The sequence below is a fragment of the Microbacterium gallinarum genome (assembly GCF_014837165.1).
In the GTDB taxonomy this organism is placed as follows: Bacteria; Actinomycetota; Actinomycetes; order Actinomycetales; family Microbacteriaceae; genus Microbacterium; species Microbacterium gallinarum.
Genome location: NZ_JACSPM010000007.1, coordinates 1 through 55,728, shown reverse-complemented (window position 1 = coordinate 55,728; position 55,728 = coordinate 1). Strand labels below are relative to the sequence as shown.

Genomic DNA, 55,728 nt, shown 5'->3' with positions numbered 1-55,728 from the left:
CGCCGGTCGACGCCTCCCGGCCCACCTAGACCCGGGGCCGGCCGCACTCCTCACCGGCACCCCCGTGCACCGCGGGTCACGCGCGGACGGCGCCCACCACGTGCCAGGGCCCGCTGCGCCCGCGGTAGCGGGGTGTCAGCCCGTGGACGGCCAGCACCGACTCCATCGCCTCGGGGTCGTGTGCGAAGGAGCGATACGGGTTCCGGGTGAGGGTGTGCAGCGCGTTGATGGCGCGCGAGCCGATCCGGGTCTAGAGACCGTGTCCCGGGTGGCTGAAGACGACGGCGCGCCGGCCATGGTCCGCGGCCGCACCGAGCAGTCCGCGGTAGTCGGGGTAGCAGCAGACGACGCGGTGGAGCACCACGATGTCGGCCGGCTCGACCGCCTCCGGCTCGCCGGCGACGTCGACGCCGAGCACCCGCGTGGCTCGGCCGCGCAGTCCGGCCTCGTCCAGCAGACGTGCGGCCTCGGGTTCGTACGCCGACGACAGCTCGACGTTCGTCGTGTGCGCGGCCCCGCGCTTGAGCGCTTCCAGTTGAATGTCGCCGATGCCCCCGCCGATCTCGAGCACGGACGCCCCCTCGAGTCCGACCGAGGCGGCGAAGTCGAGGATCAGCTGCGCGCTGGCCGTGAGACCGTCCCGGCGGTACTCCCGCGCGAGCCGCCGCGCGAAGCGGTCGTCGAACTCGCGGTCGTAGCCGCTCGGAGGGCCGGGGATGCAGCACTCGTCCACGCGCTCAGTATCGTCCCGGGCGGATGGCCGGGCAATGCCCCGGGGGCAGGGACCGCCGGTCGAGGCATCCCGCCCCACGTAGACTGAACTCCCGTGGCTCTCACCATCGGAATCGTCGGACTGCCCAACGTCGGCAAGTCCACCCTCTTCAACGCCCTGACCAAGAATCAGGTTCTCGCGGCGAACTACCCGTTCGCGACGATCGAGCCGAACATCGGGGTCGTGAATCTGCCCGACCCGCGCCTGGAGAAGCTCGCCGAGGTCTTCGGCTCGGAGCGGATCCTGCCCGCCGCCGTCTCGTTCGTCGACATCGCGGGCATCGTGCGCGGCGCATCGGAGGGCGAGGGCCTCGGCAACAAGTTCCTCGCCAACATCCGCGAGGCCGACGCCATCGCGCAGGTCGTGCGCGGCTTCTCCGACGACGACGTCGTGCACGTCGAGGGCACCGTCGACCCGAAGAACGACATGGAGACCATCAACGCCGAACTGCAGCTCGCCGACCTCGAGACGCTCGAGAAGGCGATCACGCGGTACGAGAAGGAGGTCAAGGGCAAGAAGCTCGATCCCTCGGTGCTCGCGGCGGCCGTCGAGGCCCGCGAGGCGCTCCAGCGCGGTGAGCTGCTGTCGGCCTCGGACGTCGACCTGTCGCCGATCCGCGAGCTCGGCCTCCTGACCGCGAAGCCGTTCATCTTCGTCTTCAACGTCGACGAGGCCGTGCTGACCGACGAGGCGCGCCGCGCGGCGCTCGCAGCGCTCGTCGCGCCGGCCAAGGCCGTCTTCCTCGACGCGAAGATCGAGTCGGAGCTCATCGACCTCGACCCCGAGGACGCCGCAGAGCTGCTCGCGTCGACGGGTCAGGATGAGTCGGGTCTCGACCAGCTCGCGCGCATCGGCTTCGACACGCTCGGCCTCCAGACCTATCTCACGGCAGGGCCGAAGGAAGCCCGCGCCTGGACGATCGGCAAGGGCTGGAAGGCGCCGCAGGCCGCAGGCGTCATCCACACCGACTTCGAGAAGGGCTTCATCAAGGCCGAGGTCATCTCGTTCGACGACCTGGTCGCGACCGGCTCGGTCGTCGAGGCGCGGGCCAAGGGCAAGGCGCGTCTCGAGGGCAAGGACTACGTCATGCAGGACGGCGACGTCGTGGAGTTCCGCTTCAACGTCTGAGTCTCCGCCTGCGGCGCGCACCCGCCGCGCGGGCTTCGCCCACTCGCGGGCGCGCCGGCTCATCGAAATCCCCGAATCCGAGAGGACCTCCCTCATGACCGAGATCCAGACCTTCGAGCCCGACGGGCGCGCCATCCCGTTCGTGGAGGAGGGCGACGGCCCGGTCAAGCTGGTGCTGGTCCCGGAGCGCGGCCAGGACGCCCTGGGCGTGGTCGGCCATTACCTCGCCGAGGAGGCGGGCTTCCACGTCGTGCGGGTCGGCTACCGCGCCGGATCGGGTGGCCGCCTGGCCGCCGCCGAGCACGCCGACGACGTCATCGCGGTCATGGACCACCTGGGCCTCGACCACTCGTGGATCGGCGGCCACGGCTTCGGCGGCACGGTCGCTCGGGCGGCCGTCGCGGCACACCACGAGCGCGCGAACGGGCTGCTCCTGCTCGGCGTCGAGGACGAGGACATCCCGCTCGCGCCGGTGATCCCGGTGCTCATCGTGCAGGGCTCGGCCGACGACGTCACCGTCCCGGCCATCGGCGAGCAGCTGCAGACCACGGCGCCCGAGCGCGCCAGCGTGAAGACGCTCGACGGCGAGGGCCACTTCTTCCCGTCAACGAAGCCGATCGAGACGGCCGTCATCATCGAGGAGTACCTCGACTGGGACTGACGCTCCGTCGTCAGCGGCCCTGCCGCTTCTTGTAGGGCTTGGGCTGCCCCTTCACCGCGGGCGCGCGCCCCTTGCCCTTCGACGCCTTGGCCTTGCCGCCTGCCCGCACCGCCGGCTTCGCGGCGGGCGCGGGCTCGGCGGCGATCCGGGCGCGCGCCTCGTCGAGCAGCAGCGTGCCGGCGGGCGTCAGCGTCCAGCCGGACTTGCTGCGCGTGAAGAGCGGATGCCCCACCTCGGCCTCGAGCTTGTCGATGGACGAGTGCAGCGAGGCGAGCGGCACGCCCAGCTTCTCGGCGGCGCGCGGCACGTGGGCTCCGGCGTCGACGACGGCGACGAATCGCTGGAGCAGGGTGATGTTCACGTGAGCCTTCCGGAGCGCGGATCTGCGCACGTTCAGGCTATCGGCACCCTCGGGAGAGAGGGGACGGATGCCGCGGCCGGCGCGGGCCGCGGCATCCGTCGTCCTACGCCCCGGCGATCCAGACGGTCGTCTCACCCGCCAGGATGCGCTCGTCGCGGTGCCTGCTCGACAGCGAGATCGGCGGCCCGTCCGGCAGCTCGAACGGCTCCGTGCCGAAGTTGGTGAACACGGTCCACCCGTTGCTCCGGCGGAATGCGAGCACGTCGTCGCGGCCCGTCTCGACCCAGGTCAGCGACTCGTCGGTCTGCAGCAGGCGGCGCATCGCCAGCGCCGCGCGGTAGAGCGCGAGCGAGGACGTCGAGTCGTCGTGCTGGACCGAGACCGCGTAGTCGGCGAACCAGGCCGGCTGCGGCAGGTGGGCGCCGCCGGTGCCGAAGCCGAAGGACGGCCCGTCCGCCGACCAGGGCAGGGGCACGCGGCATCCGTCACGTCCGATGTCCTCGCCCGGGCTGCGGAAGAACGTCGGGTCCTGTCGATCCGCCTCGGGGATCGCCGCCACCTCGTGCAGGCCGAGCTCCTCGCCCTGATAGATGTAGGCCGAGCCCGGCAGGGCGAGCACGAACAGGGCGGCGGCGCGGGCACGACGGCTTCCCCGCTCCCTGTCGAGAGCGGGCTGCGTCCCCCCTGACAGCAGCCACTCGTTGCCGTGCTTTCGCGTGGGTCGGCCGGCGGAGTCGCGCTCGGCATCGGGGAGCCCGTAGCGCGTGGCGTGGCGCACGACGTCGTGGTTCGACAGCACCCACGTCGTCGACGAGCCCGACGTCGCGGCGAGCTCGAGGTTGTCGCCCACGATGCGGCGGAACTGGCCCGCGTCGAAGTCGGCTTCGAGCAGGTCGAAGTTGAACGCCTGCCCGAGGCTCTCGGCGCGGGCGTACAGCGGGATGCGCGAGGGCTCGACCCACGCCTCGGCCACCGCGGTGCGCGGCGGGTCGTACGAGTCGAACACGGCGCGCCACTCGGCGTACACCTCGTGCACGTCGTCGCGGTCGATCATCGGGTGGTTCCCGTCGCGGGGCATCGCGTCGAGCTCGGCCTGCGAGGGCAGCGGGTCGACGAAGTCCTTCGTGAGCATATGGGCCACGTCGATGCGGAAGCCGTCGACGCCGCGATCGGACCAGAACCGCAGGGTCTTCACGAAGTCGGCGCGCACCTCGGGATTCGACCAGTCGAGGTCGGGCTGCTCGACGGCGAAGTTGTGGAAGTACCACTGCCCGTCGTCGACGCGCTGCCACGCCGATCCGCCGAACACGGACACCCAGTCGGCGGGAGGCTCCGAGCCGTCGGGGCCGGTACCGTCGCGGAAGATGTACCTCGCGCGCGCGGCTGAGCCGCGGCCCGCCGTCAGCGCTTCCTGGAACCAGGCGTGCTGGTCGGAGGTGTGGTTCGGCACGATGTCGACGATCACCTTGATCCCCGCCGCGTGGAGCGCGGCGAGCAGGTCGTCGAAGTCGTCGAGAGTGCCCAGCCGCGGGTCGACGTTGCGGTAGTCGGCCACGTCGTAGCCGCCGTCGGCGAGCGCCGACGGGTAGAACGGGCTCAGCCAGATGGCGTCGATGCCCAGCTCCTTCAGATACGGCACGCGTGAGGTCACGCCCCGGATGTCGCCGATGCCGTCGCCGTCGGCATCCGCGAAGCTGCGCGGATACACCTGGTAGACCACGGCCTGTCGCCACCAGGCGGGCATCTCGAGGTCGTTGAGCTGGGCGGTGAGGGGTGCGGAGTGCGCGGTCGTCACGGGGACGCGGTTCCTTTCGGTGGGTTCGTTGGAGTGAGGGGATGCCGCGGCCTCAGCCTTTGACGGCTCCCTGGGTGACGCCTTCCACGACCCATCGCTGGGTGAAGAGGTAGACGACGATCGCGGGTGCCATCGCCATGAGATACGAGGCGAAGGACACGTTGTAGTTGTTGCTGAACTGGGTCTGGAAGATGTTCTGCACCACCGGCAGGGTCTGCGACGCGGGGTCGGAGATGATGAGCGACGGCATCATGAAGTCGTTCCACGAGGCCAGGAACGCGAAGATGCCGACCGTCGCGCTCATCGGTGCGAGGAGCGGGAAGATGAGCTGCCAGAACGTCTGCCACGTCGACGCGCCGTCGATCCGCGCGCTCTCCTCCAGTTCGGCGGGGATGGAGCGGAGGAAAGCGGTGAAGAGCAGGATGCTGAAGCTCAGCTGGAACATGATCTTGAGGATCACGACTCCGATCGGGTTGTCGAGCCCGGCGAGCCCCGTCAGCTGGATCTGGGGGAGCGCCACCACCGGGAACGGCAGGAACATCGCCGCGAGCAGGTAGTAGAACGAGTACCGGAACAGCTTGTGATCCCAATTGCGCGAGATCGCGAACGACGCGAGCGACGCCAGCAGGATCGTGCCGGCGACGGTGAAGACCGTGATGAACAGCGAGATCATGAACGCGCGGGGGAAGTTGGTCAGCTCCCACGCCGTGACGAAGCCCTCGACGCTCCACGGTGCGGGCAGCGAGAACGCGTTGCCGTCGACCGCCTGCCCCTGCGTCTTGAACGCCATCGTCACCGTGACGTAGAGCGGGATGAGAACCGTGATGGCGCACAGGGCCAGCACGATCGTGCCGGACCAGTTCACGCGCTCCATCGCGAAACGCGAACGGGAGCGGGCGGGCTTGCGGGGGGCGTCGCCGTCGAGCACGCGCTCGGCGGTCATGTCCTCGGCAGCGAGGGCGGGCTGCGTGGTCATCAGAACACGTTCCTTCCGCGAGTCAGGCGAAGTTGGAGGAGCGACAGCGTGATGGCGATCAGGAAGAAGATCGTCGCGTTGGCCATCTGGTAGGCGTAGTCGCCGCCGGAGAAGCCGGTGAAGATCGTCATCGCGATGCTGCGGGTCGCCGTCCCCGGGCCGCCGTTGGTGAGGCCGACGATGATGTCGTAGGCGTTGAGGAAGTCCTTGAAGCCGATGATGACGTTGATCACGACGTATCCGGCGACCAGCGGAAGGGTGATGCGCCACAGCTGCTGCAGCTTCCCCGCGCCGTCGATCGAGGCTGCTTCGTACACGTCGCCGGGGATCGCGAGGAGGCCGGCGATGTAGATGAGCAGGGTGCCCGGGATCGCCTGCCACGCGGTGACGATGACGATCGCGACCCACGCGAGGTCGGGGTTGGCCAGGATGCTCTCGCTCATCCAGCCGATTCCCCAGGCCTGCCCGAGCGCGGGCACCGAGTTCGAGAACAGGAAGTTGAAGACGTAGGCGATGATGATGCCCGAGATCACCATCGGGATGACGAAGATCGTCCGCAGGCCCGTCTTCAGGCGCACCCGGGAGACGAGTCCGACGGCGAGCAGGAACGCCAGCACGTTGACGACGATCACCGTGACGAAGGCGAACCAGAACGTGAACAGGTAGCTCTGCAGGATCGCCGGATCGGTGAACACCGCGAGGTAGTTGACGAGGCCGATGAACTCCCAGTCCCCGAAGCCGATGGAGTTGGTGAAGCTGAAGAAGATGCCGATGACCGCGGGGATCGTGATCGCCAGGGTGAACAGGATGAGCGAGGGAAGGAGGAAGGCGTAGTAGATGCCCTCCACCTTGCGGCGTCGCTGCGGGGCGGGCTCTTCCGCCCGGCGACTGTCGGTCTGCGACTCCGTGACGGCCGCGGTGGTCGTTGCCATGAATGCGTTCCCTTCGTCTCGCGCTATTGGCGCAGCGCCAGTCGGGCCCAGTCGGCGTCGAGCGTGCGCAGGGTGCTCTCGACGTCGGCTCCGGTCACGATGCCCTGCATGTAGTTGTCGGTGGGGATGGTCAGCGGGATCGCCTTCGAGGCGCCCTGGTAGAACTTCGCGGCGTCGTAGTACTCCTTCATGCCGACGATGCGCTCGTCGCTGACGGGCGCGGAGTCGGTCGTGGTGCCGTAGCCGAGGAAGGCTGCGTTGTACTCGTCCATCACGTCCTTCTGGAACAGGTAGCTGAGGAAGTCGCGCGCACCCTCCTTCTGGTCGGATGCCTCGGGGATCCATGCCGCGAGGTCGATGTTCACCCGCACCCTCAAGTCGTCGGGGTCGTCCGTCATCGGCAGCGGGAATGTGCCGAGGTCGAGGTCGGGGTTCGTCTTGTCGATCTCGCCGAACGCCCATGGACCCTGGAGGTACATCGCCGCCTCCTCTTTGGCGAAGGCGAGGTTGCCGTCGCCGTACGCGCGGCTCGCGGCATCCGCGTTCGTATAGTTCTTCACCAGCTCGGTCATCTGCTCGACCGGCGCGGCGAGCGTCTTCTCGAACGACACCGGGGAGTCCGGCCCGACCTCCGTGCCCAGCTCGTTCAGCTGCGCGTAGAAGTCGGCCACATCGATCTGGCCGCCGACGGCGTAGTCGAACCAGCCCTGTCCGACGGTCCACGGGTCTTTGAAGGTGCCGTAGATCGGCGTGATCCCGGCGGTCTTCAGGGCCTCGCACACCTCGATGAGCTCGTCCCACGTGGTGGGCACCTCGAGATCCTGCTCCTCGAAGATGCGCTTGTTGTAGATGACGGATGCCGCCATCACCGAATACGGCAGGACGCTCGTGCGTCCCGGGTAGGTCGCGTACTGATCGACGAGATCCTGCACCTCGGGGAGGATGCGCTCGGCTTCGGCCATGTCGCTCAGGTCGCTGAGCGCCCCGCGCTCCATGAAGCGGGCCATCTCCATGTTGTAGTTCAGCAGGCCGAGGTCGGGCGGATCACCGCGCAGGAACCCCGCCTGGAGGTTCGAGGAGGTGTCGAAGACCACGACCACCTCGTCCTGACTGGCGTTGTACTCCTTGATGAGATCGCGGAAGTAGGGGATCGCCTCGGGCTTGCTCAGGTGGAATCTCACCTCGGCGGGTCCGGACGATGCGCCGGCGCACGCGGCCAGGGCGGAGCCCGTCAGGGCGAGGACGGCAGCCGCGGCTGCGGCGCGACGGAGAACGGATGACACAGGCACGTCGTTGTCCCTTTCCGATGATCGCTGGGGCGATCTTTGTTTCGGAGAGTAGATTTAGCTAGCAAATCAACTCCGGTTAATCCAAGATTGCAGGAGAACCAGCGAAAGGTCAATGGTCTTGTCTCAGCCGCCGCTCAGTGCCTCCCGCCTCCGCCGGGCCAGCCTCGACGCTGTGCTCGGCTTCGCGTGGGACACCGACGTCTTCACCGTCTCCGACGTGCTCGAGGCGGTCGGGCTCACGCGTTCGACGGCGATCGACGTGCTCGAAGAGCTCGTGGGGCGGGGTCTGCTCGTCGAGCTGCCGAACGCCCGCGCGGTGGGGGAGTACAGCAAGGGACGGCCGGCGCGACGTTTCGCCTTCCGGCCGGACGCCGCGCTCGTCGTCGGCGTGGACGCCGGACGCGCGAGCCTCACGGTGACGCTGGCAGACCTGCGGGGTGACTCCGTCGCGGTGCGGCGTCTGGGAGTCGACCGAGAGCATGATTCCGGCGAGGAGCGACGGCAGGCCACGGCCGCACTCGTCGACGCGGCTCTGACAGAGTCGGGCTTCTCGCGTCCCGACGTCGCGGCGCTGTGCATCGGCGTGCCCGCGCCCGTGAGCGCCCGCGGTGAGTCGCCCGCGCATCGCGACGGGTTCTGGCGGCGGATGAACCCGGAGTTCGCCGAGCTCTTCGGCGCGTGGGCTCCGCTCGTCCGCGTCGAGAACGACGCGTCGCTGGCGGCGGTGGCCGAGCGCGCCGTCGGCGCGGCGGTCGGGTGCGACGACTTCGTCGCACTGATGGCGGGGGAGCGGCTCGGAGCCGGCGTCTGGGTCGACGGACGTCTGCTGCGGGGCGCGCACGGCGGTGCGGCCGAGATGGTGGCCTTCGATCACGTGAACGGCGTCGAGGGCGCGTGGGGTCTCGGGCACCGGGCGGCGTCGCTGGCTCGCACGGCGCAGGCAGAGGGGACGTTGCCCGCGGCGAGCGCGCTCCGCGCGATGGACCCGGCTCAGATCGACGGCAAGGCCGTGCTCGGACTGGCGGAGCGGGGCGATCCCGGTGCCCTCGACATCGCGCGTCAGGTCGGCGAGACGCTGGCCGTGATCGCCGGCGTGCTCGGAAGCCTCTTCGACTCGACTCGGATCATCGTGTCGGGGGCGGTGGCCGACGGAGCGGGGCCGGTGATCGACGCGGCCGTGCGGGCGCTGCCTCAGGAACTCGACCTGCCGGTGCCCGAGATCGTCGCATCGACCCTGGGCGGCGACATCGTCTCGGTGGGGGCGGTGCGCGCGGCGGTCGAAGCCGCGCGCGCCGGCGCCCTGGACCTGCCGGCGTTCGCGGCGGCCGGCTGACGCGGCCTGTCTACGCCGGGCGAGCGAGCTCGAGCAGACGCGCCCGGCCGGGCGCGATGTTCTGCTTGAGGCGCTCCCTGGCTTCGACCACCGCCGGATCGGCGGCGCGATCGGCGGGGATGCGCACCGGATTGAGGGGGGTCTCGTTCGCCCACGCCCGCAGGTCGGGTTCGCTCGTCATCGCCAGCGACGCCTCGCCGCCGATGACCTGCATGGCCGCCCAGTCGGCGGGCGTGTTCGAGAAGGGCGATGGACGGCAGACTCGGTTCTTCTCGGTGTCGTCGTCGCGCGTCGCCTCGACGTGGCCGACGATGGCCGCGCCGAAGCACGGGAACCCGACGCGCACGGGCTGCGGGGTGATGGCGTCCGGCGACCAGATGGGGCGCAGTCCGGGGTACTTCAACCCCTCGGCGGCGCAGTGCACGACGAGCGTGTCGGACGGCACGCGCACATCGCCGTCGGCGAAGCGCAGGCGGCCGGGTGCGACTGAGCGCACGTGCCCCCGGCGCACGGCGTCGTCTATGGTGCGGACGAGGGCGAGCTCCCATGCGGCCAGGGTCGGGGTCTTCGCCATGGTCGGCAGCACCGTCGGGTCGATGCGCAGCATGATGCCGGCGTCCTCGAGCCGAAGGAACACGTCGTCGGGGCTGGTCGCCGCCGCTGCAGCGGCCATCGTGTCGGCCGCCATCGCGAGGAAGATGGCCGGGTCGGGCTGGACGAACGCGCGGTTGAGCATCCACGGATCGCGTGGTCGCACCCAGGTGATCGCGTTCGGATCGACGCCCTGCTGCAGCAGCCACACGCACGTGTCCGTCCCGGTCTTGCCGGCGCCGACGACGACGTAGTGCCGGGGCGCCCGGTCGAGGCGCACCAGCTCGTTCACCGTGACGACCTGCGCCGCCTCCTCGACCGCGAACGGCGGAGGAGTGAGGAACGGGATGTCGGGCGCCAGGTACCGGGCATCCACGAGGCGCGCGCGAGGGGCGTGGAACCGTGTGCCGCTCAGCAGCGAGGCGAAGCGGCGCTCGCCCAGGTACTCGCTGCGGCCGTGGAACTCGACCCGGCCGGTGGCGGTCAGTCGCGAGAGCACGCGGTCGTAGTACGCGCACACCTCGTTCGCAGTCGCGCGCTCGTGCAGCCCGCGCTCGGGGCCGTTCGCCTGCAGTCGTCCTTCGCCCAGCAGGGTCGAGGCGACGCCGTAGAACGCGGACGCCTGGTGCAGGCGCACGAAGCCATACGCATCGAGCCAATGGCCGCCCGCACCGTGTCGACGGTCGACGATCGCGACGGAGGCATCCTCGTCGGCGGCGACGAGGGCGTCGACGAACGCCATCCCCATCGCCCCGGCGCCGACGACGAGGTAGTCGACGCCGACGATCGACTCCATGCGCCCATGAGAGCAGGCGGCGCCGGGCGCGTCAATGGAGTGAGTGGTCGCGGTCCCGGCCGCGCGCCGCTGATGCGGTCAGAGCGAGACGTCCGCCTCGATGAGCTCGGCGAGGTCCTCGACCGCGTTCGGCGGCAGCGAGACGCCTGCCGCCTCCAGCCGGCGCCCGAGGAGCCGGCTGACGTCGTCGGCCACCCGGCCGTGACGGATGTCGTCCTCCAGCTCGGCGACGACGTGATCGATCGCCTCGGCGAGCTGGTCGTCGGGCGCGACGTGGAGGTGCGCGCGGTGGAGAGTCATGCGCACACTCTTGTACGGTCGGCGCTCGAGCGCACCCCCTTGACGTGAGCGAGGATCTTCCTCGCGGGTGCCACGTCGGGTCGTCCGCGTCTCACTCGCCGAATCGCGCGACGATGCGGATCACGGTGGGCAGGCCGCGCGATGTGGCGCGCCGTCCGGTCAGTCGCTCGAGCACCGGGGTCGCGTGGCCTTCGCCATCGACGTCGTTGCGCACGACGGCCCACCCCGGCCCGGTGTCGACGACGGAGCAGTGGTGCTCGCTCGTGAGGGCGACGATCTCGGGCGACCGGACGTCGATCGGACCGCCGCCGTGCAGGGTGAACTCCATTCGGCGCGCGTCGGGCGTCGAGCCGTGCGCGTCGACGACCGTGATCAGCTCCGCAAGGCCGATCCACCGGATGTCGCGCTCGACGCCGGAGCGGACGCCGATCGCCTCTTCCGCGAGTTCGACCACCCGGGCGGGCTCGTCGGACTCGAACACGATGGTGCCGTTGCTCTGGAAGGTCCGTGCGCCGGGGCATCCCGCGTCGGCGAATCCGGCCAGGATGTCGGCGGTCGACGGGTGACCGCGCTGACCCTGGTTGACGTTCCGCATGAAGGCCACGCACCGCATGCTCCGAGGGTACGAGGGGGCGCGGACACGTCGCGGCGGCCGCGATCGGTTCAGGGCGTGCCGGCGCCGTCGCCCGGCGGCTCGGCCACGTCGAGGACCGCCTCGGCGAACGCGTGCGGGGACTCCGCCGGCAGATGGTGGCCGGCACCCGGAATCTGCCGATGCTCACGCAGACCGGTGAAGAAGCGGTCGTGCTGGGAGCCGTCGGTCGCCGGGAAGTTCCCGTCGGCCGTACCGTCGAGGGTGATCGTGGGCACCGAGATCGGCGGGAGCGCCGTGAGCCGTCGTTCGAGCTCCTCGTGCTCGGGGACGCCTGCCGCGAGTCCCAGGCGGTGCCGGTACGAGTGGATGACGACGTCGACGTAGTCGGGGTTCTCGAAGGCCGCAGCCGTGCGATCGAGCGTCGCGGCGTCGAACGTCCAGGCGGGAGAGTTGCGCCGCCAGATGACGTCCGCGATGCCGCGTGCGTCGCGCGAGAGGCCGGTGCGACCACGCTCGGTCGCAAAGTACCAGAAGTACCAGAACCCGGCTTCTCGATCGGGAGCCAGAGGGATGCCGGCGGCCGCGATGTCCTGGATCAGGTAGCCGTTCACCGATACCAGGCCGCCCACTCGCTCGGGCCACAGTGCGGCGACCACGCACGCCGCGCGTGCGCCCCAGTCATAGCCCGCGAGGATCGGCTCGTGCAGCGCGAGCGCGTCGAGGAAGGCGAGGAGATCCGCGCCGAGCGCTGCCTGCTGACCTGAGCGCGCCGCACTGCCGTCGCGGAACCTCGTCGGTCCGTGGCCGCGCAGGTGGGGGACGAGAACGCGGAAGCCGGCCTCCGTCAGCAGCGGGACGACGTCGACAAAGCTGTGGATGTCGTACGGGAATCCGTGCAGCAGCACGACCGGTTCGCCGTTCGGGTCGCCCGCGTCGATGAAGGCGACGGTGAGGTCACCCGCGTCGACGGTGCGGAGCGGAGTGGTGAATGTCGTGGGCATGGGTGCTCCTCGGCTGGGGCGGCGCCCCGGCGATCGAATCGTCTGCCGGGGCGCCGCCGTTCCATCACGCGGCGGCCGAGAGGCTCGCCACGTAGGCCCTGCCGGCGTCCGCGATCGTGGCGGCCACCGCCGCGGGGTGTGACACGGAGATCGCGTGCGAGGCGCCGGCGATCTCGGTGGTGCCCCGCGATCCGGCGCGCTCTGCGCCGGCGCGCAGCACCGCCGCCGGAATGTTGAGGTCCTGGTCGCCGAAGACGTGCCAGGACGGGATGTCGCGCCAGGCCGGACGACTCGTCGGGAGACCCTCCGACAGCGCGGCCTCGGTCACAGGGCGCTGCGTCGCACCCATGAGCTCCGCGATCTCCGGGGAGACGTCAGCGGCGAACTGGTGCGGGAACACGTCGGGGCGGATCGTGAACTCGACGCCGCCGGTCGAGACCGGGTGCGCGTCGAGGGCATCGCCGAGGGTGCTGCCCGGGGCGCTCGTCGACAGGCTGAAGGCGCTGTCGCCGGTGTCGGGCACGAAGGCGGAGGCGTAGACGAGGCCGACCACGGCATCGTTTCCGGAGGCGGCCTCGGTGATGACGAGGCCGCCGTACGAGTGGCCGACCAGGACGATCGGCCCGTCGATCGAGGCGAGGACGTCGCGGACGTAGGCGGCGTCACCGGCCAGGCTGCGCAGTGGATTGGCGACGGCGACTGCTCGCACGTCGTGCTGCTGCAGCTGGGCGATGACGCCGTTCCATGAGGACGACTCGGCGAACGCACCGTGGACGAGGACGATGGTGGGCTTCTGAGCGGACATGTCGGTTTCCTTTCGACGATGGGATGTCACCGTGCTGCGAGCTATGACCGAACGCGGCCGGAGGATGTGACCGCACCGACGGATGTCGCCTCGGCTGTCACATCTCGGCGGGGCATCCGGTCGTAGCTGGAAACGCGCGGGCGTACGCTGAGCGCGGCGACGGGAGCGGAAGCGCCATGAGCGACAGCACACGACACGCAGAAGGCCCCGACGACATCGCGCACGCGGTCGTCGTCTTCGACGAGCACCGTCGACGCGTCTTCGGCATCGCCTATCGGATGCTCGGAACGGTCGCCGACGCCGAAGACATCGTGCAGGAGACCTGGATCCGCTGGCAGAACGCCGATCGCTCCGACATCCGCGAACCCGGTGCGTTCCTCGCGACAGTCGCGACGCGACTCTCGATCAACGCGACGCAGTCCGCGCACGCGCGTCGCGAGACGTACATCGGGCCGTGGCTGCCCGAGCCCGTGAACACGGACGCCGACCCGGCCCTCGGAGCCGAGCGCGGCGAGGCCCTGCAGTTCGCGATCCTCCTGATGCTGGAGAGGCTGACCCCGACAGAGCGCGCCGCGTACATCCTGCGCGAGGCCCTTGACTACCCGTACGACCGCATCGGCCAGATCATCGGCGCCACGGTCGCGAGCGCGCGCCAGCTCGTGAGCCGCGCCCGCAAGCACCTCGAGTCAGCGCGCCGCGCCGAGGTCGCCGCCGCCGAGCAGCGACGCCTGCTCCAGGCCTTCCTCGCCGCCGCCCAGAAGGGGGACGTGAGCGATCTCGAGAAGCTGTTCGCCGAGGACGTCGTGAGCACGACCGACGGCAACGGCGTCAAGCTCGCCGCCCGGATCCCGGTCGCCGGCCGCAGCCGCGTCGCGAAGTTCATCGCCGCCTTCTCGAGCCACTTCTGGGTCGGGAAGCGGATCGACTGGGTCGAGCTCAATGGTCAGCCGGCGGCGACGATCTCCGAGGGCGGGATCGTCACGACCGTCGCCATGATCACGGCGGCGGATGACGGCATCCGTCAGATCCACTGGATCATGAGCCCGGACAAGCTCCGGCACGTCTCCCGGGCCGGGGCGTGAGCGGGTGGCCCTGCGCGTCGTGGTCGCATCGCTCCCCGCGGAGCTCGCCTCCTCGCGCCGCGCAGCACGAACGCGTGGTCCGTGCGCTGGTCGCCGCTGCCGAAGCCCGCGATGAACGCGGACTGTGCCGGATGCTGCACCCCGGCATCCGGCTCACCGTCGACGGCGGCGGCATCGTGGGGGCGCCGAGCTCGCCGCTCGAAGGCCGATCGGCGGCCTCGGCGTATCTCGCGGAGGCGCTGTCCGCTCCGGCGGCACTCCGTGTGCAGGCGGTGAACGGCGCGGCCGGAGTCGTTCGTTGCGCCGACGGTCGTGTCACGGGGGTCCTCGGCCTCCGCTCTCGTGGCCGCCTCGTCGTCGAAGCATGGCTCGTGGTCAACCCCGACAAGCTGACGCGCTGGCGCTGCTGATCGGCCGTCACAGATCCGGTGCGGACGCGGTCAGAGATGGTGAGCGCGGCTCGTCGCGCTTCTGAACGAAAGGCTCATCATGGCAAAGATCGTCGTCATCGGAGGCTCCGGGCTCATCGGCGCGAAGGTCGTCTCGAAGCTGACCGAGCACGGGCACGAAGCCCTCTCCGCCTCGCCGCAGTCGGGCGTGGACACGCTCACCGGCGAAGGGCTGGCCGACGCACTGCAGGGGGCCGACGTCGTCGTCGACGTGTCGAACTCGCCATCCTTCGCGCCGGACGACGTGATGTCGTTCTTCACGACCTCGACACGCAACATCGTCGCCGGCGCGCGGGAGGCGGGTGTCGGGCACTACGTCGCGCTGACCGTCGTCGGCACCGATCGCCCCAACACGATCGCATACTTCGCGGCGAAGGCGGCTCAGGAAGAGCTCATCCGCGCGTCCGGCATTCCCTACACGCTGGTGCACGCGACGCAGTTCTTCGAGTTCATCGGCGGGATCGCCGCGGTGTCGGCGAACGGCGACGCGCTGCGGCTGCCCGGCAACCTCGTGCAGCCGATAGCAGCGGAGGACGTCGCGACCGCTGTCGCCCGCACGGCCGTCGGCGCACCTCTGAACGCGGACGTCGAGATCGCCGGCCCCGAGATCATGGGCCTGGACGAGATGGTGCGACGCGGGCTCGCCTTCCGGAAGGATCTCCGCGAGGTCGTGACCGATCCGGAGGCCGAGTACTTCGGTGCGAGGATGCAGGAGCGCACGCTCATGCCCGTGGACGGCGTGCAGGTGTTCGCGACGACTCTCGACGAGTGGCTGCCGGCCAACCCGCCGCGCAGCTGATCAGGACCCACGAGGCAGCGGGGCTGCGCAGGGGTGCTGTGCGTGCCGTCCTCTCGGGTGTATCGTTCGGCTGTCCGCGACGCAGACTCTGCGGCGCGGGTGACCGGCGGACGACACTGGGGAGTGCGACATGGTCACCAAGCTGCCGTCATCCGGGGCGATGCCGGAGGGCCAGGAGGCCGGGTGCGACACATCCGGTCTGATCCTCGTGCACAGGATCTTCCGCTGGCTCTACAGCGAGCTGCCGAAGCTCATCCGCGAGGTGCGGCCCGGTGACACCGCCCGTGCGGTGATCGTCGGGCGCTACGCGCACCTCGACTTCTTCGCGCTGCACATGCACCACGAGACCGAGGACCTCGCGCTGTGGGATCGGCTGACGTCGCGCGACCCGGCGTGCGCGGTGCACGTCGAGCAGATGAAGGCGCAGCACGCCGAGGTGGCCCGGCAGCTGGCGATCGTCGAGCCGCAGCTGCAGCCCTGGGTCGCGTCGGCCGACCCGCAGCTCGGCGAGGCTTTCGCCCGCGACATCGACGCGCTGCGTGAGACGCTCACCGCGCACCTCCGGCAGGAAGAGGCGACCATCATGCCCGTCGCGGGCGCCGTGCTCTCACAGCAGGAGTGGGACTGGATGGAGGAGCACACGCGGTCGGAGCTCGCCGCGCACCGCAAGGAGTTGGGCAAGGACATCATGGCCCTCCAGGCGGGCCTTCTGATCGCGAGCGTGCCCGAGGACGAGCGCGAGGAGTGGATGCGCGCGAACATCCCGGTGCCGCTGCGCGTGCTGTACCAGCTGCTGCTGAAGCGGCAGTACGACCGCGCGATGCGCGACCTCTACCCTGACCGTCCTGTTCCCGCGATGGTGTGACGACCATGTGGCGGCGCGTGGTGCTCGACGTGCTCCTGCCCCACCCTCCGGCGCGCGTCCACCCGCTCCTGGCCGATCCGGCCCGCTGGCCCGACTTCGCGCCGGCGGTCGCCTTCCGCCAGCGCATCGGCGACGGCCCGCCCGACGTCGGGAGCCGCTGGTGGGCGGTCGACCGCATCGGCCCGTTCCGCGTGCGGTTCGCCGACGTGCTCGAGAGCATCGAGCCGGGGGAGCGCGTCGTATGGCACTCGACCTCGCCGTGGAACTCGCGCGTCGAGTACCTGTGCGTGCCCGAGGGCGGCGGCACACGCGTGCACGCGCGCTACGAAGGCGACATCGCGGGCTGGCTGCAGCTGACCGCGCTCCTGCCGGACTTCGCCTGGAAGTGGGTCCTGATGCGCGACTTCCACGGCATCACCCGCCTGCTCGATGCGGAGGACCGGGGGATGGGGACGGTGGTGACGGACGAGAGCAGCGCGGGGCGCGGCATCCGCTCACCCTCTTCTGAACTCACCGCAGACAGGGTGTCGCGCCCGCGGTAGCGACCGCCTTCCGATGGCGCAACCCCCATGCGACTCTGTTCCACCTTCGTTAGACATGGCACATGAAGGCGCTGATCTATGCGGGGAGCGAGTTTCTCACGAGCGATGCGATCGCGGACGCCCTCCTCGAGTACGGAGCCGCGCTCGCCGAAGGGCGCACGGGGGCCACGGTCGAGATCCCGGTCGTCGACGCGGCGGGTACGGTGACGACCGCGGTGTTCCTGGTGGGGCCGGCCAGCCAGATCGTCGCCCGCCAGGTGGACACGCATCTCGCCGAGCCGGACCGTCTCGAAGTCGTCGAGCGCCTCGAGGCGCTGACCCGGCGTCTGCATCCGACCGCGCGCGCCGACACCGAGACGCCTCCGGACATGGACTGGAGCTGGGAGAGCTGAGTGCCCTACGGCTCGGGTCGCGCTTCGGGATGGATCTCATTCCCGTCGGGGTCCCACAGTGATCCGCCGGCCACCTCGGGGGCGTCGTCGGGGATCGGGATGATGGCGAGCGATACGCCCGGCGTGAGCATGAGGTGAGCCCATCGCGGCGCGCCTTCGCCGTCGTTGACCGTGATCCACGCCACCCCGCCGGATGCGAGCCCGGCCTCGATCTCGGCGCGGAGCGACTCGAGATCACGGCCGCCGACGCTGTAGTGCTCGCCACCGTAGATGATGTCAATTCTCTTCATCGTGCATCTCCAGCGAGCTCTCGGCGGGTTCCGGCACGAGGTAGAGGCCTGCCGGCGAATTGGCGGTGTACACCAGCGCCTCGATCCAGGCCATGTTGATCGTCGGCTTGCGACTCCCGTAGTACTTGTACACGAGCGTGCACCGCGGGTGCACCCACACGGTGGTCCGGCCGTTGCCGATGCTCGTATCGTCCTTCCAGGTGAAGTGGAACGGCTCGCCACGGCGCAGCTTCGTGCCGATGACGAGTTGAAGATGCGCCAGCGTTCGGTCGTCGAAATCGACCTTGACCGAGCCGTCGTAGATGAACTTTCCCATCGTCAGCCTCCGCGACGGCCCCGGATCGGGGCGATCACGGGGGCGGGGCCGCCGACACCACTGTCGTCGCAGGCGGGACCCGAGCCAACTCCCTTGACACCCGCAGACCGCGCGGCTAGCGAGCAGAGCGCCGAGTCCAGCGGAAGGAGAGCGGGGCGCGGTGCGGGATCGGGACCGGCTTCGAATCGCTGCCGACCGTCGACGACAGGCGCCGGGTGCCCGCGACGAGCACGGCCTCCAGAGAGGGGAAGGTCTCGACGCCGGCTCCGCGCCACACCCATACCGCCTCGTACTCGCCGCCGGCAAGCCGCTCGATGTAGGCGAGCAGGGTGCCGTCCTCGTCGCCGCCCAGTCGGACCCGCGACCGGTCGCACAGCCGCCAGGCGCCGTCCCCCATGGGCACGAGCTCCAGATGGTGAACCGGTGCAGCCTCGATCGTCATGGGTCCGCTCCTTCGTCGGGTCCGCTCCTTCATCGCAGGCATCATGCGGGCGGTGTCGGCGAAGGAGCGAGGGGGTTGACTTCCGCGCACGCACTGTCTACCCGCTTGGCCTCAAACTGTCTTCCCGTCAAGCGCGTGCCTCGGTCCTCTGTGCCGCGCTAGACAGGAAGCATGCCCCGCTCCGATGACATCGAGATCCGCGACATCCGCCCCGACGACGCCGGTGAGACGCTGACGCTGCAGCGCGCAGCCTTCGTGCAGGAGGCGCTGATCTACGACAGCGTGCAGATGCCGCCGCTCACGCAGACCCTCGACGAGCTGCGCGCAGAACTCGTCGAGAACCTCGGGTGCGTCGCCGTCGACCACGGGAGGCTGGTGGGCGCCGTGCGTGCGCAGGCGGACGGCGAACTCCTGCTGGTCGGTCGCCTGGCGATCGCGCCGGACCGTCAGGGTGAGGGACTCGGATCGCGGCTGCTCGAGGCCGTCGAAGAGCGGGGACGGGCGAGCGGATGCCGCGAGGCCGAGCTCTTCACCGGATCGCTCAGCGAGGCCAACCTGCGGCTGTACGAGCGGTGCGGCTATCGCGAGACCACGCGGGTGGAGGAGGACGACGGCATCGAGCAGGTCTTCCTGCGCAAGCCGCTCGGCTGACCGGGGGATCCCGGTCGCGCGTGCCGCGGTGTCGGGACCCGGTGCCAGGATGGGCTCATGCCGGAGTCTCCTGAGGTGCAGGCACTCGCCGAGTTCCTCGACGAGCGTGTGCGCGGTCGCACGGTATCCGAGGTCGACATCCTCGAGTTCCGCACCGTCAAGACCCGCCAGAACCCGCCGTCCACCCTGGTGGGACGAGCCCTCGGCGGCGCCGAGAGGCACGGCAAGCACGTCGCGCTCGCCGTGGGCGACGACACCCGTCTGGTGGTGTCGCTGGGGCGCCACGGGTGGGTGCGGTGGCGTGATTCCGAGTCGGGGGAGCTGCCGGTCGACGCCCCGCCTGCGCTCGCCGAGGTCGCGCTCGACGATGGATCGGTGATGCAGGTGACCGATGCCGGCACCTGGGTGTCGCTCGGCCTGTTCGTCGTCGACGATCCGCTCGCGGTGCCGGCGATCGCCAAGCTCGGTCCGGATCCCGCCGACGCGTCGTATTCGCAGAACGACTTCGAGGTCGCGCTCGGCGGACGCCGCAAGCAGGTGAAGGCGATCCTCCAGGAGCAGGAGTCGATCGCGGGCATCGGCAACGCCTACTCCGATGAGATCCTGCACCTGGCGAAGGTGTCGCCCGTCGTTCACGCGGCGGCGCTCGACGACGACGCCCGCTCCCGCCTCTGCACCGCGACGATCGAGACGGTGCGCGGCGCGATCGACGCCCGGCGCGGCATCCCGATCGATCTCCTCAAGGCGGCCAAGGTCGCTGCGATGCGCGTACACGGCCGGGCCGGAGAGGCGTGCCCGGTATGCGGCGACACCGTCCGCGATTTTTCGTTCGCCAGCACGACCGCGCAGTACTGCCCGACGTGCCAGACCGGTGGCGAGGTGCTCTGACCGGTCATGCGGCCGGCTCGGCGTCACCGCGGGTAGCATGGCGGAATGACTTCTTCGCAGCAGCCCACCCCGACGCTCCAGCCCGTCGCCGAGGAGAAGAACCTCCTCACCGTCGTCGAGTCCGCAGGGTCGTGCTGCGGTGGCGGCAGCTGCAGCACCGACTGACCCGTCACCCCTCGCGCGCGACGCTGACTGCGATGTCCGACGAGCAGCTCCACATCACGCCGCGCATCGCGCGCGTCCTCATGTCGGAGGAGGCCATCTACGGCCTCATCCTGGTGTCGGGCATGATCGTCGTCAGTGCCGGAAGCACCTCCCTGATAGCGTTCCTCACCGTCGCCATCACCGTCGTGGTGTTCTACGCGGCGCACGTGTACGCGGGCACCCTCGGACGCCTCGCCGTCAGCGAGGGGCAGCGCGGCTTGCGGTCGAGCCTCGGCGCTGCCGCCAAGCAGTCGTCCGGCATGCTGCTCGCGTCGATCGCACCGCTCATCGTCCTGCTGCTGGGCACACTGCGAGTGATCCCCGATGACACGGCGCTGTGGTCGGCGCTCGTCGTGAACACCGTGATCCTCGGCGGTCTCGGATGGACCGCGGTCGCACGCTGGAGCACGCACTGGTGGGCGCGCCTGGTCAGCGCGCTGCTCACCGCCGCGTTCGGCGGCATCCTGATCCTCCTCAAGGCGGTCATCCACCACTGACGTCGCCGGCGGGCAGGCCGAGTCGAGGCGCGACGCCGGCGGCAGGTGCGACGCCGGGTACGCCCGGCGACGGGTGCCGCGGGCTAGCGGGCCGAGTCGAGCGGTGAGAGCAGCGCGTCGACCAGCTCGGGCCCCAGGTCGGGCACCTCGTCGGTCGGCACAGCAAGGGCGAGCAGCGCCCGGCTGAGGAAGTTCCGCGCCGCTGCGGCGAGCGTGATGTCCACGATCTGCCGATCGCTGAAGCCGACGGCGCGCAGCCGCTCGGAGTCGGCATCCGTCATGCTGCGCGGATCGCGCGACAGCTTCTCGGCGTAGGCCATCACCGCGACGTCCGCCTCGCTCAGCCCGGCGGACGTGTAGTCGCGCGCGACCCGCGCGAGCTGATCCTCGTCCATGAGCTCCGCGCGCAGGGTCTTGCGGCCGTGCGCGAGCAGGCAGTGCGACGAGCCGATCGCACGTGCCGCGCCGAGAGTCGCCAGCTCGTACACGCGGATACCGATCGAGGGCACGATCGCGTGCACGAGCCCTTCGAAGGCGTGGTGCGCGTCTGGATTCACCGCCAGCGCCTGCGTGTGGGAGAGGACGAACCCCACGTCGGCGATGTCGCCGGAGTACATCTCGGCCGCGTGGCCGGTCACACTCCCGGGTGCGGGTGTCTGGATGATCATCGGTGCCTCCTGCTGCTCGGTGGCGGATCCCAGAATGCCGGATGCCCCACCCCCCGTCGAGGGGATGGGGCATCTCGGTGATACGCGGATCAGTGCGCGACGGGTGCACCCATCGGCTGGTCGGCCGGCTTGCGGATGAGGAACGCCCCCACCAGCAGAGGCAGCGACAGGAACGCAGCTGTGAGGAACGCGGCGTGCGTGCCCGCGGCACCCGCGGTGAGTGCGTCGGCGCCCGCCTCGGTCGCGGCGCTGTTGGCCGCGGCCATCACGCCGAACATCAGGGCGATGCCTGCTGCACCGGCGACCTGCTGCGCAGTGCCGACGACGGCCGAGCCGTAGGAGTAGAACCTCGGCTGCAGCGACGCCAGCGACGCCGTGAACAGCGGCGTGAACGACAGCGCCAGTCCAAGGGACAGCACCGTCTGCACGATCGCGACGAGCCACACCGGGGTGTCGACGCCGAAGGTCGTGTAGACCCAGAGCATCGACGACGTGATGACGGCGCCCGGTACGAGCAGGACGGTGGTGCCCCAGCGATCGTAGATGCGGCCGATGAAGGGGCCGGCGAGGCCCATCGCCAGCGCGCCCGGGAGCACCACGAGACCCGTGGTCAGCGGGTCGACCTCGAGGACGTCCTGCAGGTACAGCGGAACGACCGTGATCGCGCCGAAGAACGCCATCGACATGATCACCATCTGCCCCATCGACAGCGAGAAGTTCCGGCTGCGGAACACCCGCAGGTCGAGCAGTGCGTCGTCCTTGCGCTGCAGCAGCACCTGACGCCAGCCGAACAGGCCGAGCGCGACGACGCCGATCGTGAGCGACACGATGAGCGTCGTCGTCGACGTGGCCGTCGCGGCCGCGGCCTCCGCTCCACCGCCGTGACCACCGGCGCCCAGCTGGCTCAGTCCGAACACGAGACCGCCGAAGCCGAGGGCCGAGAGGATGACCGACAGCACGTCGATCGGTGCGCGCGTGGTCTCGCCCAGGTTGTGGATCCATCGGCCGCCCACGACGAGCGCGACGATGGCGATCGGCAGCACGATGCCGAAGATCCAGCGCCACTCGAAGTTGTTGAGGATCGCGCCGGCGAGGGTGGGGCCGATCGCCGGGGCGAGCGACATCACGATGCTGACGCGGCCCATCATGCGACCGCGGATCGCCGGCGGCACCACCGTCATGAGCGTCGTCATGAGCAGCGGCATCATGATCGCGGTGCCGGACGCCTGCACGACGCGCGCGACGAGCAGCACCGGGAAGCCGGGCGCGAGGAACGCGATGAGCGTGCCGGTCGAGAACAGCCCCATCGCGGCGATGAACATCGTACGGGTGGTGAAGCGGCGCAGCAGGAAGCCCGTGATCGGGATGACCACGGCCATCGTCAGCATGAACGCGGTGGTGAGCCACTGCGCCGAGAGCGCAGTGATGCCGAGATCGGTGATGAGGTGGGGGATCGCCACACCCATCGTCGTCTCGTTCAGGATCGCGACGAAGGCGGCCGCGAGGAGCAACCAGATGACGCGGCTCTCCTGAGGGCCGAGCTTGGGCGTGAGGTCGGGGGCCACGCGGATGCCGTCGGTGGCGGGATGCATGTCGGTGGCGGCCATAGGGCGGCTCCTCATGGGATCGAAGGGCGAAGGTCGGCCATGGATGATGGCGAAGAGTCCGCCATGCGCGGATGGCCGGAGACGGCCGCACGAGAACGGCAAGCCATGATCATAACGGCGGGGTCGGACACGACATTCCCGCGGGGACCGGATCCGATCCGGCTTCTCGTCAGGGGCGAGGTGGCCCCGCGAGAACGGGGGTCAGTTCTCGAGCGTCTCTTCCGACGCGGGGCGATCCCACTTCTCGCTTCCGATCGCGTCGGTCGCGTGCGGCGTGGGCTCGTTCTCCTCGACGAAGGGAGGGAGCGGGTTGAGCAGGTCCTCTTCGGGGATGGCCTTGAGGGCGTCGATCTCCTCGCGAAGCGCAGCCAGGTCGGAGCCGTCGTGCTGCGGGTTATCAGGAGTGGAGACCATGGGGCAAGCCTAGCGGGAGCGGGGGAGGCCGTCAGTAGGCTTCGAGTGTGAGCATGCGTGGCGGTGGCGGCGGGGGAGGCCATCCCGGATTCCGCGGCGTCGACATCGAATCGCAGAAGAAGCTGAACGCAGCCGCGCCGAAGATCCCCCACCTCCGCCGTCGCGTCATGGCTCTCTTCCGCCCGTACGCGTGGCCCCTCGCCATCACGGGCGTGCTCGTCATCGTGGGCGCCGGCATCGCGGTCATCCCGCCGCTCATCGTCCAGCGCATCTTCGACGACGCCCTCTTCCCGGTCGACGGCGGGCCGCCCGACATCCCGCTCCTCTGGCAGCTCGTCGGCCTCATGATCGTGCTGTTCCTCCTCTCCGCAGGGCTCGGCGTGCTGCAGACGTGGTTCACGTCGACCATCGGCAACAAGGTCACCGGAGATCTCAGGGTGACGCTCTTCGATCACCTGCAGTCGATGGAGCTCGGCTTTTTCACACGCACCAAGACCGGCGTCATCCAGTCGCGCCTCCAGAACGACGTGGGCGGCGTCTCGGGTGTGCTGACGAACACGTTCACGAGCATCCTCGGCAACGTCGTCACCGTCATCGCCTCGCTCATCGCGATGATCATCATCGACTGGCGCCTCACGATCATCGCGGTCGTCCTCATGCCGATCCTCGTCGTCGTGCAGCGACGCGTCGGCCAGGTGCGGGCGCGCATCGCGGGCGAGACGCAGGAGTCGCTGTCCGAGCTCACCGCCATCACGCAGGAGACCCTGAGCGTCTCGGGCATCCTCCTCTCCAAGTCGTTCAACCGGCAGCGGGCCGAGTCCGCGCGCTACTCCGACGAGAACCGCAACCAGGTGCGGCTCCAGGTGCGCCGGGCGATGAGCGGTCAGGGCTTCTTCGCCGTCGTGCAGGTGCTGATGGCCAGCGTCCCGGCGGTCATCTACCTCGTCGCGGGGTACTTCATCACCGGGGGCGAGGCGGTCATCACGGCGGGCACGATCGTCGCGTTCACCACGGTGCAGGCCCGCCTGCTCATGCCCCTCATGGGCCTCATGCGCGTGAGTCTCGATCTGCAGACCTCGGCCGCGCTGTTCGCGCGCATCTTCGAGTACCTCGACCTGGTGCCCGCCATCCAGGACGCCCCCGACGCCATCGACGTCGCCCACGCTCCCGGTCCGATCGGCCGCATCGAGTTCCGAGATGTCGTCTTCCGGTATCCGGATGCCGCGGAGGGCGCCCGCCCGACCCTCCAGGGCGTCACCTTCACCGCCGACCCGGGCCAGCACGTGGCGTTCGTGGGGCCGTCGGGCGCGGGCAAGACGACCGTCCTGTACCTCACGCCGCGCATGTACGAGGCGTCCGCGGGCGCTGTGCTGTTCGCGGGCGAAGACGTGCGGCATCTCACGCAGGAGTCCATCATCGACCACGTCGGCATCGTGTCGCAGGAGACCTACCTGTTCCACGCGACGATCCGCGAGAACCTCCGCTACGCGCGACCCGAGGCGACCGACGCCGAGCTCGAGGCGGCCTGCCGCGCCGCGAACATCCACCACGTGATCGAGGGCTTCGACCTCGGCTACGACACCGTCGTCGGCGAGCGCGGCTACCGGCTGTCGGGCGGCGAGAAGCAGCGCATCGCGATCGCCCGCGTGCTGCTCAAGGACCCGCCCGTGCTGCTCCTCGACGAGGCCACCTCCGCACTCGACACCGTCTCGGAGCGCGTGGTGCAGGAGGCGCTGGATGCCGCGGCCCGCGGCCGCACGACCCTGTCGATCGCTCACCGCCTGTCGACCGTGATCGCCGCCGACGTCATCCACGTGATCGAGGCGGGGCGCATCGTCGAGTCGGGCACGCACACCGAGCTCATCGAGCACGGTGGCCTCTATGCCGAGCTGGCCGCGCAGCAGCTCGCGGCGTCGCGCATCCTGGAGGCCGAGGAGTCCGACCCGCCCGCCGACCACCCCGACCGGCGCGCCGACCGCCCCCCGGTCGAGCCCGCACCCCGCACCCCCGCGGTCGCGCCGGTCCCGGCCGAGCCGTGGGTGCCCACGCCCGAGGTCCCCGGCACCTGACCTGCTCCGGCCGAGTTGCCTCTCGCCGTCGGCGGCGTCTCCCGCGGTCGGCGGCACCTCGGCGCCAGGTCACCAGGCCAGGGCGTCGGCCACCGGCGGGGAGACCGGAGAGGGCGATCGCGCGGCCAGGGAGCGCACGAAGTCGCCCAGCGCCGCGCGGTATGCGGGGTCGGCGTGCTCTCGGCCGAGTTGCACCAGGGGCGGAAGGTCCATCGCCAGGATGAGATGGACCCGGGATGCCGCGGCTCGCGCGTGGCCCGCGGCATCCAGCACCGCGATCCCGCCGGCGAGGGCCTCGAGGTAGTCGCGCAGCACGGGCAGCCCGTCCTTCTGCTGCGTGATCGACGAGCCGTCGGCGCGCTCGCGCCACTCGACCACCACCTCCGGGATCACGTCGAACCCGCGTGCCTGCGTGTACATCTCCTGAGCGACGATCTGGTCCTCGTACGCCTTGCCGACCGGGAAACGCAGCCCGGTCCGCTTCCACAGCGCGAGGCGGCTCACTTTCGACCACGCGACGATGTTGCCCGCCACGTCCGGGTGGTCCTCGAGCGTCGCGCCGCGGCGGGCCGGGTCGGTCGCCGCCGCCACCCACGGCTGCACGTCGCCCGCGGCGTAGCCGCCGACGGCGTCGGGCCGCAGTCGCACGTACGCGCCGACCGCGACGTCGCTTCCGCTCTCGGTCACCGCGCCGACGAGCAGCTCGAGTGCGCGCGGGGTGTACCGGTCGTCCGCGTCGAGGAACGCGACGAACGGCGTCTCGACCAGATCGAGCCCGGTGTTGCGCGCGGCGCTGAGGCCGCTCTGCGACCGGTGGTGCACGACCCGGAATCGCGGATCATCGGCGGCCGCGGCGTCGAAGATCGCGCCGGTGCCATCTGTCGACCCGTCGTCGACGAGCACGGCGGTCCAGTCCTCGAGGGTCTGCGCGCGCAGGGAGTCCAGTGCCTCCGGCGCGAACTCGGCCACGTCGTACCCGGGAACGATGACGGTCACGACGGGTGCGCGGGGCGGGGTCACCCGCTCGATCATACGGCCGCGACGGAGGCCGCGACCGCGTCGGCGACGGCGTCCAGCGGCTGGCGGAGCCAGTGCGGGAAGGTGAAGCGCACCGCGGTGCGGGCGACCTCGGGGTCGATGCCCATCGCGACGAGCACGTGCGATGGCTCGTCGCTCCCGGCCGCGCACGCCGATCCGCTCGACGAGACCACGCCGCGCCGCTCGAGCTCGAGCAGCACCGCCTCGCCGCTGGTGCCGGCGAACGTGAAGCTGGCCGTGCCCGGCAGCCGGTGCACCGGGTCACCGGTGAGCTCCGCCGACGGAACGGTCGCCAGAACGCGGGCGACGAACCGGTCGCGGATGGCGGTGACCCGAGCGGATGCCTCGGCCCGGTCCGCCTCGGCGAGCTCGAGCGCCGTCGCCAGGCCCACCGCTCCGGCGACGTCCTCGGTGCCGCTGCGACGGCCGCGCTCCTGCCCGCCGCCGTGCATCAGCGGCTCGAGGGGAACGCGCCCGCGCACCGCGAGGACGCCCGTGCCCTTCGGCGCTCCCACCTTGTGCCCGGCGAGCGAGATCGCGTCGACTCCGAGCTCGGCGGCCGACAGCGGCAGCCAGCCCGCCGCCTGCACCGCGTCGACGTGCACCGGCACCCCGTGCTCGCTGGCGACCGCGGCGATCGCGGCGACGTACTGGATCGTGCCGACCTCGTTGTTCGCGTACCCGAGCGAGAGCAGCGCGGTGTCCTCGCGGAGGGCCGCGGCCGCGGCATCCGGATCCGCTCTCGCGAAGCGATCGACTGCGAGATGGGTGACGTCGAACCCATGGACGCGCGAGAGGTAGGCGGCCGACTCGAGGATCGACTCGTGCTCGATCGGCGTGGTCACGACGTGCCGACGACCGCTCGCCTGCCAGGCGCCGATGCCGATTCCCTTCACGGCGAGGTTGTTCGCCTCGGTGCCGCCCGACGTGAAGACGACGTCGCTCGCGCGCATCCCGAGCACGCGCGCCACGCGTGAGCGCGCCTCGGCCAGCGCACCGGCTGCCGCCTCGCCGACGGTGTGGTGACTCGACGGGTTGCCGAACCACTGCGTGAGATACGGCATCATCGCCTCGAGCACCTCGGGACGCACGGGCGTCGTGGCGGCGTTGTCGAGGTAGAGCATGCTCATACGGGCGTTTCAGCGAGATCGATCCGCACGTCGAGTCCGAGGTCGAGCGCACGGGCGGAGTGGGTGAGGGCGCCGACCGAGATGACGTCCACGCCCGTCTCGGCGATCGCGCGCACCGTCTCGAGGGAGACGCCGCCGGATGCCTCGACCGTCGCGCGACCCGCGACCAGGGCGACCCCCGCCCGGAGATCGTCGAGCGAGAAGTTGTCGAGCATGATCGTGCCGACGCCCGCCGCGAGCACGGCCTCGATCTGGTCGAGCCGGTCGACCTCGACCTCGACGTGGGTCGTGTGGGGGAGGCGAGCGATCGCACCCTGCAGCGCGGCGGTGATCGACACGCCCTTGCGGGCAAGGACGGCGAGGTGGTTGTCCTTGGCCATCACCGCATCCGAGAGCGAATAGCGGTGGTTGTGGCCGCCGCCGTTCACAACTGCATGCCGCTCGAACGCGCGCAGCCCCGGCGTCGTCTTGCGGGTGTCGGCGATGCGGGCGCCGGTGTGCGCCACCTCGGCCACGTAGCGGCCGGTGAGGGTCGCGACTCCCGACATCCGCTGCGTGAAGTTGAGCCCCACGCGCTCGGCCGTGAGCACGCCGCGAGCAGGGCCCTCCACCGTCGCAAGCACGTCGCCCCGCTCGAACCACTCGCCGTCCTCGACGACGAGGTCGACCTCGATGCGCGGATCCGTCAGGCGGAACGCGGCCTCGAACACCTCGCCGCCGCTGAAGACGCCGCTCTCGCGGGCGACCAGATCGGCCCGTGCGATCGCGGTCTCGACGATGAGGTACGCGCTCGTGATGTCGCCCCAGGGCGCGTCCTCCTCGAGCGCGGCCGCGACGACGCGGTCGATGGTGGCGCGGTTCAGCATGCGACGGCCTCCTGGCGTATCGGGGCGGACGTCACAGGGTCGTCCCGCCGGTAGTGTGCGCCGACCGACCCGCGGCGGGCGCGGGCGGCGCCGACGAGTTGCTCGGCCACCACGAGGAGATTCTCGTTCTCGTACTCGAGCTCGGTGTGCGGCTCGCGCGACTGCGTCCGCCAGAGGGAGAGGACGGATGCCGCGTGCCCGAGGCCCGCTTCGTCGCGGACGAGCCCGGCGTCGTCCCACAGCAGCTCCTGCAGCGCGGCACGGGAGAAGGGCGGCACGTCGACGCGGTCGTCGCCCGCCGGCGCAGCACCCGACGGCTCGCCGCCGGCCGGCCGAGCCGACTGGCCTGCCGCGGCGGGCCAGTCGGGGGATGCCGCATCCGACGCGATCACGTCACCGGCACGCGCGCCGAACACGGCGCCCTCGAGCAGCGAGTTCGAGGCGAGGCGGTTCGCGCCGTGCACGCCCGTGCACGCGACCTCGCCGACGGCGTAGAGGCCGGGCAGCGAGGAGCGGCCGAACAGGTCGGTCGAGACCCCGCCCATCAGGTAGTGCGCCGCCGGCGTCACCGGGATCGGCTCCCGCGCCCAGTCGAGGCCGCGCTCGCGCACCGCCCGGTCGATCGTCGGGAAGCGCCGGGCGAGGAAGGCTGCTCGCTCCTCGGGGTCATCGCCGTGCAAGTGGGTCGCGTCGAGGAGGACGGGGCGTCCGTCCTGGAGGTCCATCTGGTGCGCGATGGCCCGGGCGACGACGTCGCGGGGAGCGAGCTCGCCGTCGGGGTGCGCGTCGAACGCGAAGCGCCGACCGGTCTCGTCGATCAGCGTCGCCCCTTCGCCGCGGACCGCCTCGGATACGAGGAACGAGGCGCCGGCGGCGAGCACCGTCGGGTGGAACTGGAAGAACTCGAGGTCGCGCACGTCGGCGCCCGCGCGCAGTGCGGCGGCGATGCCGTCGCCCGTGGCGACCGCGGGGTTGGTGGAGTGCGCGTAGAGCTCGCCCGCACCGCCGGTCGCGAGCACGACGGCGTCGGCGGCGACGATCCCGCGTCGTCCGGCGACCGCTGCCGTGTCGACTGTCGCCTCGCGGTCGCCCACGAGCAGGTCGACGCCGCGTACCCGGCCGCCGTCGACGACCAGGTCGACGAGGAACGCGTGCTCGATGACGTCGACGCGACTCGCGCGCAGCCGGGCGACGAGCGCCTTCTCGATCGCGGTGCCCGTAGCGTCGCCGCCCGAGTGCAGGATGCGCGGGTACGAGTGCGCCGCCTCGAGGCCCTTGACGAAGCCGCCGTCCTCGCCGCGGTCGAACCCGACGCCGATGTCGATGAGCTCGCGGATGCGGGCGGGGCCCTCCTCGGCGAGCACGCGCACGGCCTCGCGGTCGCTGAGCCCGGCGCCGGCGACCAGCGTGTCGTGGATGTGGTCTTCGACGCGGTCGTCGTCGAACATCACCCCCGCGATGCCGCCCTGGGCGAACCGGGTGTTGGCGTGGTCGAGCACGTCCTTCGTGACGAGTGTGACCCGGCAGCCGTGCTCGACGGCGTGCAGTGCGACGGTCAGCCCGGCGATGCCGCTGCCGACGACCACCGCGTGCGTCGTCATGACGCGTTCTCCCATGCGGCGGCGGGTGCTGCCGGGGGCTTGGCGGCCAGCATCCGCTCGAGGGCGAGTCGTGCCGGGTCGGCGACGTCCTGAGGGACCGTGATGCGGTTGCGCACCTCGCCCGTGACGAGACCCTCGAGCACCCAGGCGAGGTAGCCGGGGTGGATGCGGTACATCGTCGAGCACGGGCAGACCACGGGGTCGAGGCAGAAGATCTCGTGCTGGGGATGCTGCGCCGCCAGGCGCTGCACGAGGTTCACCTCGGTGCCGATGGCGAAGGTCGTCGGCTCGGTCGCCGCCTCGATGGCCTTGCGGATGTAGTCGGTCGAGCCGGCCTCGTCGGCTGCGTCGACGACCTCCATCGGGCACTCCGGGTGCACGATCACGCGCACGCCGGGGTGCTCGGCGCGGGCCTTCTCGATCTGGTCGACCGAGAAGCGGCGGTGCACCGAGCAGAAGCCGTGCCACAGGATCACCCGCGCGTCGGTGAGGCTCGCGGCATCCGATCCTCCCAGCGGCCGGCGCGGGTTCCACATCGGCATCTGGTCGAGGGGCACGCCCATCGCCTTGGCCGTGTTGCGGCCGAGGTGCTGGTCGGGGAAGAACAGAACCCGGCGTCCGCGCTCGAACGCCCACTCCAGAACGGTGCGCGCGTTCGACGACGTGCAGACGATGCCGCCGTGGCGGCCGACGAAGCCCTTGATGGCCGCGGACGAGTTCATGTACGTGACGGGGATGACGGGGACCAGGCCGTCGGCATCGGTGGTGTCCATGTTGCCGTAGACCTCGGCGAGCTGCTCCCAGCACTCCTCGACCTGGTCGATGTCGGCCATGTCGGCCATCGAGCAGCCGGCGGCGAGGTTCGGGAGGATCACGGCCTGCTCGGGACGCGACAGCAGGTCGGCGGTCTCGGCCATGAAGTGCACGCCGCAGAACACGATCGCCTCGGCGTGCGGGTGCTCGAGCGCGGCGTTCGCGAGCTGGAACGAGTCGCCCACGTAGTCGGCGTGCACGACGACCTCTTCGCGCTGATAGAAGTGGCCGAGCACGACCACCCGGTCGCCGAGGATCGCTTTCGCGGCGCGGATGCGCTGGTTGAGTTCCACCTCGGACGCCTCGCGGTACTCGCGCGGCAGCTCTCCCTGGCGCGGCGACCCGGTCGGGATCACGTCGCCCATCGACGACCCCGGACCGTAGCCGGGGCGGGTGTCGAAGTCCCACGGACCCGAGGCGAGGTCGGTGTTGCAGGTCTCGGCGGTCGAGGCCCCCGCCACGATCGCCTGGATCGCGTGGTCGACCGAGGCGTCGGTCAGAGGCCGGGGCTGCAGGGTGATGTTGACGGCGGACATGGCGTGCTCTTTCACTGACGGCGGTCGAGCGGGCCGCGATCGGCCAGTTCGACGTCCTGGTTGTACCGGTACAGCCGTGCGGGTCGGTGGCTGCCGGTGCGGAAGCGGTCGGTCGGGATCAGGGTTCCGGAGTTCTCGACCTGCCGGCGGAAGTTCGCAGGGTCGAGGCGTCGGCCGAGGATGGCCTCGTACACCTCGCGCAGCTCGGCGAGGGTGAACTCGTCGGCGAGGAGGCCGTGCGCGATGCGGCTGTAGCCCACCTTGTTGCGCAGGCGCCACAGCGCGTAGTCGACGATCTGGTTGTGGTCGAAGGCGAGCCCGGGGAGCGAGGCGGCATCGAACCACTGCACGTTCTCGTCGCTCGCGTCGGCGATCTCGTCGGGTCGGATGAGCGCCCAGTAGACGATCGACACCACGCGGCTGGGGGAGCGGTCGACGGCCCCGAAGGCATAGAGCTGTTCGAGATAGCTCGGCGCCAGCCCGGTCGTCTCGGCGAGGGTGCGGGATGCCGCGGCATCCAGTCCCTCCGTCGCATCGAGCCACCCGCCGGGAAGCGCCCACAGACCCTCGTGCGGATCACGCGTGCGCCGCACGAGGGGGAGTGCGACGCTCGCGGTCTCGCTCCCGGGAAGGCGGCGCAGCGTGAAGATCACCGTCGAGACGGCGACGCGCGTCGGCTCGGCCGCGGCGTCGGCGGGGGGAACGGGGCTGAGGGTACTGGTTCTTGTCATGACGACTCTTACTCCGCCTCCATCTTAGTGTCATCGTGACACGAAGGGCAAATGAGGGTCGTCACACAGGTTGGATGCGTAGCCTGGCGCTCCCGGCAGAGCGTCGATCACCCGCAGGAGGATGCATGTCCGTCGTCGACATCGTGCTCATCGTGCTGCTCGTCGTCGGGCTCGCCGTGGGCCTCGGACGCGGGTTCACGGGCAGCGTCGGACTGCTGCTCGGGCTGGGCGCGGGCGGCTTCGCGGCGTACTGGCTCGTGCCCCTGATCAACGACGCCTGGCCGTGGCAGCAATGGCGGCCTCTCGTCGTGCTGCTCGCGTCCGCGGCGCTCATCGTCTGCGGAGCGACGCTCGGGGCGCTGGCCGGGTCCGCGCTGCGTCGCGGCGTCGATCGCACGCCGCTGCGGGCCGTCGACCGCATCCTCGGCGGGGTCGCGGGCGTCGTCGTCGCCGCCCTTGCGATCTCGCTCACCGGGGCGAGCCTCGCCGCGACAGGCATGCCGATCGTCTCGTCCGCGCTCTCCTCGTCGACGGTGCTGCGCACGATCGATCGCGTGACCCCGGCGCCGGTCACGGCCGCGCTGGCGGAACTCCGCGGCTTCGTGATCGACGAGGGACTGCCGGCCCTCGGCGATCTGCTCGAGTCGGGACCGGTCACCATTCAGCCCGTCGACCTCGACGATCCCGAGCTCACGCAGGCTGCGGCATCCGTCGCCCGTGTATCGGGAACCGCCTACTCGTGCGGACGCAGCGCGACGGGCAGCGGCTTCGTCATCGCCCCCGACCGGGTGGTGACGAACGCGCACGTGGTGGCCGGCGTCGAGCAGCCGGTCGTCGAACTGCCGGGCGTGCGGGCGCGCGAGGGGCGCATCGTCTACTTCGATCCCGTCGACGATCTCGCCGTGATCGCCGTCGACGACCTCGGCGTGGCCGCCCTGCCCTTCGCGCCGACCCTCGAGGCGGGGTCGCCGGCGGTGGTGCTGGGCTACCCGCTCGGCGGGCCGTTCTCGATGGTCTCGGCAGGCGTGCTGTCTGCCGGCACCGCCCCGGTGCCCGACATCTACGACGAATCGTCGGCGCCGCGTGAGATCTACTCGCTGCAGGCGCCGGTGCGTCCCGGCAACTCCGGCGGGCCGCTGCTGACCGAGGACGGAGCGGTCGCGGGAGTCGTCTTCGCCCGCGCCGAGAACGACCCGGAGCGCGGCTACGCGATGACGATGGCCGAGCTCACTCCGGTCGCCGCGGAGGCCCCCTCCCTGACCGGCGCCGTCTCTTCGGGACGCTGCACCGGCTGAGGCCCTGTCGCCCGGTATGCTGGCAGCGCAAGTCAACAAGGCCTACGACCCGGGCGGGAGAGCCTCGGCAGCACGCTGTCGAGCACCGAAGGAGCAAGCCTCCCCGCCAATCTCTCAGGTACGCGTACCGTCCGGATCCGGCCGACTCTGGAAAGTGAAATCGAGCGAAGCACGCTCGGTCTCCGCCGAAGGTGAAACCCCGCACCTCCTGAGGGAGCTGCGGGCGAAACTCTCAGGCCCATGACAGAGGGGGAGTTCCACGGCGCCGTCCGGCGTCCGCCCGATCGCGACACGGGAGAACTCATGACAGACCCCCGCACGACTCCGCTGCACGACCGCCACGCCGCGCTGGGCGCATCCTTCACCGACTTCGGCGGCTGGTCGATGCCCGTGCGATACAGCTCCGACCTGGCGGAGCATCACGCCGTGCGCGCGGCCGCAGGGCTCTTCGACATCTCGCACATGGCGCAGTTCGGCGTCGCCGGACCCGACCGCGAGGCTTTCCTCGCCTACGCGCTCGCCTTCGACCCCGCTCCGCTGAAGCTGTCGCGCGCCAAGTACACGATGATCCTCGCGCCCGACGGCGGCATCATCGACGACCTCATCGTCACGCGCATCTCCGAGGAGCAGTTCCTCATCGTCGCGAATGCGGGGAATCGGGATGCGGTGCGCTCCGCCCTCCTCGACCGTCTCCAGGGCTTCGACGCCGAGCTCGTCGAGCTGCCCGACTCGCTGCTGGCGGTGCAGGGTCCGCGCGCCCGCGAGATCCTGCAGGCCGCCGAGGGCCTCGCGCACGACGACGCGCTCGCCATGGGCCACACGCTCGACACCCTCCCGTACTACGCGGCGATGGGCATGCGCTTCAGCGGCACGCCCGTGCTCGTGAGCCGCACCGGGTACACCGGCGAGGACGGCTTCGAGATCAGCGTGGACGCCGAGCTCGCCCCCGCCCTGTGGGACGCCCTGCTCGCCGCGGGGGAGCCGTTCGGGCTGGTTCCGGCCGGCCTCGCGTCGCGTGACACGCTGCGCCTCGAGGCGGGCATGCCTCTCTACGGGCACGAGCTGACGCGCCACATCATCCCCGCCCAGGCGGGTCTCGGCCGCGTCGTGCCTCTCAAGACCAAGTCGGCCGACTTCGTGGGCCGGTCGGCGCTCGAGTCCGTCGTCGCCGCCGATGCTCCCGTGCTCGTCGGCCTCGTGTCGGAGGGGCGCCGCGCCGGACGCGCGGGCTACCCGGTGCTGCACGGCGACGACGTCGTGGGCGAGGTCACCAGCGGTGCGCTCAGTCCCACCCTGGGTCATCCCATCGCCATGGCCTTCGTGTCGCCCGCCCTCACCGAGCCCGGCACCGAGCTCTTCATCGACGTGCGGGGGACCCGCATCCCCGCCACAGTGACCGCCCTTCCCTTCTACCGTCGCGCCCAGTGACCGACGCCCGCATCCATCGGAGGAATCCATGACCGACCTCAACAGCCTCAAGTACACCGCCGAGCACGAGTGGATCGCTCTCGACGGCGACGTCGCGACCGTCGGCATCACCGACTACGCGGCCGACAAGCTCGGCGACGTCGTCTTCGTCGAGCTCCCCGGTGAGGGCACCGACGTGACCGCCGCCACGGTCGTCGGCGAGATCGAGTCGACCAAGTCGGTCGGCGAGCTCTACGCCCCTCTCGACGGCGAGGTCGTCGAGGTCAACGAGGCGGTCGTCGACGACCCGTCGCTGGTCAACTCCGACCCGTTCGGCGCCGGATGGCTCGTCAAGCTCAAGGTCGACGCCGCGGCCGTGGCGGACCTCCTCGACCGCGATGCGTACGTCGCCCTGACAGGCGGCGACGAATGACGGGCGCCTTCGCCGAGCGCCACATCGGAACGGACGCCGCGGCCCAGCGCGTCATGCTCGACGCCCTGGGCTACGACACCGTCGACGCGCTCGTGAAGCGCGCGGTGCCGGCATCCATCCAGGTCGCACCGCGCTCGACGAGCGACATCCCACCCGCCGCGACCGAAGCGGAGGCACTCGCCGAGCTGCGCATACTCGCGTCGCAGAACCGCGTCGCCCGGCCGATGATCGGGCTCGGGTACTACGACACGTTCACGCCGTCGGTGATCAGCCGCAACGTGTTCGAGAACCCGTCCTGGTACACCGCCTACACGCCGTATCAGCCCGAGATCTCGCAGGGGCGCCTCGAGGCCCTCATCAATTTCCAGACCATGGTCACCGACCTCACCGGCCTCGAGACGGCGAACGCCTCGATGCTCGATGAGGCCACCGCGGTTGTGGAGGGGATGCTCGTCGCCCGCCGTGCGTCGAAGTCGCCGTCGAACGTGTTCCTCGTCGACACCGACGCGCTTCCGCAGACCAAGGCGCTCCTCGCACACCGCGCCGAGGCCGTGGGCATCGAGCTCGCGTACACGTCGTTCGCCGAGGCATCCGTTCCCGAGGCGTTCGGCGCCTTCGTGCAGTACCCCGGCGCCTCGGGTCGTGTGTGGGACCCGACCGAGGTCGTCTCGGCCGTCCACGCGCACGGCGGGCTCGTCGTGGTCGCGGCGGACCTGCTCGCACTGACCCTGCTGCGCTCGCCCGGCGCCCTCGGGGCCGACGTCGCCGTCGGCACGACGCAGCGCTTCGGCGTGCCGCTGGGCTTCGGCGGTCCGCACGCGGGCTACATGGCCGTGCGCGCAGGTCTCGAGCGCCAGCTTCCCGGCCGCCTCGTCGGCGTCTCGCAGGACGCCGCGGGCCACCCCGCCTACCGGCTCGCGCTGCAGACGCGCGAGCAGCACATCCGCCGCGAGAAGGCGACGTCGAACATCTGCACGTCGCAGGTGCTCCTCGCCGTCATGGCCTCGATGTACGCGGTCTACCACGGCCCCTCCGGGCTGAGGGGGATCGCGACCGACGTCGCGCGCAAGGCGGAGGCGCTCGCGCAGCGCCTGCGCGAGTACGACCTGCATCTCGTCTCGGACTCGTTCTTCGACACGATCCGCGTGGTCACGCCCGGACCGTCGCGTCGCGTGATCGAGCGCGCGAGGTCGAAGGGGTACCAGCTGTTCTGGGTGGACGACGCGACCGTGGGCATCTCGGTCGACGAGACGACCACCGCCGACGACCTCGCGGCCGTCGCGTGGGCGTTCGGGCTGCCCGAGGCCGACGAGAACGACGTGCGGGACATCCCGTATGCGGACGCCCCGCCGCTCGCCGGCGTGCCGTCGCAGCTCGCGCGGGTCGAGGAGTACCTCACCCATCCGGTGTTCAACACGCACCGGTCCGAGACGGCCATGATGCGCTACCTCAAGCAGCTGAGCGACCGCGACTACGCGCTCGACCGCGGCATGATCCCGCTGGGCTCGTGCACGATGAAGCTGAACGCGGCGACCGAGATGGCTGCGGTGTCGTGGCCGGAGTTCTCCCGCGTGCATCCGTTCGCTCCCGAAGCCGATGTGCACGGCTACCTCGCGATGATCGAGCAGCTCGAGGTGTGGCTGGCCGAGGTCACGGGCTACGACGCGGTCTCGCTGCAGCCCAACGCCGGCTCGCAGGGCGAGCTCGCGGGGCTCATGGCGATCCGCGGCTACCACCGGGCGAACGGGGACGTCGAGCGCACGGTGTGCCTCATCCCGTCCTCCGCTCACGGCACGAACGCCGCGTCCGCGGTGCTCGCGGGCATGAAGGTGGTCGTCGTCGCGTGCGACGAGGCCGGCAACGTCGACCTCGACGACCTGCGGGCGAAGATCGCGACCCACGCCGATCAGCTCGCGGCGCTGATGATCACCTACCCGTCCACGCATGGCGTGTACGAGCACGACGTGCTCGAGATCACCCAGGCCGTGCACGACGCGGGCGGCCAGGTCTACGTCGACGGAGCGAACCTCAACGCCCTGCTCGGCTACGCGCGGTTCGGCGACCTGGGCGGCGATGTGTCCCACCTCAACCTCCACAAGACCTTCGCCATCCCGCACGGCGGCGGCGGACCTGGCGTCGGTCCGGTGGCGGCCAAGGCGCACCTGGCGCCGCACCTGCCGTCCCACCCGCTGTCGCAGCGGAAGGACCACGCCGGCGGGGTGTTCGACGGCGGCGCCATCTCGGCCGCACCGCACGGCTCGGCCAGCATCCTGCCGATCTCGTGGGCGTACGTCCGCATGATGGGCGCGGAGGGTCTGCGGGACGCCACCGCGGCTGCGGTGCTCGCGGCGAACTACATCGCGCTGCGCCTCAAGGACCACTATCCGGTGCTGTACGCGGGCGAGGGCGGCCTGGTCGCGCACGAGTGCATCCTCGACCTCCGCCCGCTCAAGGAAGCGACCGGGGTCTCGGTCGACGACGTGGCCAAGCGCCTCATCGACTACGGCTTCCACGCCCCGACGATGTCGTTCCCGGTCGCGGGCACGCTCATGGTGGAGCCGACCGAGTCCGAGGACCTCGGCGAGATCGAGCGCTTCATCGAGGCGATGATCGCGATCAAGGCCGAGGCCGACGCCGTCGCGGCGGGGGAGTGGCCCGCGGGAGACAACCCGCTGTCGAACGCCCCGCATACGGCGGAGTCCGTCGTGGCCGGCGAGTGGACGCATCCGTACTCGCGCGAGACCGCGGTGTACCCGGTCCATTCGCTGGTGCGCACGAAGTACTGGCCGCCGGTGCGCCGCATCGATCAGGCCTACGGCGACCGCAACCTGGTGTGCGCCTGCCCGCCGATCGAGGCTTTCGCCTGACACACGCCGGAGTGACGGGATGCCGGGCCCCCGGCATCCCGTCGCCCTACGCGGTCGGGGTGGGGCTCGGTCTGCCCGACGGGGCCGGGGCCGGCGCGAAGAGGCCCGGCCACAGCGCGGCTGCGAGCGGGTACCCCACGAAGGCGATGACGTCGATCACCGTGTGGGCGACGACGAGCGGCATGACGCGGCCCCAGCGGCGGTAGCACCAGCCGAAGACGACGCCCATCGCGAAGTTGCCCACCATCGACGGGAAGCCCTGGTAGGCGTGGTAGGCGGCGCGCAGGGCCGCGGTCGACAGGATGACGGCCCACCAGCCCCAGCCGAGCCGGCGCAGCCGGTCGAAGAGGTAGCCGATGAAGATGACCTCTTCGGTGAGTCCGGCGCGCAAGGCCGCCAGCAGGAGCAGCGGGACGGTCCACCACGACGTGTCGAGGGGGGATGCCTCCACCAGCACGGTGAGCCCGAGAGCGCGGCCGAGCGCATAGAGCCCGAGCCCGGGGATGCCGATCACCGCGACCAGCGCGATGCCGCGGCCGACGTCCCCGCCGAAGCGACGGAAGTCGAGGCCGATGCGCCGGAACGCGGAGGTGCCCGGCTCCCACAGGAAGAAGATCGCGAGGGCCACCGGAACGAGCGCGAATCCCTGCCCGAGGAACTGGTAGAGGACGTCCCAGAACTCCTCTGCGCCGGCGGACGGATTGAGCGACGTGGTCTGGTCGCCGAGCGCCGCCTCGCGTTGCAGCGCCTGGATCAGCCCCAGCACCGCGTAGATGGCCGACCGCCCGACGGAGAGCAGCAGGACGAGCGCGATCTCCCATCTCAGACGTACTCGGGACCCATGATCCATGGGGTGGGGGTCGGGCAGATTCCCAGACGCGAAAGCGTGCACGTTGTCAGATTGTCACACCCACGTAGCGCTGAGTTAAGGATATGTAACGGTTTGCTGTTCTGTTTTGCCCTGCCCCCGGAGCGTGCTTAGTGTGTCCGTGTCCGTGTCCAGCGCTGTCACAGGCTGGGCACTCAACCCTTGCACAGGAGGAAATGTGAAGATCGCGCGTCTTATGGCGGGCGTGGGTGTCGTGGCTGCAGGAGCACTCGTGCTCTCCGGCTGCGGAAACCCATACCAGTCCGAGGTCGTGGAAGGCACCGAGATTACCACCGCGTACAACTCGGGCTTCTTCCACTTCAACGACGACAGCTCGGCCGGCAACAACACGGCCAACGGCAACGTCAAGTACATGACCGACACCACGTTCGCGTACTACAACAACACCCCCGAGCTGGTGCGCAACACCGACTTCGGCGAGTACGAGCAGGTCAGCGAAGATCCGCTCACCGTCAAGTACACCATCACGGCTGACGCCGTCTGGTCGGACGGCGTTCCGATCGACGAGGCCGACATGCTCCTGCAGTGGGCTGCCATGTCGGGCAACGTGAACGACGCGTTCTCGCCCGCTGCGAGCACCGGCTACAGCCTGGTCACCGAGACGCCGGAGACCGGCGACAAGGAGATCACGTTCGTCTACGACGAGCCGTACGTGGACTGGGAGCTCGTCGGACCGCTGGGCGTTTCGGCCCACGGCACCTACGCGCTCGCCTTCCCGGACGAGTACTCGGACGTCCAGGCCGCGTACGACACCTGGAAGGAGTCGGGCGAGGAGGGTGACTTCACCGCGTACAGCGACGCCGCCAAGGAGTTCGCCGAGACCGCCAAGGAGAAGGTCGTCACGGCCATCACCGACGGCGACGAGGAGACCCTCGCCGCTCTGGGTGACGCATGGAGCAACGAGTACGGCTACACCACGCTGCCCGACAGCCCGGCTGCCGCGCTGACCAGCGGCCCGTACATCGTCGACGACATCGTCGAGGACCAGTACATCTCGATCGCCGCGAACCCGCTGTTCACGTGGGGCCCGTCGCCCAAGTTCGAGAAGATCACGATCCGCACGATCGCCGACTCGACCACCGCGCTGCAGGCTCTCGAGTCGGGCGAGCTCGACATCTGGTCGGGTCAGCCCACGGCCGACATCCTCCAGCTCGCCAACGACATCGACACCGCCACGGTGCAGACCGGTGTCCAGGCGTCGCACGAGCACGTCGACCTGACGGTCAACAACGGCGGTCCGTTCGACCCCGCGACCTACGGTGGCGACGAGGCGAAGGCTCTCGCGGTTCGCCAGGCGTTCCTGAAGACGGTTCCCCGCCAGGAGATCGTCGACAAGATCATCAAGCCGCTGAACCCCGAGGCCGAGGTGCGCAACACCAACCTCGTCTCGCAGGCTGACGTCGAGCGCTACCCGATCCTGACGGAGACCAACGGTTCGGCTGACTACGCCGAGGTCGACATCGAGGGCGCCAAGGCGCTGCTCGCCGAGGCCGGCGTGACCGGTCCGGTCGAGGTCGGCTTCTGGTACCCCGAGGGCAACGTCCGTCGTGGCCAGGAGTACGAGCTGATCGCCGCTTCGGCAGCTCTGGCCGGCTTCCAGCTGGTCGACGAGAGCGAGCCCGACTGGGTCTTCACCGACCCGGCCGCTGAGCCGATCAACCCGCACGACGCCACGCTGTTCGCCTGGTCGCAGACCAGCCTCGCGGTGGGTGGATCCGACCAGATCTACGCCTGCTACGACGACCCGATGGCCAAGGGCGGCAACTACAACGCGTTCTGCGACGAGGAAGTCACCGAGGCTCTCCACACGCTGAACGTCACGTCCGACTACGACGCCCAGACCGATCTGCTCGAGCAGGCCGAGGCGGGCATCTGGGCGAGCGCCACGACGCTCCCGATCTTCCAGTTCCCGGGTCTGCTGGTCAACAGCGACAAGGTGACCGAGGTCAAGGAGATGCCCCTGAGCCCGGACTACTTCTGGAACTTCTGGGAGTGGACCCCGGCAGGTGCTGGCGCGGAGTAATCCATGCCATGCCGGGGTGGGCGGCTGAGCCGTCCACCCCGGCAGACATCGTTCGAACTGTGGGTGCCGAGGCGAACCCTTGGCACCCACAGTCATGTCCATCGAGGCTGCGCGACAGACACAGGTGTCGCTCAGCCTCCCTCGTAGTAGTTTTGGGGCGCCGTACCGGCGCTCCGGGACGGACGTAAAATCATGCTTTCAGCCCCATATCCGAGAGGGCTTCCGTGCTGACCTTCATCCTGCGACGACTGGGCGCCATCGCCCTCGTTCTCCTCGTCGCCTCGTTCATCGTCTACAACCTGACGGCGATCGGGACCGACCCCCTCCAAGACCTCAAGGGCAGCAACGCCCCGAACCGTCAGGAGATGATCGACAACCGCACTGAGCTGCTGCGGTTGGATCTCCCTGCTCCCGTCCGGTACTTCACGTGGCTCGGCGGCGCCGCCAAGTGCTTCATCGGCCAGTGCGATCTCGGCATCGCCTTCACCCGAAGCAACCAGCCCGTGACCGAGGCCGTGGCCTCCGCTGCATCATCGACGATCCAGCTGGTCACCGCGGCCACCATCGTGGCCATCATCTTCGGCCTGACGATCGGCATCCTGACGGCCCTCCGCCAGTACAGCGGATTCGACTACTCGGTGACGTTCCTCACGTTCATCGTCTACTCGCTCCCCATCTTCTGGATCGCCGTCCTCCTGAAGGAGTTCGGTGCGATCCGGTTCAACGAGTTCCTGTCGAATCCGGTGATCACGATCCAAGCGATCCTCCTCACCGGGTTGATCGCCGGCCTGATCTTCATGGCGATCATCGGCGGCTCGTGGAAGCGGCGCCTCATCACCTTCGCCTCGGCCTTCGTGGCGGCAGGCGGCATGCTGGCGCTGCTGGGCTTCACGAACTGGTTCGCGGCCCCCTCGATCGGCATCGTCGGCGTCATCATCACCGGCATCGGTGCCGCGGTGGGCGTGACGGCGCTGTCGACAGGCCTCGCGAACCGCCGCACGCTGTACTCGACGCTGATCGTGGTCGGCATCTGGGCGGCGCTCTACTTCCCGCTCCAATACCTGTTCTTCTACGTGCCGACCGGGTGGATGCTGTTCCTGATGGGCCTGGTGTCGATCGGCATCGGCATCGGGGTGGGCCTGCTCGTCGGCGGCGACGGCAAGAAGGAGGCGGCCCGCACGGCGGCGATCGTCAGCTTCATCACGTTCTTCGTGATCGTCGTCGACCGCGTCATGCTGGTCTACACCGACTACGTCGACCGCATTCCGCAGAGCGGCGTCATCGCGACCATCGGCGCGAAGACCCCGGGTCTTCAGGGCGACATGTGGTTCCAGATCCTCGACGGCTTCGCGCACCTCGTCCTTCCGACGATCGCGCTGGCGCTCGTCTCAATCGCCGCGTACACCCGCTACTCACGGTCGAGCCTGCTCGAGGTCATGAACCAGGACTACGTGCGCACCGCGCGCGCCAAGGGCCTGACGGAGCGGACGGTCGTCATGCGCCACGCCATGCGCAACGCCCTCATCCCGATCGCGACGATCATCGCGTTCGACATCGGAGCCCTCATCGGCGGCGCCGTCATCACCGAGACGATCTTCGCGTGGAAGGGCATGGGCGCGCTGTTCGTCGACGGCCTCAACGCCGGTGACGTCAACCTCGTGATGGGCTTCTTCGTGGTGACAGGCATCCTCGCGGTGATCTTCAACCTCATCGCGGACCTTCTGTACTCCGCCCTCGACCCCCGGATCCGGGTGAGCTGACCATGGTTACGACAATCCCCACCGATGCGCCGCAGGACCGCGGCAGCGAGCAGTCGATCGAGCAGAAGGCCGTCGCCGGCATGAGCCAGGGCGCACTGGTGCGCCGCCGGTTCTTCCGTCACGCCGGAGCGATGATCGCCCTGGTCGTGCTCGTCCTCGTCATCATCCTGGCCTTCACCTCGGTCGGCACCGTCATCGGCGGCACCGGCAAGCTCCAGGCCAGCGGCGACGGCACGCTCGACATCAACGGCTTCCGCATCCCCGGCTGGTGGCCGCTGGACTGGTGGACGAGCTATCCCGTCGTCAACGGCGGACAGCCCACGCTGTCGCTGTGGCCCTTCGCCCTGGGCGAGCACCCCTTCGGCCAGGACACCCTGGGCAAGGACATCTTCGCCCAGGTCATGCGCGGCACCCAGCAGTCGCTGACCGTCATGTTCCTCGTCGGCATCGTGTCGCTCATCCTCGGTGTGCTGTTCGGCGCGCTGTCGGGCTACTTCCGTGGCTGGACCGACTCGCTGATCATGCGCTTCACCGACGTGATCATCATCATCCCGATCATCGTCATCGGCTCGATCATCGGAAAGATGCTCGGCGGCAGCAGCGCGGTGGTGTTCGGAATCTTCCTGGGTGTGCTGAGCTGGACAGGTCTCGCACGACTCGTGCGAGGCGACTTCCTCGCCCTGCGCGAACGCGAGTTCGTCGATGCGGCCCGGGTCGCCGGTGCAGGCAACGGCCGCATCATCTTCCGCCACATCCTGCCCAACGCGGTCGGCATCATCATCGTCAACACGACGCTGCTCATGAGCGCAGCCGTGCTGACGGAGGCCGCGCTGAGCTTCATCGGCTTCGGCATCACGGCACCCGATGTGTCGCTCGGCCAGATCATCAGCGAGTACCGCGAGGCGTTCCGCACGCGGCCGTGGCTGTTCTGGTGGCCGGGTCTGTTCATCGTCATCCTGGCGCTGTGCATCAACTTCATCGGCGACGGTCTGCGCGACGCCTTCGACCCGCGTCAGCAGGGCAAGGTCAGCCGGCGCAAGTCGAACCGTGCGGTGGCGGCCATCCCGTCGGTGCAGGGTGTGCAGATGGTCGAGGGCCCGACGTCGTCTGACGACGAGCGGTACATGGACGAGTTCGGCGGCGGTGCGCTGCCCGAGCCGCCGGCCGTCGAGGAACGCCGTGAGCGGGGTGATCAGCCGTGAGGCAGGGCGAGGCTCAGCACCGCGGCCGCGATCAGCACCGCGGTCACCGCGATGATCGGAACGTTCAGCGTCGAGACCGTGCCGCCGGGCACGGTGCTGCCGCCGCTGCGGCGGTACTGATCGAGGGTGCGGCGAACCAGCGCGGTCGCGTCGCCGCTGGCGGTGCCCTCGGCATCCGACGGACGGCGCGTGTCGCCCTCGCCGGGCGTGCGGGCGACCTCCTCGCGGTTCGTCGTCATGGCCTGTCGAGCGCTGGGCGCGGGAGCTGCCCAGGCGCGGATGCTGCGGCCGCCGGGCGTGCGGACGGTCAGCGCGTAGCGCGAGTCGACATCGGCCACGTCGCCCCACGGCACACGGTGCGTGCGGAAGACGTTGCCGATCTCGATGAAGCCCTCGCTGATCTGGACGTGCGGTCGGATGTAGAGGATCCACGCCAGCCAGGCCACGAGAACGATCGGCCAAGCCCACACGATGAGGCTCGGCACGCCGTCCGTGACGGCGATGAAGACAAGACCGAGGGCGCAGATCCCGATCGCCACCCAGGCGACGATCTGACCGCCGCGCGGACGAAAAGTGACCGGTTCGGGCATCTGCCCATCCTGACACGGGAGACGGTTCGATGAGCATGAAAGAGGGTGCCCGCATGCGCGGACACGTCCCGCAGCAGGAGGGCGGCCCGGTGCTGTCCGTCAAGAATCTCGGAGTCGAGTTCTGGGTGGGCGGCGGCTGGGCGGCGGCGGCGAAGCATGTCACGTACGACCTGATGCCGGGCAAGGTCCTGGCGATCGTCGGCGAGTCGGGTTCGGGCAAGAGCACGAGCTCGATGGCGATCATGGGCCTGCTTCCCAAGAACGCCCGCGTCACCGGCAGCGCGAAGCTCGCCGGTCGCGAGCTGGTCGGCGCCCGTGACGAGGTTCTGCGCCAGGTGCGCGGCGAGGGAATCGCGGCGATCTTCCAGGAGCCGATGACGGCTCTGAACCCGGTCTACACGATCGGCTTCCAGATCTCCGAGACGATCCTCACCCACCGCCCCGGCATGACGCGCAAGCAGGCGAAGGCCCGTGCGATCGAGCTCCTCGGCCTCGTCGAGATGCCCGACCCGACCAAGGCGTACAACTCCTACCCGCACCAGCTGTCGGGCGGTCAGCGTCAGCGCGCGATGATCGCGCAGTCGATCTCGCTCGACCCGCGTGTGCTCATCGCCGATGAGCCGACGACGGCGCTCGACGTGACGGTGCAGGCCGAGATCCTCGACCTGCTGCGTCACCTGCACCAGAAGCTCGACTCGGCGATCATCCTCATCACGCACGACATGGGCGTCGTGGCCGACATGGCCGACGACGTCATGGTGATGAAGGACGGCGACGTCGTCGAGCACGGCACCGCGGCCAAGCTGTTCACCGCGCCCGAGCATCCCTACACCAAGGCGCTCATGGCGTCGGTGCCGCACCTCGGTCTCGGCACCGCCGTCGCCGAGGACGCGAGCCACCGCGATGACTCCACGGCGGCGCTGCTGCTCGAGAACGTGTCGATCGACTACCCGAAGCGCGGCCGCGTGCCGGCGTTCCGGGCGGTCGCCGACGCGTCGCTCTCCATCCAGCCCGGCGAGGTCGTGGGACTCGTGGGTGAGTCCGGCTCCGGCAAGACGACCATCGCGCGCGCCATCGTCGGGCTCGTCCCGATCGCCGAGGGTCAGCTGCGGGTGGCCGGTCAGGACATGGTCGGCGTCGACCCGAAGCAGCTGCGCGCGGTGCGCAGGAAGCTCGGCATCGTCTTCCAGGACCCGGGCTCGTCGCTGAACCCGCGCTGGCCCGTCGGCGAGTCGATCGGCGAGCCGCTCGAGCTGGCCGGTCGTGACCGCAAGGAGATCTCCAGCCGGGTGACCGAGCTGCTCGACATGGTCGAGCTGCCCCGCGACTTCCGCAACCGCTACCCGCACGAGCTCTCGGGCGGTCAGCGTCAGCGCATCGGCATCGCCCGAGCGCTCGCGCTCGACCCGAAGGTCCTCGTGGCCGACGAGCCGACGAGCGCGCTCGACGTGTCGGTGCAGGCGCGTGTGCTGGAGCTGCTGCAGCAGATCCAGAAGGAGAAGCAGTTCGCGACGCTGTTCGTGACGCACGACCTCGCGGTCGTCGACCTGCTCGCCGACCGCATCGTCGTGATGCAGCACGGCAAGATCGTCGAGCAGGGCTCGAAGGAGCAGATCCTCCGCAACCCTCAGGACCCGTACACGCAGCGGCTCCTCGCGGCCGTCCCCGTGCCGGACCCGACCGAGCAGCGCGTCCGCCGCGAGGCGCGTGCCGCGCTTCTCGCGCAGCAGGACTAGAACCACCCGGAAGCGACCTGGGCGTGCGCGTGCGCACCCTCAGGTCGCTTTCGGCTGCCTGCGATAAGCTGGGGATGCCGGCATCCCGGCCCTCTCCACTTTCGCAAGGATTTCTTTCATGGCGCGCGCCCTCCGTCCGGACCTCCGAAACGTCGCGATCGTCGCGCACGTCGACCACGGCAAGACGACGCTCGTCGACGCCATGCTCCGTCAGACCGGCTCGTTCGGCTCGCACGAGCACATGGAAGAGCGCGCGATGGACTCGAACGACCTCGAGCGCGAAAAGGGCATCACGATCCTCGCCAAGAACACGGCGATCACGTACAGCGGCGCGCACACCGACGTCCCGGTGACGATCAACGTCATCGACACCCCCGGTCACGCCGACTTCGGCGGCGAGGTGGAGCGCGGCCTGTCGATGGTCGACGGCGTCGTGCTGCTCGTCGACGCGAGCGAGGGTCCGCTGCCGCAGACCCGCTTCGTGCTGCGCAAGGCGCTCGAGGCGAAGCTGCCCGTCATCCTCCTGGTCAACAAGACCGACCGCCCCGACGCCCGCATCGCCGAGGTCGAAGAAGAGGCGCACGACCTGCTGCTCGGACTCGCGTCCGACCTGCACGAGGACGTGCCCGATCTCGACGTCGACGCGCTGCTCGACGTGCCCGTGGTCTACGCGTCCGGCCGTGCCGGCGCGGCATCGCGCAACCGTCCCGCCAACGGCGCGCTGCCCGACAACGACGACCTCGAGCCGCTGTTCGGAGCCATCCTCGAGCACGTCCCCGCACCGTCGTACGACGACGAGGCGCCGCTCCAGGCCTGGGTCACCAACCTCGACTCGAGCCCGTTCCTCGGCCGCCTCGCGCTGCTGCGTGTCTTCAACGGCACCCTGAAGAAGGGCCAGACGGTCGCGTGGGTGCGCCACGACGGGTCGCACTCCAACGCCCGCATCACCGAGCTGCTCAAGACCCGCGCACTCGACCGGTACCCGGCCGAGTCCGCCGGCCCGGGCGACATCGTCGCCATCGCCGGCATCGAGGAGATCACCATCGGCGAGACGATCGCCGATCCCGAGGACGTCCGGCCGCTGCCCGCGATCCACGTCGACGACCCGGCCATCTCCATGACCATCGGCACGAACACGTCGCCGCTCGTCGGCAAGGTGAAGGGCCACAAGCTCACGGCCCGCATGGTCAAGGACCGTCTCGATCGCGAGCTCGTCGGCAACGTGTCGCTCAAGGTCGTCGACATCGGCCGTCCCGACGCGTGGGAGGTGCAGGGCCGCGGCGAGCTGGCGCTGGCGATCCTCGTCGAGAACATGCGCCGCGAGGGCTTCGAGCTCACCGTCGGCAAGCCCCAGGTCGTCACCCGCAAGGGTGACGACGGCAAGGTGCAGGAGCCGTTCGAGCACCTGACGATCGACGCCCCCGAGGAGTACCTCGGCGCGATCACGCAGCTGCTCGCTTCGCGCAAGGGCCGCATGGAGACGATGACCAACCACGGCACCGGCTGGGTGCGCATGGAGTTCATCGTCCCCTCGCGCGGTCTCATCGGATTCCGCACCGAGTTCCTCACGACCACGCGCGGCACGGGGATCGCCAACGCGATCTCGCACGGGTACGAGCCCTGGGCAGGCCACATCGTGACCCGGCAGAACGGCTCGATCGTGGCCGACCGCTCCGGCGTCGTGACGCCGTTCGCGATCATCGCCCTGCAGGAGCGCATGTCGTTCTTCGTGCAGCCGACCGAAGAGGTCTACGAGGGCATGGTCATCGGCGAGAACTCGCGCAACGACGACATGGACGTGAACATCACCAAGGAGAAGAAGCTCACCAACATGCGCTCCTCCACGGCCGACACGTTCGAGTCGATGACGCCGCCCCGCCAGCTCTCGCTCGAGGAGAGCCTCGAGTTCGCCCGTGACGACGAATGCGTCGAGGTCACGCCCGAGAAGGTGCGCATCCGCAAGGTCATCCTCGACGCGACCGAGCGCGGTCGCGCCCTCTCGCGTCTCAAGCGCCAGGACGCCAACGCGTAAGCATCGACCGGATGCCGCGACCCCGCCCCTTGCAGGGCGGCGGGTCGCGGCATCCGCCGTCTGCGGGGAAACTCGGCAGGAATCGTGCCACGCATGTCGCTGCGGCCCGCGGAGCGCGGGGGAGCCGCTCGGTAGCATCGATCGGGTGACTCTCGATCCCCGCTTCGACGACGTGCACAGCGCCGGCGAAGCGCGCCGTGCGGCGCGCGAGGGCGTCGGCGTGGCACTGGCGACGAGCGCGTACGGGATCTCGTTCGGGGCCTTGGCCGTGGCATCCGGTCTCGACGTCTGGCAGACCTGCGTGATGAGCCTGCTCATGTTCACGGGCGGCTCACAGTTCGCGTTCGTCGGGGTCATCGGTGCAGGCGGCCTCGCCGCGGCGCCGGCGGCCATCGCCTCGGCGGCGCTCCTGGGCGTTCGCAATGTCGCGTACGGCATGCGCATGTCTCCCGTCATCGGCAGCGGTTTCTGGCGCCGGGCCGCGGCCGCGCAGTTCACGATCGACGAGTCGACGGCGGTCTCGCTCGCGCAGACCACGCATCATGCGCGCACCGTCGGCTTCTGGGTCACGGGCATCGGCATCTACATCGGCTGGAACCTCTCCACGCTGGCCGGCGCCCTGCTCGGCGACGTCCTCGGTGATCCGCGGGCGTACGGGTTGGATGCCGCGGCCGCCGCCGCCTTCCTCGCGCTGCTGTGGCCGCGCCTGCGCCGCCGGCAGCCGATCGTGGTGGGGATCGCCGCCGCCGCGATCGCCACCGTCTTGACGCCGGTCCTCATGCCGGGGCTGCCCGTGATCATCGCGGCGACGGTGGCGATCGTCGTCGGCTGGTTCAACTGGCTCGGCTCCGACGATCCGATCGGGTCGGCGGAGGACGAGCCCCGTGACGTCGCCGAGCGGGAGGGACTGCCGTGACCCTGTGGACCGCGATGCTCGTGGCGTCGATCGTGTGCGTCGCGCTCAAGACCGTCGGCTATCTCGTGCCGCCGAAGTGGGTGGAGGCCCCGCGGCCGATGAGGATCGCCGACCTTCTCACCGTCGCCCTCCTCGCGGCGCTCGTGGCGGTGCAGACCCTCGGGGCCGGGCAGGAGATCGTGGTGGATGCCCGCATCCCGGCCGTGCTCGTCGCCGCCGGGCTGCTCTTGCTGCGGGCGCCCTTCCTCGTGGTGGTGGCCGCCGCCGCACTCACCGCGGCCTTGCTGCGACTGTGGGGCTGGGCGGCATAGCGACGTCCGGCGTGGGGCCGACCCGCCAGTAGAGTCGACGGGTGCGCTCCTCCGTCCCCGCCCGCGTGGGCACGTGGTTCGTGGCCCTGCTCGTCGGTGCGGTCTATGGCCTGGCGGGCACGATCGCGCACTCGTACGAGCTCGGCTGGTTCCCGCTCGGACTCGTGCTCGCGATCATCGGCTGCGCCGGACTGCTCGTCGCGGTGCGCTTCCTCACCGCCGATCGATGGGCGGCGCTGGCGACCGGACTCGGCATGATGACGTCGACCCTGGTGTTCTCCGGCAAAGGGCCGGGCGGATCCGTCATCGTTCCCGAAGGCGCGCTCGGAAGCGTGTGGACGCTCGCTCTGCCGATCCTCGTCGCGATCGTGGTGGCCTGGCCCGACCGCATCCGTCCTCTCGCGGAGAACTAGACTGGCATCGTGACGTATGTGATCGCTCTTCCGTGTGTGGATGTCAAGGACCGGGCCTGTATCGACGAGTGCCCGGTGGACTGCATCTACGAAGGCGACCGCTCGCTGTACATCCACCCCGACGAGTGCGTCGACTGCGGTGCGTGCGAGCCGGTGTGCCCCGTCGAGGCGATCTACTACGAAGACGACCTTCCCGACGAGTGGCAGGACTACTACAAGGCCAACGTCGAGTTCTTCGACGATGTGGGCTCGCCCGGCGGTGCCGCCAAGGTGGGCGTGATCCACAAGGACCACCCGATCATCGCCGCTCTTCCCCCGCAGGCTCCGTGACGCGCCGCGTCGGAGCGGGGACCTGACATGGGCGTCGCCGATCTCGCCGACTACCCCTGGGACGCCGTCGCGCCGTACGCGGAGCGCGCCCGCGCCCACCCCGACGGCATCGTCGACCTCTCCGTAGGGTCGCCCGTCGATGCGACACCGCCCGTCGTGGCCGATGCCCTGCGCGCGGCGACCGACGCGCACGCCTATCCGCAGACCATGGGCACACCCGCACTCCGGGCGGCCATCGTCGAGTGGTACGAGCGGCGTCGCGGCGTGCCCGGTCTCACCGCCGCGAACGTGCTGCCGACGGTCGGCTCGAAGGAACTCGTCGCGCTGCTGCCGCTGCTTCTCGGCCTCGGGCCCGGCGACGTCGTCGTCCACCCCCGCGCCGCGTACCCGTCGTACGAGGTCGGCGCCCGTCTGGTCGGCGCGACGCCGTGCTCCTCCGACGTCCCGGCCGACTGGCCAGCAGAGACCCGGCTGGTCTGGCTCAACTCGCCCGGCAATCCGGACGGGCGGGTGCTGGATGTCGCGCAGCTGCGCGCGGCGATCGCCCGGGCTCGTGAGCTGGGCGCCGTGCTCGCCTCCGACGAGTGCTACGCCGAACTCGGCTGGGCGGCGCCGTGGGATGCTGCCCCGATCCCGTCGGCCCTGGACCCGCGTGTCACGGACGGGTCGCTCGAGGGCGTGCTGTCGGTCTACTCGCTCAGCAAGCAGTCGAACCTCGCCGGCTACCGCGCCGCGTTCCTGGCCGGCGACCCGCAGATCGTCGCGCGACTGCTCACCGCCCGCAAGCACCTCGGACTCATGCTCCCGGCGCCCGTGCAGGCGGCCATGGTCGTCGCCCTCGGCGACGACGCGCACGTCGCCGAGCAGAAGGAGCGCTACCGCGCCCGGCGCGCGCTGCTCAAGCCCGCGCTCGAGGGGGCAGGATTCCGGATCGACGCCAGCGAGGCCGGCCTGTACCTGTGGGCGACCGAGGGGCGCGACGCGTGGGAGAGCCTCGGGAGGCTCGCCGACCTCGGCATCCTAGCCGGGCCGGGGCACTTCTACGGATCTCACTTCCCGCAGCACATCCGCCTGTCGCTCACCGCACCCGACGAGCGGATCGCCGCGGCGGCGGCGCGGCTCGCAGAGATGTCCTGAGGTTTCCTCCATCGGATGCCGCCGCCCTTTGGCTGTGTCCGCAGTAGGCGCATGAGCGGGCTAGGCTGTAGGAAACGCGGCGGCGCGGCATTCCCCGTCCCCGCTGCCGTCCTCGGAAGACGCCTCCTGTGCGTCCGCGAGACGGACGACACCCCCGGCACGACCAGAAATCGCGAGGAGGCGCCGTGAGCGAAGCGGGCACCCAGCAGGAGAAGGCCACCCTCACGATCGGTGACACGACCGCCGAATTCCCGTTGCTGCGGGGCAGCGACGGCGCGCCGAGCGTGGACATCTCCACCTTCACCCGGCAGACGGGGCACACCGCTCTCGACTACGGGTTCGTCAACACGGCTGCCACCAAGTCGGCGATCACGTACATCGACGGAGACCAGGGCATCCTGCGCTACCGCGGCTATCCGATCGAACAGCTCGCGAAGAACAGCACCTATCTCGAGGTGGCGTGGCTGCTGATCTACGGCGAGCTGCCGAGCGCCTCCGAGCTGGCCGAGTTCGACGAGAAGATCCGTCGCCACACGCTGCTGCACGAGGACCTCAAGCGCTTCTTCTCGGCGCTCCCGCACACGGCGCACCCGATGTCGGTGCTGTCGTCGGCGGTGTCCGCGCTGTCGACCTACTACGAGCACCAGTCCGACCCGAACAACCCCGAGCACGTCGAGCTGAACACCATCCGCATGCTCGCGAAGCTCCCGGTGATCGCCGCCTACGCGCACAAGAAGAGCATCGGCCAGGCGTTCCTCTACCCCGACAACTCGCTCGGATTCGTCGACAACTTCCTCAAGCTCAACTTCGGCGTGCTGTCCGAGGTCTACGAGGTCGACCCGGTGATGTCGCGGGCGCTCGAGCGACTGCTCATCCTCCACGAAGACCACGAGCAGAACGCCTCCACCTCGACCGTGCGGCTCGTCGGATCGACCGGCGCCAACCAGTTCTCGTCGATCTCGGCCGGCATCAATGCGCTCTACGGCCCTCTTCACGGCGGGGCCAACGAGGCCGTGCTCGACATGCTCGCGCGCATCCGCGACTCCGGCGAAAGCGTGCAGCGCTTCGTCGAGCGGGTCAAGAACAAGGAAGACGGGGTGAAGCTCATGGGCTTCGGGCACCGCGTCTACAAGAACTACGACCCGCGCGCCAAGCTCGTGAAGGAGTCGGCCGACGAGGTGCTGTCGGCCCTCGGCGTCAGTGACCCGCTGCTCGACCTGGCCAAGGAGCTGGAAGAGATCGCGCTCAACGACGCGTACTTCCAGGACCGCCGCCTCTACCCGAACGTCGACTTCTACACGGGTGTGATCTACAAGGCGATGGGCTTCCCCACGCGCATGTTCACCGTGCTGTTCGCGATCGGCCGCCTGCCCGGCTGGCTGGCGCAGTGGCGTGAGGCCGGTGCAGACCCGCAGACGAAGATCGGTCGCCCGCAGCAGCTGTACACCGGCGCGGGCGAGCGCAGCTACCCCGGACTCTGAGTCCGCGCCCGTGCTGCGCGGCGACGCCATCGCCGGGCAGTAGGGTGTGGCCATGGTCAGCGCCGATTTCTTTCCCCCTGACGACCCCGGCTTCGGCTCGCCGAGCATTCCTGCCGAGTTCTCGGTGGTCTTCGCACTGTTCGTGATCGTGGTGCTCGTCGGGATCGGCTTCTCGATCTACGTCGGTGTCCGCAAGTACGCGATCCTCAAGCAGGCGGGTCACGATCCGCTCACTGTGGATGCGGCCCTGGCGGCCAAGGTCGTCGACAGCGACCTCCTGCGCCCCGGTGCGGCCGTCGACGCCGGACCCGCCAGGTCGCTCGAGGAGCGGCTGTCTGAAGTGGACACCCTCCACGCGCGCGGTGTCATCTCCGACGACGAGCGCGCTGCCGCCCGAGCCTCGATCCTGCGTGGCTGAGCGGATGCCGCGGCTCCTGGTCCGTCGTCCGTCTCCACTGCTCGCCGAGGGCGAGCTCACGCATCTCGACCGCGTTCCGGTCGATCCGGCGCTCGCGCCGACGCAGTGGGAGGCCTACGTCGAGGTCTTCCGATCCCGCGGCTGGGACGTGATCGAGGTCGCCCCCGCAGACAGCCACCCCGACGGCGTGTTCGTCGAGGATGCGGTGGTGGTCTTCGGCGACCTGGCCGTGCTCTGCCGCGCGGGCGCGGAGTCGAGGCGCGGCGAGGCGGCTTCCGTGGGCGCCGCGGTCGAGGCATCCGGTCTCCGTCTCTCGACGATCGAGGCACCGGGCACCCTCGACGGAGGAGATGTCCTCAAGATCGGGCGCACCGTGTACGTCGGCGCGTCGTCGCGCACGAACGCGGCCGGGACCGCGCAGCTCCGGGAAGCGCTGGCGCCCGACGGCTGGGAGGTCGTCGCTGTGCCGGTGAGCAAGGTGCTCCACCTCAAGTCCGGCGTGACGGCATTGCCCGACGGCACGGTGGTCGGCTTCCCGTCGCTCGTGGACGCACCAGGCGCGTTCGAGAAGTTCGTCCCGGTGCCCGAGGAGCACGGCACAGCGGTCGTGGTCCTCGATTCGCAGACCGTGCTGATGTCAGCGGATGCCCCGGTGACGGCCGCGCAGCATCGGGCTCGCGGCCTCGACGTTCTCACCGTCGACGTCAGCGAATTCGAGAAGCTCGAGGGCTGTGTGACCTGCCTGTCGGTGCGGATCCGCGACTGACGCGGGGCCGCCGTCCGGTTCAGGCGTGAAGCGCCTCGTTGAGGGTCACGCCGTGGCCGATCCGCCGGACGGCTTCGATCGCCCCGGTGAGGGAGTTGCGACGGAACAGGATGCCGTCGAGCCCCGACAGCTCCGCACCCTTGACCGTCACACGCGACCCGTCGGCACGCGGCGGTTCGTCCGCGACCACGATCTTCGAGCCGGCGGTCACGTACAGGCCCGCCTCCACGACGCAGTCGTCGCCGAGCGAGATGCCGATGCCCGCGTTCGCGCCGAGCAGCGTACGGGCTCCGATCGACACCTTGTGCGTACCGCCACCCGACAGCGTTCCCATGATCGACGCACCACCGCCGATGTCGCTTCCGTCGCCGACGACGACACCTTGCGAGATGCGACCTTCGACCATGCTCTGACCGAGGGTGCCGGCATTGAAGTTCACGAAGCCCTCATGCATGACGGTGGTGCCGGGGGACAGGTACGCGCCGAGGCGCACGCGCGAGGCATCCGCGATCCGCACTCCCGGCGGGGTGACGTAGTCCAGGAGTCGCGGGAACTTGTCGAGACCTTGCAGCTGGATTCCCTCGCGCGCGAGGAAAGGACGCTGACGTGTGAGGGTGTCGGGATGCATCGGGCCGGCGTTGGTCCACGCGACATTGGGCAGGTGACCGAAGATCCCGTCGAGGTTGACCTCGTTGGGGGCGACGATCCGGTGCGACAGGGCGTGCAGTCGCAGGTACGCGTCCGACGTCGAGGTCGGCGGTGCGGCGAGGTCGACCTCGAGCGTGACGACCTCGACGGTGACCGCGCGGCGTGCGTCGGGCACGGCGAGCCGGTCGAGCGCGTCGGGTGGCATGGCGGGGTCGAATCCGAGCGGAATGCGTCCCGCTTCGGGGGAGGGGTACCAGGTGTCCAGGACCGTGCCGTCGTCCGCCGTCGTCGCGAGGCCCACGCCCCACACCCATCGCTCATCGCTCATGCCTCAACGCTAGCGGCGCGGCGCAGCGAGCCGGGGTGAGATTGCGTCGCGGGACGCGTGCTGACAGGCGCGGCGCGCGCGAATGCCGTTCGATCTGGGCTTCTTCGTCCGCGTCGGTGGGGTTCGCCGGGCGCGACACGCCCGGGGTGTGGGACGGATTCGACGGGGCGGGGATGGCCGGGTAATGTTCTTGTTGTTCGCCCCACAGGGAAGCGGAGAGGCTGAGAGCCTTACCCCCCTCAAGCGGCGGACCACCTTCCTTTCGAACGCAGCCTCTATCAGGGTGCTGGCCTTCGGGTCTAGAATGGGAGTCCTCCTCTCGTGGACCGCGGTCATCGATCGCTGCTGTTGCTTGTCGGCTTCGGCGCGTCGGTTTGACAGACGGAACGAGATGGATAAGATTGTGAAGTTGCCCTGCCGGGCTGGCCATGTGGCCGGTTGGTGGGAGCGTCCGATCCTTGAGAACTCAACAGCGTGCACTTGTCAAATGCCAAATAACCTCGTCGGTCATTTTTTGATCG

At 70.0% G+C, this 55,728-nt stretch carries 57 protein-coding genes and 2 riboswitches (1 of these 59 only partly in view); of the genes, 31 read left to right on the top strand and 26 right to left on the bottom strand.

Going from position 1 to position 55,728, the window contains the following annotated elements:
• Positions 1 to 29: the 3' end of a dihydrofolate reductase family protein gene (locus H9622_RS15215; protein WP_191767268.1), read on the top strand. Its footprint begins 610 nt before the window's first position; the window shows 29 of its 639 coding nt (coding positions 611-639); the start codon falls outside the window, past its left edge; its stop codon occupies positions 27 to 29.
• A 221-nt stretch (positions 30 to 250) separates the two neighbouring features.
• On the opposite strand, the gene H9622_RS15210 is transcribed toward H9622_RS15215, so the two are convergent.
• Positions 251 to 733: a methyltransferase domain-containing protein gene (locus tag H9622_RS15210; RefSeq protein WP_225222187.1), complete on the bottom strand. Its 483-nt coding sequence runs from the start codon at positions 731 to 733 to the stop codon at positions 251 to 253.
• Between the two features lie 93 nt (positions 734 to 826).
• Between H9622_RS15210 and ychF the strand changes: the two genes are divergently transcribed.
• Together ychF and H9622_RS15200 are read left to right on the top strand one after the other, a co-directional pair.
• The gene (gene ychF, locus H9622_RS15205) at positions 827 to 1,900 is read left to right on the top strand and encodes a redox-regulated ATPase YchF (RefSeq protein WP_191767267.1); all 1,074 of its coding nucleotides are present in this window, start codon (positions 827 to 829) and stop codon (positions 1,898 to 1,900) included.
• Between the two features lie 94 nt (positions 1,901 to 1,994).
• Positions 1,995 to 2,561, top strand: a complete 567-nt coding sequence (locus H9622_RS15200; protein ID WP_191767266.1) for an alpha/beta fold hydrolase — start codon at positions 1,995 to 1,997, stop codon at positions 2,559 to 2,561.
• A gap of 10 nt (positions 2,562 to 2,571) precedes the next feature.
• Here H9622_RS15200 and H9622_RS15195 read toward each other — a convergent pair whose 3' ends face one another.
• From H9622_RS15195 to H9622_RS15175, 5 genes are all read right to left on the bottom strand, one after another.
• On the bottom strand, positions 2,572 to 2,922 hold the full coding sequence (locus tag H9622_RS15195) for a LysR family transcriptional regulator (RefSeq protein ID WP_191767265.1): 351 nt from the start codon (positions 2,920 to 2,922) through the stop codon (positions 2,572 to 2,574).
• Between the two features lie 103 nt (positions 2,923 to 3,025).
• Positions 3,026 to 4,666 (bottom strand): glycoside hydrolase family 13 protein, encoded by a 1,641-nt coding sequence (locus H9622_RS15190; protein WP_191767328.1) that lies wholly within the window; start codon positions 4,664 to 4,666, stop codon positions 3,026 to 3,028.
• 103 nt (positions 4,667 to 4,769) lie between these two features.
• Positions 4,770 to 5,591 carry a carbohydrate ABC transporter permease gene (locus tag H9622_RS15185; RefSeq protein ID WP_225222200.1) on the bottom strand — a complete coding sequence of 274 codons (822 nt, stop codon included), beginning with the start codon at positions 5,589 to 5,591 and terminating at the stop codon, positions 4,770 to 4,772.
• A 101-nt stretch (positions 5,592 to 5,692) separates the two neighbouring features.
• Positions 5,693 to 6,625 carry a carbohydrate ABC transporter permease gene (locus H9622_RS15180; RefSeq protein WP_191767263.1) on the bottom strand — a complete coding sequence of 311 codons (933 nt, stop codon included), beginning with the start codon at positions 6,623 to 6,625 and terminating at the stop codon, positions 5,693 to 5,695.
• Positions 6,626 to 6,648: 23 nt separating this feature from the next.
• The gene (locus H9622_RS15175) at positions 6,649 to 7,914 is read right to left on the bottom strand and encodes an ABC transporter substrate-binding protein (protein ID WP_191767262.1); all 1,266 of its coding nucleotides are present in this window, start codon (positions 7,912 to 7,914) and stop codon (positions 6,649 to 6,651) included.
• Between the two features lie 112 nt (positions 7,915 to 8,026).
• Between H9622_RS15175 and H9622_RS15170 the strand changes: the two genes are divergently transcribed.
• Positions 8,027 to 9,247, top strand: coding sequence for an ROK family protein (locus H9622_RS15170; protein WP_191767261.1), 1,221 nt, complete (start codon positions 8,027 to 8,029; stop codon positions 9,245 to 9,247).
• A gap of 10 nt (positions 9,248 to 9,257) precedes the next feature.
• Here the strand turns inward: H9622_RS15170 and H9622_RS15165 are convergent, their stop codons facing one another.
• The 5 genes from H9622_RS15165 to H9622_RS15145 form a co-directional block, all read right to left on the bottom strand.
• Positions 9,258 to 10,634 carry a pyridine nucleotide-disulfide oxidoreductase gene (locus tag H9622_RS15165; RefSeq protein WP_191767260.1) on the bottom strand — a complete coding sequence of 459 codons (1,377 nt, stop codon included), beginning with the start codon at positions 10,632 to 10,634 and terminating at the stop codon, positions 9,258 to 9,260.
• 78 nt (positions 10,635 to 10,712) lie between these two features.
• Entirely contained in the window at positions 10,713 to 10,934 is a 222-nt protein-coding gene (locus tag H9622_RS15160; protein WP_191767259.1) for a hypothetical protein, read from the bottom strand.
• Positions 10,935 to 11,025: 91 nt separating this feature from the next.
• On the bottom strand, positions 11,026 to 11,538 hold the full coding sequence (locus tag H9622_RS15155) for a DUF1697 domain-containing protein (protein WP_191767258.1): 513 nt from the start codon (positions 11,536 to 11,538) through the stop codon (positions 11,026 to 11,028).
• A gap of 59 nt (positions 11,539 to 11,597) precedes the next feature.
• Positions 11,598 to 12,530: an alpha/beta fold hydrolase gene (locus tag H9622_RS15150; RefSeq protein WP_191767257.1), complete on the bottom strand. Its 933-nt coding sequence runs from the start codon at positions 12,528 to 12,530 to the stop codon at positions 11,598 to 11,600.
• A gap of 64 nt (positions 12,531 to 12,594) precedes the next feature.
• Entirely contained in the window at positions 12,595 to 13,335 is a 741-nt protein-coding gene (locus tag H9622_RS15145; RefSeq protein WP_191767256.1) for an alpha/beta fold hydrolase, read from the bottom strand.
• A 176-nt stretch (positions 13,336 to 13,511) separates the two neighbouring features.
• Between H9622_RS15145 and H9622_RS15140 the strand changes: the two genes are divergently transcribed.
• The 6 genes from H9622_RS15140 (at position 13,512) to H9622_RS15115 (ending at position 17,464) form a co-directional block, all read left to right on the top strand.
• On the top strand, positions 13,512 to 14,417 hold the full coding sequence (locus H9622_RS15140) for an RNA polymerase sigma-70 factor (RefSeq protein ID WP_191767255.1): 906 nt from the start codon (positions 13,512 to 13,514) through the stop codon (positions 14,415 to 14,417).
• Positions 14,418 to 14,491: 74 nt separating this feature from the next.
• Positions 14,492 to 14,827: a sigma-70 family RNA polymerase sigma factor family protein gene (locus tag H9622_RS15135; protein WP_191767254.1), complete on the top strand. Its 336-nt coding sequence runs from the start codon at positions 14,492 to 14,494 to the stop codon at positions 14,825 to 14,827.
• 79 nt (positions 14,828 to 14,906) lie between these two features.
• Entirely contained in the window at positions 14,907 to 15,665 is a 759-nt protein-coding gene (locus H9622_RS15130) for an SDR family oxidoreductase (protein ID WP_191767253.1), read from the top strand.
• Positions 15,666 to 15,795: 130 nt separating this feature from the next.
• Positions 15,796 to 16,530, top strand: a complete 735-nt coding sequence (locus H9622_RS15125; protein WP_191767252.1) for a hemerythrin domain-containing protein — start codon at positions 15,796 to 15,798, stop codon at positions 16,528 to 16,530.
• Between the two features lie 5 nt (positions 16,531 to 16,535).
• A complete protein-coding gene (locus H9622_RS15120; protein WP_225222197.1) occupies positions 16,536 to 17,072 on the top strand; it encodes an SRPBCC family protein in 537 nt (178 codons plus the stop codon).
• 62 nt (positions 17,073 to 17,134) lie between these two features.
• On the top strand, positions 17,135 to 17,464 hold the full coding sequence (locus tag H9622_RS15115; RefSeq protein WP_191767250.1) for a hypothetical protein: 330 nt from the start codon (positions 17,135 to 17,137) through the stop codon (positions 17,462 to 17,464).
• A 5-nt stretch (positions 17,465 to 17,469) separates the two neighbouring features.
• Here H9622_RS15115 and H9622_RS15110 read toward each other — a convergent pair whose 3' ends face one another.
• From H9622_RS15110 to H9622_RS15100, 3 genes are all read right to left on the bottom strand, one after another.
• Positions 17,470 to 17,754 (bottom strand): hypothetical protein, encoded by a 285-nt coding sequence (locus H9622_RS15110; protein ID WP_191767249.1) that lies wholly within the window; start codon positions 17,752 to 17,754, stop codon positions 17,470 to 17,472.
• On the bottom strand, positions 17,741 to 18,070 hold the full coding sequence (locus H9622_RS15105) for a DUF7882 family protein (protein ID WP_191767248.1): 330 nt from the start codon (positions 18,068 to 18,070) through the stop codon (positions 17,741 to 17,743). Before H9622_RS15105 ends, H9622_RS15110 begins: the two co-directional genes overlap by 14 nt.
• A gap of 115 nt (positions 18,071 to 18,185) precedes the next feature.
• Positions 18,186 to 18,512, bottom strand: coding sequence for a hypothetical protein (locus H9622_RS15100; RefSeq protein WP_191767247.1), 327 nt, complete (start codon positions 18,510 to 18,512; stop codon positions 18,186 to 18,188).
• A 171-nt stretch (positions 18,513 to 18,683) separates the two neighbouring features.
• Between H9622_RS15100 and H9622_RS15095 the strand changes: the two genes are divergently transcribed.
• From H9622_RS15095 to H9622_RS15085, 3 genes are all read left to right on the top strand, one after another.
• Positions 18,684 to 19,163 (top strand): GNAT family N-acetyltransferase, encoded by a 480-nt coding sequence (locus H9622_RS15095; protein WP_191767246.1) that lies wholly within the window; start codon positions 18,684 to 18,686, stop codon positions 19,161 to 19,163.
• Positions 19,164 to 19,220: 57 nt separating this feature from the next.
• Complete coding sequence (locus H9622_RS15090; RefSeq protein WP_191767245.1) at positions 19,221 to 20,051, top strand: DNA-formamidopyrimidine glycosylase family protein; 831 nt, start codon at positions 19,221 to 19,223, stop codon at positions 20,049 to 20,051.
• A 197-nt stretch (positions 20,052 to 20,248) separates the two neighbouring features.
• Positions 20,249 to 20,752 (top strand): hypothetical protein, encoded by a 504-nt coding sequence (locus tag H9622_RS15085; protein ID WP_191767244.1) that lies wholly within the window; start codon positions 20,249 to 20,251, stop codon positions 20,750 to 20,752.
• Between the two features lie 83 nt (positions 20,753 to 20,835).
• Here H9622_RS15085 and H9622_RS15080 read toward each other — a convergent pair whose 3' ends face one another.
• The 3 genes from H9622_RS15080 to H9622_RS15070 form a co-directional block, all read right to left on the bottom strand.
• A complete protein-coding gene (locus H9622_RS15080; RefSeq protein WP_191767243.1) occupies positions 20,836 to 21,420 on the bottom strand; it encodes a carboxymuconolactone decarboxylase family protein in 585 nt (194 codons plus the stop codon).
• A gap of 89 nt (positions 21,421 to 21,509) precedes the next feature.
• Complete coding sequence (locus H9622_RS15075; protein ID WP_404802879.1) at positions 21,510 to 23,027, bottom strand: MDR family MFS transporter; 1,518 nt, start codon at positions 23,025 to 23,027, stop codon at positions 21,510 to 21,512.
• Between the two features lie 201 nt (positions 23,028 to 23,228).
• Positions 23,229 to 23,441, bottom strand: coding sequence for a hypothetical protein (locus H9622_RS15070; RefSeq protein WP_191767242.1), 213 nt, complete (start codon positions 23,439 to 23,441; stop codon positions 23,229 to 23,231).
• Between the two features lie 53 nt (positions 23,442 to 23,494).
• Here H9622_RS15070 and H9622_RS15065 point away from each other — a divergent pair, with 53 nt between their 5' ends.
• A complete protein-coding gene (locus H9622_RS15065) occupies positions 23,495 to 25,510 on the top strand; it encodes an ABC transporter ATP-binding protein (protein ID WP_191767326.1) in 2,016 nt (671 codons plus the stop codon).
• A gap of 69 nt (positions 25,511 to 25,579) precedes the next feature.
• Here the strand turns inward: H9622_RS15065 and H9622_RS15060 are convergent, their stop codons facing one another.
• Genes H9622_RS15060 through H9622_RS15035 form a run of 6 tightly spaced genes read right to left on the bottom strand, consistent with a single transcriptional unit; the run spans position 25,580 to position 32,225 of the window.
• Complete coding sequence (locus H9622_RS15060; RefSeq protein WP_318247143.1) at positions 25,580 to 26,530, bottom strand: glycosyltransferase family 2 protein; 951 nt, start codon at positions 26,528 to 26,530, stop codon at positions 25,580 to 25,582.
• A gap of 8 nt (positions 26,531 to 26,538) precedes the next feature.
• Positions 26,539 to 27,672, bottom strand: a complete 1,134-nt coding sequence (locus H9622_RS15055) for a cysteine desulfurase family protein (RefSeq protein WP_191767325.1) — start codon at positions 27,670 to 27,672, stop codon at positions 26,539 to 26,541.
• A gap of 2 nt (positions 27,673 to 27,674) precedes the next feature.
• The gene (gene nadC / locus H9622_RS15050; protein WP_191767240.1) at positions 27,675 to 28,544 is read right to left on the bottom strand and encodes a carboxylating nicotinate-nucleotide diphosphorylase; all 870 of its coding nucleotides are present in this window, start codon (positions 28,542 to 28,544) and stop codon (positions 27,675 to 27,677) included.
• Entirely contained in the window at positions 28,538 to 30,145 is a 1,608-nt protein-coding gene (gene nadB / locus H9622_RS15045; RefSeq protein ID WP_191767239.1) for an L-aspartate oxidase, read from the bottom strand. The genes nadC and nadB overlap by 7 nt, the downstream gene beginning before the upstream one ends.
• Entirely contained in the window at positions 30,142 to 31,494 is a 1,353-nt protein-coding gene (gene nadA, locus H9622_RS15040; RefSeq protein ID WP_191767238.1) for a quinolinate synthase NadA, read from the bottom strand. The genes nadB and nadA overlap by 4 nt, the downstream gene beginning before the upstream one ends.
• A gap of 11 nt (positions 31,495 to 31,505) precedes the next feature.
• A complete protein-coding gene (locus H9622_RS15035; RefSeq protein WP_191767237.1) occupies positions 31,506 to 32,225 on the bottom strand; it encodes an NUDIX hydrolase in 720 nt (239 codons plus the stop codon).
• A gap of 125 nt (positions 32,226 to 32,350) precedes the next feature.
• Here H9622_RS15035 and H9622_RS15030 point away from each other — a divergent pair, with 125 nt between their 5' ends.
• The 4 genes from H9622_RS15030 to gcvP all read left to right on the top strand — a co-directional run bounded on the left by H9622_RS15030 (position 32,351) and on the right by gcvP (position 38,227).
• Positions 32,351 to 33,520, top strand: coding sequence for a MarP family serine protease (locus H9622_RS15030; RefSeq protein ID WP_191767236.1), 1,170 nt, complete (start codon positions 32,351 to 32,353; stop codon positions 33,518 to 33,520).
• A gap of 44 nt (positions 33,521 to 33,564) precedes the next feature.
• A riboswitch (glycine riboswitch) is annotated at positions 33,565 to 33,660 on the top strand.
• Between the two features lies 1 nt (position 33,661).
• Positions 33,662 to 33,777: riboswitch (glycine riboswitch) on the top strand.
• A 46-nt stretch (positions 33,778 to 33,823) separates the two neighbouring features.
• Positions 33,824 to 34,948, top strand: coding sequence for a glycine cleavage system aminomethyltransferase GcvT (gcvT, locus tag H9622_RS15025; protein WP_191767324.1), 1,125 nt, complete (start codon positions 33,824 to 33,826; stop codon positions 34,946 to 34,948).
• A gap of 28 nt (positions 34,949 to 34,976) precedes the next feature.
• Positions 34,977 to 35,360, top strand: coding sequence for a glycine cleavage system protein GcvH (gene gcvH / locus H9622_RS15020; RefSeq protein WP_191767235.1), 384 nt, complete (start codon positions 34,977 to 34,979; stop codon positions 35,358 to 35,360).
• Complete coding sequence (gene gcvP / locus H9622_RS15015) at positions 35,357 to 38,227, top strand: aminomethyl-transferring glycine dehydrogenase (RefSeq protein WP_191767234.1); 2,871 nt, start codon at positions 35,357 to 35,359, stop codon at positions 38,225 to 38,227. The genes gcvH and gcvP overlap by 4 nt, the downstream gene beginning before the upstream one ends.
• Positions 38,228 to 38,273: 46 nt before the next feature.
• Here the strand turns inward: gcvP and H9622_RS15010 are convergent, their stop codons facing one another.
• Complete coding sequence (locus tag H9622_RS15010) at positions 38,274 to 39,077, bottom strand: CPBP family intramembrane glutamic endopeptidase (protein ID WP_191767233.1); 804 nt, start codon at positions 39,075 to 39,077, stop codon at positions 38,274 to 38,276.
• A 196-nt stretch (positions 39,078 to 39,273) separates the two neighbouring features.
• On the opposite strand from H9622_RS15010, the gene H9622_RS15005 reads away from it, so the two are divergent.
• The 3 genes from H9622_RS15005 to H9622_RS14995 all read left to right on the top strand — a co-directional run bounded on the left by H9622_RS15005 (position 39,274) and on the right by H9622_RS14995 (position 44,101).
• Complete coding sequence (locus tag H9622_RS15005; protein ID WP_191767232.1) at positions 39,274 to 41,139, top strand: ABC transporter family substrate-binding protein; 1,866 nt, start codon at positions 39,274 to 39,276, stop codon at positions 41,137 to 41,139.
• 224 nt (positions 41,140 to 41,363) lie between these two features.
• Positions 41,364 to 42,899 (top strand): ABC transporter permease, encoded by a 1,536-nt coding sequence (locus H9622_RS15000; RefSeq protein ID WP_191767231.1) that lies wholly within the window; start codon positions 41,364 to 41,366, stop codon positions 42,897 to 42,899.
• Positions 42,900 to 42,901: 2 nt separating this feature from the next.
• Entirely contained in the window at positions 42,902 to 44,101 is a 1,200-nt protein-coding gene (locus H9622_RS14995) for an ABC transporter permease (RefSeq protein WP_191767230.1), read from the top strand.
• On the opposite strand, the gene H9622_RS14990 is transcribed toward H9622_RS14995, so the two are convergent.
• On the bottom strand, positions 44,092 to 44,691 hold the full coding sequence (locus H9622_RS14990) for a PH domain-containing protein (protein ID WP_191767229.1): 600 nt from the start codon (positions 44,689 to 44,691) through the stop codon (positions 44,092 to 44,094). The two genes, H9622_RS14995 and H9622_RS14990, sit on opposite strands and share 10 nt — an antisense overlap.
• A 53-nt stretch (positions 44,692 to 44,744) precedes the next feature.
• On the opposite strand from H9622_RS14990, the gene H9622_RS14985 reads away from it, so the two are divergent.
• The 10 genes from H9622_RS14985 (at position 44,745) to ddaH (ending at position 54,231) form a co-directional block, all read left to right on the top strand.
• Positions 44,745 to 46,427 (top strand): ABC transporter ATP-binding protein, encoded by a 1,683-nt coding sequence (locus H9622_RS14985; protein ID WP_191767228.1) that lies wholly within the window; start codon positions 44,745 to 44,747, stop codon positions 46,425 to 46,427.
• A 118-nt stretch (positions 46,428 to 46,545) separates the two neighbouring features.
• Positions 46,546 to 48,459, top strand: coding sequence for a translational GTPase TypA (gene typA / locus H9622_RS14980; protein ID WP_191767227.1), 1,914 nt, complete (start codon positions 46,546 to 46,548; stop codon positions 48,457 to 48,459).
• A 145-nt stretch (positions 48,460 to 48,604) separates the two neighbouring features.
• Positions 48,605 to 49,375 (top strand): AzlC family ABC transporter permease, encoded by a 771-nt coding sequence (locus H9622_RS14975; protein WP_318247142.1) that lies wholly within the window; start codon positions 48,605 to 48,607, stop codon positions 49,373 to 49,375.
• Positions 49,372 to 49,686, top strand: a complete 315-nt coding sequence (locus H9622_RS14970; protein ID WP_191767226.1) for an AzlD domain-containing protein — start codon at positions 49,372 to 49,374, stop codon at positions 49,684 to 49,686. Before H9622_RS14975 ends, H9622_RS14970 begins: the two co-directional genes overlap by 4 nt.
• Before the next feature lie 41 nt (positions 49,687 to 49,727).
• Positions 49,728 to 50,099 (top strand): DUF6113 family protein, encoded by a 372-nt coding sequence (locus H9622_RS14965; RefSeq protein WP_191767225.1) that lies wholly within the window; start codon positions 49,728 to 49,730, stop codon positions 50,097 to 50,099.
• 9 nt (positions 50,100 to 50,108) lie between these two features.
• Positions 50,109 to 50,429, top strand: coding sequence for a ferredoxin (gene fdxA / locus H9622_RS14960; protein WP_191767224.1), 321 nt, complete (start codon positions 50,109 to 50,111; stop codon positions 50,427 to 50,429).
• Positions 50,430 to 50,456: 27 nt separating this feature from the next.
• Entirely contained in the window at positions 50,457 to 51,566 is a 1,110-nt protein-coding gene (dapC, locus tag H9622_RS14955) for a succinyldiaminopimelate transaminase (protein WP_191767223.1), read from the top strand.
• A gap of 185 nt (positions 51,567 to 51,751) precedes the next feature.
• Positions 51,752 to 53,047 (top strand): citrate synthase, encoded by a 1,296-nt coding sequence (locus H9622_RS14950; RefSeq protein ID WP_191767222.1) that lies wholly within the window; start codon positions 51,752 to 51,754, stop codon positions 53,045 to 53,047.
• Between the two features lie 52 nt (positions 53,048 to 53,099).
• Entirely contained in the window at positions 53,100 to 53,465 is a 366-nt protein-coding gene (locus H9622_RS14945) for an SHOCT domain-containing protein (protein WP_191767221.1), read from the top strand.
• Between the two features lie 4 nt (positions 53,466 to 53,469).
• Entirely contained in the window at positions 53,470 to 54,231 is a 762-nt protein-coding gene (gene ddaH, locus H9622_RS14940) for a dimethylargininase (protein ID WP_191767322.1), read from the top strand.
• Positions 54,232 to 54,250: 19 nt separating this feature from the next.
• Here the strand turns inward: ddaH and dapD are convergent, their stop codons facing one another.
• On the bottom strand, positions 54,251 to 55,207 hold the full coding sequence (gene dapD / locus H9622_RS14935) for a 2,3,4,5-tetrahydropyridine-2,6-dicarboxylate N-succinyltransferase (RefSeq protein WP_191767220.1): 957 nt from the start codon (positions 55,205 to 55,207) through the stop codon (positions 54,251 to 54,253).
• Positions 55,208 to 55,728: the final 521 nt, after the last annotated feature.

Bases quoted from the DNA above. Each gene is read 5' to 3' on its own strand.
- H9622_RS15085 (WP_191767244.1), top strand. From the start codon at position 20,249: ATGTCCGACGAGCAGCTCCACATCACGCCGCGCATCGCGCGCGTCCTC.
- H9622_RS15105 (WP_191767248.1), bottom strand. From the start codon at position 18,070: ATGGGAAAGTTCATCTACGACGGCTCGGTCAAGGTCGATTTCGACGAC.
- H9622_RS15200 (WP_191767266.1), top strand. From the start codon at position 1,995: ATGACCGAGATCCAGACCTTCGAGCCCGACGGGCGCGCCATCCCGTTC.
- H9622_RS15120 (WP_225222197.1), top strand. From the start codon at position 16,536: ATGTGGCGGCGCGTGGTGCTCGACGTGCTCCTGCCCCACCCTCCGGCG.
- H9622_RS15180 (WP_191767263.1), bottom strand. From the start codon at position 6,625: ATGGCAACGACCACCGCGGCCGTCACGGAGTCGCAGACCGACAGTCGC.
- H9622_RS15100 (WP_191767247.1), bottom strand. From the start codon at position 18,512: ATGACGATCGAGGCTGCACCGGTTCACCATCTGGAGCTCGTGCCCATG.
- ddaH (WP_191767322.1), top strand. From the start codon at position 53,470: ATGCCGCGGCTCCTGGTCCGTCGTCCGTCTCCACTGCTCGCCGAGGGC.
- nadB (WP_191767239.1), bottom strand. From the start codon at position 30,145: ATGACGACGCACGCGGTGGTCGTCGGCAGCGGCATCGCCGGGCTGACC.
- H9622_RS15030 (WP_191767236.1), top strand. From the start codon at position 32,351: ATGTCCGTCGTCGACATCGTGCTCATCGTGCTGCTCGTCGTCGGGCTC.
- dapD (WP_191767220.1), bottom strand. From the start codon at position 55,207: ATGAGCGATGAGCGATGGGTGTGGGGCGTGGGCCTCGCGACGACGGCG.
- H9622_RS15055 (WP_191767325.1), bottom strand. From the start codon at position 27,672: ATGCTCTACCTCGACAACGCCGCCACGACGCCCGTGCGTCCCGAGGTG.
- typA (WP_191767227.1), top strand. From the start codon at position 46,546: ATGGCGCGCGCCCTCCGTCCGGACCTCCGAAACGTCGCGATCGTCGCG.
- H9622_RS15110 (WP_191767249.1), bottom strand. From the start codon at position 17,754: ATGAAGAGAATTGACATCATCTACGGTGGCGAGCACTACAGCGTCGGC.
- gcvH (WP_191767235.1), top strand. From the start codon at position 34,977: ATGACCGACCTCAACAGCCTCAAGTACACCGCCGAGCACGAGTGGATC.
- H9622_RS14945 (WP_191767221.1), top strand. From the start codon at position 53,100: ATGGTCAGCGCCGATTTCTTTCCCCCTGACGACCCCGGCTTCGGCTCG.
- H9622_RS15150 (WP_191767257.1), bottom strand. From the start codon at position 12,530: ATGCCCACGACATTCACCACTCCGCTCCGCACCGTCGACGCGGGTGAC.
- gcvT (WP_191767324.1), top strand. From the start codon at position 33,824: ATGACAGACCCCCGCACGACTCCGCTGCACGACCGCCACGCCGCGCTG.
- H9622_RS15125 (WP_191767252.1), top strand. From the start codon at position 15,796: ATGGTCACCAAGCTGCCGTCATCCGGGGCGATGCCGGAGGGCCAGGAG.
- H9622_RS15035 (WP_191767237.1), bottom strand. From the start codon at position 32,225: ATGACAAGAACCAGTACCCTCAGCCCCGTTCCCCCCGCCGACGCCGCG.
- H9622_RS15115 (WP_191767250.1), top strand. From the start codon at position 17,135: ATGAAGGCGCTGATCTATGCGGGGAGCGAGTTTCTCACGAGCGATGCG.
- H9622_RS15075 (WP_404802879.1), bottom strand. From the start codon at position 23,027: ATGGCCGCCACCGACATGCATCCCGCCACCGACGGCATCCGCGTGGCC.
- H9622_RS15130 (WP_191767253.1), top strand. From the start codon at position 14,907: ATGGCAAAGATCGTCGTCATCGGAGGCTCCGGGCTCATCGGCGCGAAG.
- H9622_RS15090 (WP_191767245.1), top strand. From the start codon at position 19,221: ATGCCGGAGTCTCCTGAGGTGCAGGCACTCGCCGAGTTCCTCGACGAG.
- H9622_RS15065 (WP_191767326.1), top strand. From the start codon at position 23,495: ATGCGTGGCGGTGGCGGCGGGGGAGGCCATCCCGGATTCCGCGGCGTC.
- H9622_RS15185 (WP_225222200.1), bottom strand. From the start codon at position 5,591: ATGGAGCGCGTGAACTGGTCCGGCACGATCGTGCTGGCCCTGTGCGCC.
- dapC (WP_191767223.1), top strand. From the start codon at position 50,457: ATGGGCGTCGCCGATCTCGCCGACTACCCCTGGGACGCCGTCGCGCCG.
- nadA (WP_191767238.1), bottom strand. From the start codon at position 31,494: ATGTCCGCCGTCAACATCACCCTGCAGCCCCGGCCTCTGACCGACGCC.
- H9622_RS14995 (WP_191767230.1), top strand. From the start codon at position 42,902: ATGGTTACGACAATCCCCACCGATGCGCCGCAGGACCGCGGCAGCGAG.
- nadC (WP_191767240.1), bottom strand. From the start codon at position 28,544: ATGCTGAACCGCGCCACCATCGACCGCGTCGTCGCGGCCGCGCTCGAG.
- H9622_RS15160 (WP_191767259.1), bottom strand. From the start codon at position 10,934: ATGACTCTCCACCGCGCGCACCTCCACGTCGCGCCCGACGACCAGCTC.
- H9622_RS15095 (WP_191767246.1), top strand. From the start codon at position 18,684: ATGCCCCGCTCCGATGACATCGAGATCCGCGACATCCGCCCCGACGAC.
- H9622_RS15190 (WP_191767328.1), bottom strand. From the start codon at position 4,666: ATGCCCGCCTGGTGGCGACAGGCCGTGGTCTACCAGGTGTATCCGCGC.
- H9622_RS15145 (WP_191767256.1), bottom strand. From the start codon at position 13,335: ATGTCCGCTCAGAAGCCCACCATCGTCCTCGTCCACGGTGCGTTCGCC.
- H9622_RS15070 (WP_191767242.1), bottom strand. From the start codon at position 23,441: ATGGTCTCCACTCCTGATAACCCGCAGCACGACGGCTCCGACCTGGCT.
- H9622_RS14990 (WP_191767229.1), bottom strand. From the start codon at position 44,691: ATGCCCGAACCGGTCACTTTTCGTCCGCGCGGCGGTCAGATCGTCGCC.
- H9622_RS15170 (WP_191767261.1), top strand. From the start codon at position 8,027: ATGGTCTTGTCTCAGCCGCCGCTCAGTGCCTCCCGCCTCCGCCGGGCC.
- H9622_RS15010 (WP_191767233.1), bottom strand. From the start codon at position 39,077: ATGGATCATGGGTCCCGAGTACGTCTGAGATGGGAGATCGCGCTCGTC.
- H9622_RS15080 (WP_191767243.1), bottom strand. From the start codon at position 21,420: ATGATCATCCAGACACCCGCACCCGGGAGTGTGACCGGCCACGCGGCC.
- H9622_RS15165 (WP_191767260.1), bottom strand. From the start codon at position 10,634: ATGGAGTCGATCGTCGGCGTCGACTACCTCGTCGTCGGCGCCGGGGCG.
- H9622_RS15140 (WP_191767255.1), top strand. From the start codon at position 13,512: ATGAGCGACAGCACACGACACGCAGAAGGCCCCGACGACATCGCGCAC.
- H9622_RS14985 (WP_191767228.1), top strand. From the start codon at position 44,745: ATGCGCGGACACGTCCCGCAGCAGGAGGGCGGCCCGGTGCTGTCCGTC.
- gcvP (WP_191767234.1), top strand. From the start codon at position 35,357: ATGACGGGCGCCTTCGCCGAGCGCCACATCGGAACGGACGCCGCGGCC.